The organism is Kitasatospora sp. NPDC048239 (assembly GCF_043202015.1).
Taxonomy (GTDB): domain Bacteria; phylum Actinomycetota; class Actinomycetes; order Streptomycetales; family Streptomycetaceae; genus Kitasatospora.
In genome coordinates this window covers 137,989-194,911 of the sequence record NZ_JBICZP010000007.1, presented here as the reverse complement: position 1 = coordinate 194,911, position 56,923 = coordinate 137,989, and the positions used below count along the sequence as shown (strand labels likewise).

The window sequence follows — 56,923 nt, the reverse complement described above, 5'->3', positions numbered from 1 at the left end:
CCCGGAGCCGGAACCGGAGCCGGAACCGGCGCCGCTACCGGAGACGGCGCAGCCGGAGGGTCCTGCCACGTGCTCGCGGGTATGGGCGGCGTCGGCAAGAGCCAGCTCGCCGCCCGCCACGCCCACCGGATGCTGCAGGAGGGCGCCCTGGACCTGGTGGTGTGGGTGAACGCCACCAGCCGCCCGGAGGTCCTCAACGCCTACCGGGCGGCGGCACGGGCCACCGTGGACCCCGACCGCGCCGACCCCGAGCTGTTCCTGGCCTGGCTGGGCACGACCGGCCGGCGGTGGCTGGTCGTCCTGGACGACCTCCGCGACCCGGCCGACCTGGTCCGCCTGTGGCCGCCGCGGCGCGACAACGGGCAGGTCGTCGTCACGACCCGCAGCCGCGTCCCCGCCCTGCGCACCTCCACCCGCCCGCTGATCGAGGTGGGCCCGTTCGACGCGGACCAGTCCGCGGCGTACCTCGCCCGCCGGTTCGAGACGCACGGCATACCGCAGCCGCCCACGGAGCTCGCCGCCCTGGCCGACGAGCTCGGGCACCTCCCGCTCGCCCTGGCGCAGGCCGCGTCCTACGTCACCGACCTCTCCGACACCGGCCTGACGGCCGCCTGCTACCGGGAGCTCCTCAGGAGACGGCGCCCACTGGCCGAACTCGCCCCCGACCCCGGCGCCCTGCCCGACGACCAGGAGGCGACCCTCGCCGCGGTCCTCGCGCTGTCCCTGGAGCACGCGGACCAGCACACCGGCGGCCTGGCCACGCCGCTCCTCCAGTTCACCAGCCTCCTGGACCCGGCCGGCGTGCCCGACACCGTCCTCACGTCCTGGCGTGCGCAGTCCTACCTCACCGTGGCCCGCGGCGGCCCGGACGCGTCGGGGCGGATGGTCGGCGACGGCGACGTCCAGGCCGCCCTGCGCACCCTGAGCCGGCTCAGCCTCGTGAACCGCTCCCCCCGGCGGGCCGGCACCGACACCCCGGGCGGGCAGACGGGCGGCAGCGGTGGACTGATCGCCGTGCACGCGCTCACCCAGCGCGCCGCCTACGACACCGTCCCCCCACGATGGCGCGGCGCACTGGCGCGCGCGGCCGGCGGCGCCCTCTTCGACGCGTGGCCGGAGCAGGGATGCGACCCCGACCTCGCCGCGGTCCTGCTGTCGAGTGCGCTCCTGCTGCAGGACGCCGCCCCGGACGACCTCTGGGATCCCGACCACGAGCCCGGCTTCCTGCTCCTGGCGGGCCAGAGCCTGGGCGAGCTCGGGCAGGCCGCCGCGGCCGTCCGCCACTTCGACGGTCTCCGTCCGGCGGCCGAGCGGCACTGGGGCCCGGACGACCCGTTCACCCTGAGCGCACGCGCCGCCCGGGCCTTCTGGCGCGGCGAGGCCGGGGACCACGCCGGTGCGGCGCGCGAGCTCGCGGCGCTGCTGCCGGACCGGACCCGGGCGCTCGGAGCGGACCACCCCAACACCCTGGTCACCCGCCAGAACCACGCCCGCTGCCTGGGCGAGTCCGGGGACGTGTGGGAGGCCGTCCGGCTGCTGGAGGAGCTCCTCCCCGACCAACTGGCCGCCGTGGGCCCCGACGACCCCCAGGTGTTCACCACCCGCAACCTCCTGGCCAGTTGGGCGGACGACGAGGGCGAGGCACTCGACCTCAACCTGGAACTCCTCGCGGACGAGATCCGCGTGTTCGGCCGCGACCACCCCCACGTCCTGACCACCCGGGAGAACATCGCCCACTACACGAGCCGCCTGGGCACCCCCGAGGAGGCCGTCGCGGCGTTCGAGGAGCTGTACGGGCACCAGGCCCGCGTCCTGGGCCCCGGCCACCCCGACCTCGCCGGCACCCGCACCGAACTCGCCCTGCTCGCCGGCGACCCCCAGGCCGCGGCCACCGCGTTCGACGAACTCCTGGCCCACCGCACGGACACCCTCGGCCACGACCACCCGCTCACCCTGGCCGCCCGCCACAAGGCCGTCGGCCTGCGGGCGCGGCTCCCGACGACACCGTCGGACTCGACCCTCGCCGCCTACCGGGCCCTGCTGCCCGACATGCACCGCGTGCTCGGAGCGGACCACCCGAACACCCTGATCACCCGGCACGACCTCGCCCACACCCGCCACGAGGCCGGCGACACCCCGGGGGCCGTCGCCGAGCTGCGCGAACTCCTCGACCACCTGCGGGGGATCTCCACCCCCGACCACCTGCTCGTCGGCGTCCTGTGGACGCTGAAGGACCTGGAGGGCAGGGCCTGCGGGTAGCTCCGGCCGCTCCCGGTCCTGCGCGCCCTCCCCGACGGCTCGGCGCGCCCCGGTGCGGTGGGCGCAGGCGGACGGGCCGGTGCCGCCGCGGGGCGGCGCCGGCCCGCCGGCGGGGGCCGGGTGCCGGTCACCAGTACGTGATGCAGATGCAGCTGGCGCCGAACCACTCGTCGGCCAGGCAGCCGCAGTGGCCGGTGGTCACCTCGACGCCGTGGGCGGCGGGGGTCACCTTCTGGGCCGTGGGGCGGTCGGCGGCCTGCGCGGGGGCGCCGTAGGGGGTGGACGGCCGCGGCAGGGCGGCCTCGGCAGTGAACTTCGGGGCGTTCATGATCATCGCCTGACCGTGGACTTGACGATCTCCGGCGGCAGCGAGCCGCAGCACGGACAGCCCTCGGCCGTGACGCACAGGCAGTTCGGGATGCACGAGCCGGGCAGGCCTCCGTGGGGGGCCAGTTGCGGTAGGACGCTCAGGGGCGCCGCGCACCCGATCGGCTGGCGGCCGAGGCCGTAGCGGCCCCTGGCGGGTGCGAGTGATTTCTCTCCGGTGAAGCCCGGCAGTACGGGTTGCCGTGACATGTTGTCGTCACCGATCCTTCCTGATTCGGTGCGTCATCTCGTGACGTAGGGTGCGAGCTTGCTGACCAGGAACGGGAACTTCTCGGTCACGTCGACCCGGACGTAGTACTTGTCGACCACGTCGGTGGTCCGGTCGCGGTAGGCGAGGATGACGTCCACCAGGCGGCGGCCGGCGCCCAGCCGGGAGGCGTCGACCTCCACCGCGCTCAGCGGGGCGTTCTCGGCCAGTCGGCGGGCGGTGACGTGGTAGATCGCCGGGTAGCGCACCGACAGGTAGTTGAGCGCCCGGTGCTCGTCCGTCGCACCGGCGTTGTCGGCCAGCTGCACGACGTTCAGGAACAGGTCCTTGGCCACCGGCTCGAACTGGTCGGCGCCAAGGCCCTCGGCCGGGGGGATCGACCTGATGAGGGAGTCCGCGTCGAAGCAGTAGAGCTGGTCGAAGAGGCAGATCGGCAGGGTCAGCCCGTTGCACATCTCCGGTGGTGCGACCGGGCCGAGGGTGCCGATGACGACGTCGACATCGGCGTCGGTGAGGCGTTGGGCCGCCCTGAGGGACTTGATGAGCAGTTTGAAGTCGGCGGGGTCGCGGGGGCGCAGGAGGTAGGTCTCCAGCCCCTCCACCGTGAGGACCCAGCACATCTCCCGGGCCAGGTAGCGGTTCTCGCGGCGGGCGAGGAGGCTGCGGACGGCCTCGCGGTCCGTCAGGCCGGCGGCCTTGGAGCGTCCGGCCAGCTGGGCCCACTCCTTCTCGACGCCCAGGGTCGGGAAGCGCGGTTCGATCCGCCCGAGGGCGTAGACGTGGTTGGCCGCGGCCTGCGGGCCCGGCATGGCCTGGGCGGGGGCCGGGTCCTGGGCCGGGGCCACCTGGGCGCGGTCCTGCGCCGGGTCCTGGGGCGGCGGGGGCGCCGGGGGCGGGTACGGGTCCGGGGCCCTGGTCCGGTCCTGGGGCCGGGTCTGGACCGGTGTGGCGGTCGGGTCGCCACTGGCCACGACCTGCAGGCTCTCCTGGTTCTCTCTCGGCTCTTCTCTCGGCTCTTCCATGGTCACCCTCCGCGTTCCAGCTGTGGTGCGTACTCGTGGAATCCGGTCAGTCGCGGCGGCCGGAGACGACCATGCGGCGATTGAGCGCCTCGGCCCGCCGCAGGCATCCTCCGCAGGGCCTGATGCCCAGGGTGGAGGTCGCGCGCTTGACGGCGTCGCCCAGGCCGATGTCCTCGTCGGAGACGAATCCGGGCAGGCGGACCCGGACCGGCGGGCGCTGCGCCCGCTTCTGCTTGGCCATCGCTGTCACCTCACCTCTCTCGCTGTCGGTCGGCCTCGCTGTCGGTCGGCTTCGCGTCGGTCGGCTCCTGCTTCCTGCTGTCGGTGGTCTCCCGTTGTCGGTCGTCTGCCGCTGCGGGTCGTCTCCTGTCGGTCACCCTTCGCGGCTGAGCAGGGTGTAGGCGTGCCAGGCGTCCAGCAGCGGAGGGACCACGCCGCGGCGCGGCCAGGCGACCGCGCGCAGCAGCGCGGAGCGGACGGCCGCCCCGCGGGCGTGCGGGACCAGCGACCACAGGAGTGCGGCGGCGCCGGTGACGAAGGGGCTCGCCGCGCTCGTGCCGCTCGCCCGTGCGCAGCCTCCTCCCGGGGCGAGGCCGGTGATGTCCCGGCCGGGTGCGCCCAGTCCGCGCCGTCCGGTGGAGGCCGCCAGGTCGGATCCGGGCATGAGGACCGCGTCGGCGCCGTAGGCGACCACCGGGATCGCCCAGGGGTGCCTGGTCAGCGCGGATCCGCCGACCAGGCCGCGGTTGCCGGCCGCGGCGAGGACGACCACCTCGCGGTCGCGGGCGTAGTCCAGCGCCTCGCCGAGGCGGCGCTCGCCGGCCGGTGCCAGTCCGACCAGGGCGGCGCTGATGTTGAGCAGCAGTGCGCCGCCGCGCACACACTCGATGATCGCGTCGGCCAGTTCCTGTGCCGTGGTGGAGGGTCCTGCCTCCTGTGCCGTGGTGAAGGGTCCTGCGGGCAGGGCGGCGCCCTCGGCCACCGGGGCGGCGGTGTCGGTGAAGATCGGGCGTACCAGCAGGGTGCAGCCGGGGCAGATGCCGGGGGCGGGTGTGCCGCGGCGCGCGTGCAGCAGTCCGGCGACGAAGGTGCCGTGGGAGGCGGCCGCGCCGGGGGCCGGGGCGGGGGTGGGGACGGCGGGGCCGATCGCGCGGATCCGGTCCGCGGCGAGGGCGGGGTGTGCGGAGGCCACCGGGCCGTCGATCAGTCCGATGACGACCTCGGGGCGGCCTTCGGTCGCGGCGGCTAACCGGCCCAGCCGGACCAGGTCCCCCTCGGTGCTTCTCGCCCCGGTCAGTTGTTCCGTCACGGTGCTCACCGGCTCAGCGCAGTGGTGCGTCCACAGGGGGTTTCGCGGGTGGTACCTCCACGCTAGCACCGTTCCAACTACCGGCCCCCGCCGTGGAATACCGGTCCGGTTCGGCTTCGCACCGGCCGGTGGGGACGCTGTGTCACCGGCGGCCGTGTTACCGGCGGGGCGGGCCTTGGCCGCGCGGGGGCGCCGGGTGCGCGCGGCTACGGTGCGTTCGCGCGAGGGGGCCCGGCGGCGGGTGCCGCCGGGCCCCTCGGATGCGGTTCTACCGGGCCTGGACCAGGGTCAGCTGGTGGTGATCGAGGTGTCGTCGACCACGAAGCTCGTCTGCAGCGAGGAGTCCTCGGTGCCGGTGAACTTCACGGTGACGCTCTGGCCCGCGTAGGCCGAGAGGTCGAAGGTGCGCAGCTGGTAGCCGGTCGCCTTGTCGACGTTGGAGTAGGTCTTCAGCGCGGTGCCGTTGACCGTGACCGCCAGCTTGTCGTACACCGTGGTGCCGGTCTCGGCGGTGTCGATGTGCAGGTAGAAGCCGAGCGTGGCCTTGCAGCCGGCCGGGATGGTCACCGTCTGGGCGAGGGTGTCCGTGTGGGTGGAGCCGTAGCCGTTCATCCAGGCCTTCCAGGTGCCGCCGTGCGCGGCCTGGGAGGAGCTGGAGTCGACGACGCCGCTGGAGGTGGTCCAGGGGGCGGCGGTGCCGGTCTCGAAGCCGGCGTTGCCGAGCAGCTGCGCCGGGGTGCAGGTGCCGCCGGTGGTGGTGACCGTCCAGGCGAAGGAGGTGGAGCCGGTCTTGTTGGCGGCGTCCTTGGCGGTGACGGTGACGTTGTAGCTGCCGGCGGTGGTGGCGGTGCCGGTGATCAGGCCGGTGGAGGCGTTGATCGACAGGCCGGCGGGCAGGCCGGTGGCCGAGTAGGTGAGGGGGGCGGTGCCGCCGGCGGCGGTGATCTGGAGGTTGGCGGCGGCGCCCACGGCAGTGGACTGGCTGCCCGGGTTGGTCACCGAGACGGTGCCGCTGCCGGCGGGCTTGGTGAGCAGGCAGCCGGCGACGTTGAGGTCGATGACGCGGCCGTTGCCGAGGCAGGTGGTGAACCAGTAGGTCTCCTCACCGTAGCTCTGGCCCTTGGTGGCGGTGGTGGTGCCGTCGGCGGCCACCTCGCAGGGGTTGTTGAGGGTGCACATCTGGCCGTCGTCGTTGCCGGTGTTGTTGATGCCGACGATCTTCTTGCTGGCGGCGTCGACGATCGGCGAGCCGGAGGTGCCGTGGGTGGTGTTGCAGCCGGCGCTGTAGCGCAGCGAGTCGTGCCAGCTCCACTCGTCCTCGCGCAGGGTGGGGACGAAGCCGTTGATCGAGCAGTTCCACACCTGCTTCCAGTACGAGGAGGGTATGTACATCGAGGAGCCGTCGACCGGGTGGGTGTCACTGATCGTCAGGGCGGTGGCGCCGTACTTGGAGGTGATCGACGCGAAGGTGTCGGTCAGCTGGTAGAGCGCGACGTCGGTGCCGGTCATGGTGCCGTAGAGGACCTTGTCGGCCTGCACGGTGCCCAGCGAGGCGCCGGAGGAGCTGAGCAGGGTGCCGCTGCGGCTGGCGGAGGCGTTCTGGATGACCTGGCCGGCGGAGGGCATGGTGGGCAGGCAGTGCCCGTTGGTGAGCATCATCGCCCGGTCGGCGTCGACGGAGGAGGGGTAGCGCACGAGCGCGGCGGAGCAGTTGCTCAGCGCGATGGTGGAGGTGAGGTCGCCGGCCTGGAGGGCGGGGGCGGCCAGGGCGGCGGGGGCGGCGCCGAGGGTGCCTGCGACGACCGCGGCGGTGCCGACGGCGGCGGCAAGTGCCTTGAACATGCGTCTCCTTGTGGGGGATCGCCGGGCGCGCGAACGGTTGCGAACGCCCGAACCGCACGAAACTGCCATGGGCACTTCAACACCGTCAACCGTTCCGTCGAAATTCGCGGCCGGGATCCCCTGGGGGCGCGTCCCGCTGCGGGCCCAGCGGGGCGCCGGCGCCACCGGGCCGAGGGCGCGAGCGGGTTGACGCCGCGTCCGCGAGACCGAGCTTGCCCACACCACCCTCACCGCGTAGGAAGCGGTCGAGTTCCGCCGCGAGGTGTACGACGTGCTCCACTCGCTGCGGCCCGACCGGGGCCCCTTCGCCGAGTCCGCCCACCCGGCGGGCACGACGGCGTGACCCGCCGCCGACCGGCGCGGCGACACCGCGCCGGGCCCCTGCCCGGCAGTCCGACGACCGTGAGGACCACGGTCCCCGGCTGGAGCAACTCCAGCCGGGGAGCGTGGTCCTGCTACTGAAAGGGGCCGAGCGGCCTTCGGCCGACGGGGTGCCAGGAGGTGGGCATCAGGACGGTGTCGATGATGTAGACGGTGGCGTGGGCGGTGTGGACGTCGCCGCACAGGGCCTTGGCCGCGGCGCTGACTGAGGTCGGGGCGGCGCCGGCGGCGGTGGTGTCGTGGCCCTCCGGGGTGCGGTGGGCGCCGGCCAGGCGGCGGGGGCCAGGCGGCGGGGGACGACGTGGTGGTGAGGATCCTGGTGAGCACGGCCGGGCTCAACACCCGGGCCCGGGCGGCGGGTTCAGATGGCGCGGGCGAACGCGCGCAGCGTCAGGCCGAGGTACTGGAGCAGCAGCACGATCGCGAACCCGCCGTAAGCGGCGCTCTCCAGTGCCCCGTTGGTCATCCCCGCCCCGGTCAGAGCGGGTCTGATCCACAGCAGCAGGAGGGTGGCCACGGCCGGCAGGACGGTCTGTGCGAGCGGTCTCCAGGCGAGGTCGTGCAGTCCCTCGGCGCCCGTGACCAGTGCGGCGACCACCACGAAGGCCGCGCAGAACACCGCGAAGAAGCAGAGCAGGAAGATCCGCTGGCCGCCCACCGTCCAGCCCTTCTCGACGTGGCGCTCCAGGTGCAGGGTCTCCTTGACCAGGGCCCCGAGCTGCGGGGCCGAGGGCGCCCACAGGGCCTGGACCCGGTCGTCGGGCTTCGGCTCCTCGCGGGTGTCCGCGCCCCAGGCGGTGATCCGGCGGCCGTCGGGCAGCACCAGCACCAGGTCGCCGTGGTAGTGGGTGACGTTGCCGTCGGCGTCCTCGGCCTCCTCGAAGTCCACCGTCTCGACCACCGTCGCGGTGACGATGGCCGCGCCGGCCGACTTCAGCTCGCGGACGGCCTCTCCCCCGTCCATCTCGTCCAGTGCGCCGGGGACGGCCATCACGAGCGGGAGCAGGATCCAGACGGCGGCCTGGCGCACGAACACCCAGGGGGCGGCGCTGAAGTCCTCCGGCACCCGGTCGGTGCACCGCCGGGGGCGGGCGTCCTCCTTGGCCAGCGACACCCGCCGCTTCCACGCCCGCGCCCGCTGGCGCACCCGGACGGCCTTGCCCGCCCACAGGGCGAGCGCCCTGATCCAGAGCAGCCCGACCCCGGTCCAGCCGAGGGCGAGCAGGCCGGTCAGCGGCTGCACGGCGCCGCCGCCCAGGGCGAACGCCCGTACGCTCGCGGTGGCCAGCGCCGCCCACGCGCCGACCGCGCAGATGCGCGCCACCCAGATCAGCACCCGCCCCACCGGCCACCCCCAAGATCGAATACGCGGGCGGAGTCTCCCACACCCGGGTGACGGGCTCCAGCGGCCCCCCGGCGGGTACCCGCCCTGGCGCAGTGACTAAGCGCTTGCTTAGAATCGGGCCCGCAGTGCGGCGCGGGCCGCGCTGGGACCCCAGCCACCGGGAGACGCCATGATGTCCGCCGTGAACCGCCAGATCCGCCTCGCCCGCCGGCCGGTGGGCGAGGTCGGGCCCGAGGACTGGGAGCACGTCAGCGAGCCGGCCGCCGCGCCCGGCGAGGGGCAGTTCGCGGGGCGCACCCGGTTCATCTCGCTGGACCCGGCGATGCGCGGCTGGCTCGACGACCGCCCCTCCTACCTGCCGCCGGTCGGCCTCGGCGAGGTGATGCGGGCCGGGTCGGTCGTCGAGGTGACGGAGTCCAACCACCCGGGCTTCGGGATCGGCGACCTGGTCGTCGGCAGCTTCGGCGTCCAGGAGCACGTGGTCTCCGACGGGCGGGGCGCGCTGCGGATCGACCCGTCCGCGGCCCCGGCGTCGACCTTCCTGGGCGCGCTCGGCATGCCGGGCATGACCGCCTACTTCGGCCTGCTGGACGTCGGGGCCCTCCAGGAGGGCGAGACGGTGGTGGTCTCCGGCGCCGCGGGCGCGGTGGGCACCCTGGTCGGCCAGATCGCCAAGGCGAAGGGCTGCCGGGTGGTCGGCATCGCCGGCGGCGCCGAGAAGTGTGCCCTGCTGACCGGCGAGCTCGGCTTCGACGCCGCGATCGACTACCGCTCCGAGGACGTGAAGAAGGCCCTTCGCACCCACGCGCCGGACGGCATCGACGTGTACTTCGACAACGTCGGCGGCGACATCCTGGACGCGGCCCTGGCACAGCTGGCGATGCGCGCCCGGGTGGTGGTCTGCGGCGCCATCAGCCAGTACAACAGCACCACGGGCGTCCAGGGGCCGTCGAACTACCTGTCGCTGCTGGTGCGCCGCGCCCGGATGGAGGGCTTCGTGGTGTTCGACTACGCGCCGCGCTTCGCCGAGGCCGCCCGCGAGCTCGGCGCCTGGATCGCCGCCGGCCGGATCACGGTCCTGGAGCACGTGGTGCGGGGCACCCTGGACGACTTCCCGCAGACCCTGCAGATGCTCTTCCGGGGCGAGAACACCGGCAAGCTCGTCCTCGAACTGGTCTGAGCACGGGGCCGGCGGGGCCGGCGGGGCCGAGAGGCGGCGGGCTGGCACCGGCGGGGCGGCAGGGGCGGCGGGGCCGCTCAGACGGTGAGCGGGCGGTCGGAGGGCGCGACCGGGGCGGGCAGCTCGGTGTCGCCGCGCAGGTAGCGGTCCACGGCAGCGGCCGCCGAGCGGCCCTCGGCGATCGCCCAGACGATCAGCGACTGGCCGCGCCCGGCGTCGCCCGCGACGAACACGCCGTCCGCCGCGGCGGCGAAGCCCTCGTCGCGGGCGAGGTTGCCCTGCGGGTCGAGGGCGAGGCCCAGTTGGGCGGCCAGCCCGCCCTCCCGCCCGGGGCCCTCGGGGCCCTCGGGGCGCTCGGGGCCCGAGAAGCCGAGGGCCAGCAGGACCAGCTCGGCCTCGACGGTCCGCTCCGTGCCGGGCAGCGGGCCGCGGTCGCCCGGGCGCGCCTCGGCGAAGCGCACCGCCGCCAGCCGCCCGCCGGCGCCCGCCTCGAAGCCCACCGTGGTCGCCGCGAACAGCCGGGGCTCGCAGGCCGGTCCGCCGGCCTCCTCGTGCGAGGTCGTCACCCGGTACACCTTGGGGTGGACGGGCCAGGGCTGGTCGGGCGCGCGGCGCCCGGGCGGGCGGGGGTTGATGTCCAGCTGGGTGACGGCCGCCGCCCGCTGGCGCAGGGCGGTGCCCAGGCAGTCGGCCGCGGTGTCGCCGCCGCCGACGATGACCACGGCGCGGCCCTCGGCGGACAGCGGGGACAGCGGGTAGTCGCCCTCGTCGACCCGGTTGGCCAGGGTCAGGTAGGTGATCGCCTGGTGCACCCCGGGCAGGTGGCGGCCGGGCACCGCGAGGTCCCGGCAGACGGTGGCGCCGACCGCGACCACCACCGCGTCGCAGCGGGCGCGCAGCTCGTCCGCGGGCAGGTCGCGCCCGACCGCGACGCCGGTGCGAAAGCGGGTGCCCTCCGCCTGCATCTGCGCGATCCGCCGCTCCAGGCGGTGCTTCTCCAGCCGGAACGGCGGGATGCCGTAGCGCAGCAGCCCGCCGATCCGGTCGGCGCGCTCGTAGACCGTGGTGGTGTGCCCGGCGCGGGTCAGCTGCTGCGCGGCGGCCAGCCCGGCCGGGCCCGAGCCGACGACGGCCACCCGCTGGCCGGTCATCCGCTCGGGCGGCTGCGGCGGGTCGTAGCCGCGCTCCCCCGCCCGCTCGGCGATCTCCAGCTCCACGTTCCTGATCGTCACGGCCTCGGCGTCGATGGCCAGCACGCAGGCGCTCTCGCAGGGGGCGGGGCAGAGCCGGCCGGTGAACTCGGGGAAGTTGTCGGTGGACAGCAGGCGCGCGGCGGCAGCCCGCCAGTCCTCGCGGGCCACCAGGGCGTTCCAGTCCGGGATGACGTTGCCCAGCGGGCAGGCGTGGTGGCAGAAGGGCAGGCCGCAGTCCATGCAGCGGTCGGCCTGGCCGGCGATGAGCGGCAGCAGCGCCCCCGGCCGGTAGACCTCGCGCCGGTCCCCCAGCCGTTCCTCGGGGGCCCTGCGCTCGCGGGGCCGGCGGGGCGTGGTGAGGAAGGCCTTGGGATCGACCTGGTGGTCTGCCATCGCGGTCTCCGGCAGGGCGTGCCAACGCGGGGGCGGTGACGCCGCGTGTGCCGGGCCGGGGACGGGCGCGCTCCCGGTCTGCGCGCCACCGTGTGGCCACCGTACGCCTGCGCACCGCCCCGCGACAGCGGCCGGGACCGCGGCCGCCCCCGGCCCGGCCCCTACCCCGACCCCGGCGGCTACCGGCTACCGGCTACCGGCTACCGGCTACCGGCTACCGGCTACCGGTCAGCCGGTCACTGGTCGGAGTAGCTGAGGTCCCCCAGGGTCCAGCTGCTGACGTCCTCGATGGCGATGCGGTACATGCCGCCGGTGTGCGGCAGGCCGAAGCTGCCCTGCAGGATCTTCGCGACGTGCAGGTGCAGGTGCGTGGCCGACCCGGTGGCGGGGGCCGGGGAGCGCGCGGGGTCGGTGAACAGCGGCGCGAACGGCTTGAGGTGCTCGGAGGCCTCCAGCACCTCGGCGACCCGCTCGCGCCACACCGCCTCCGCGGCGAGCCTTCCCGTGATGACGGCCCCGGGGACGACCACGGTGATGGGCATCTGGTTGCTTCCCGTCGACTCCACCATGGTGGCGACGTCGGTGAGCAGTTGATCCGGTTTCGACATGCCGCCAGGCTAACGCGCCCGGCCCGGCACGGGCAGGGCGCGCCGGGGGCCGTCGGCGTGGTGGCACGCGGCGCGGGGCGCCTGCGGCCCGCCGCGGAAAACCCTCCGCGTCGCGGACCGCCCCCACCGATCGCCCGCCGCGGGCCGTCCGCTGCGGGGCCGCGGAAATCCCCGGGCGGGCCCGGGCGCGGGGTGCACGGGGTGTTAATTCGGCGGACGCCGGCCCGCCTCCGGGCGGACACCGGCCGCACACCCGGCGGCGGGCGGGAATACCGGCGGCGCCGGCGGGATCCGCCGCCGCACATGCCAAAGGGCCTGTACCGCGCAATTGCGTGGTACAGGCCCCTGGAGCCGTTCGGCGAGGCCGATCAGCTTGTGCTGTCCGGCCTGGGGCCGTTCAGCGGGAAGTACTAGAGGGGGCGAATGTTCTCCGCCTGCGGGCCCTTCTGGCCCTGCGTGACGTCGAACTCGACCTTCTGGCCCTCGAGCAGCTCACGGAAGCCCTGGGCGTTGATGTTCGAGTAGTGGGCGAAGACGTCCGGGCCGCCACCCTCCTGCTCGATGAAGCCGAAGCCCTTCTCCGCGTTGAACCACTTCACAGTGCCATTAGCCATAAAAAATTCTCCTTCAAAGGGCATCCCGAAACCCGCACCTCGCAGGTCCCGCGTCGCCGCGATGAGCACCCACCCGGGTAAACCCGGGAAACAAAAATGCGCCTGCGGTCACAACCGACAGGCGCACACAAAGTTCATGGGAACCAAAACTGCAACTGATAACGACTGTAGCAGGTGTGGCGGCGGAGCGGCGGATTTTCCCCCGGCGGGTTTTCCGGGCCCCGTCACAGCACCCCGCGGGCGGCCCCGGCGGCGGGCCTGGGCCGGGGCTGGCCCGGGCCCGGGCCGGGACAGGGGGTCAGCCGGCGGGGGCCGGGGCGGGCTGCTCGGCGTCGCCGAAGCGGGCCAGGGTCAGCGCCCCGACGATGGCGGCGGCGAAGCCGGCGACGGCCAGCGGCACCGCGTCGTGGCGGGTGCGGTCGCCCAGCAGGAGCACCCCGACCACGGCCGGGCCCAGGGTCTCCCCCAGCACCATGGCCGCCGTGGCGGAGGTGACCGACCCGCTCTGCATGGCCAGGGTGAGCGCGGCGAAGCCGCCGATCCCGGCGACGGCCACCGCGTACGCGGACGGCTCGGCCAGCAGCTGCGGCAGCCGCGGGGAGGGCAGCACCCGCACGGCGACGCCGAGCACCCCGAACTGCAGGCCCGCCACCAGGCCCAGCAGCGGGGCGCGGCGGGCGCGGGCGAGGCGGGCGACGGCCCAGCCGGCCGCCGTCAGGGCGATCGCCGCCGCCAGGACGCCCAGGCGCAGGGCCTGGTTGCCCTTGCCGTCGCCGTCGCGTCCGGCGGTCAGGGCCAGGACGACCAGCCCCGCGCAGACGGCCGCCACCCCGGCCCACTCGCTGCGGCGCAGCCGGACGTGCAGGGTGCGGGCGGCGCCGACGGCGGTGACGGCGAGGGCGGAGGACAGGGCGGCCTCGACCACGTAGAGGGGCAGGCGCTGCAGGGCGACGAGTTCGGCGACGAAGCCGAGCATGTCGAGGGCGACGCCGGCGAGGAAGGGCCACTGGTGGAGTGCGCCGGTCAGGGCGGCGGTCTGGCCGTGGCCGGGGTCGGGTGCGGCGCGGCGGGCGCCGAGTGCCTGGAGGACGGTGGCGGAGCCGGTGAGGAGGGCGGCCACGAGTGCCGACAGCAGGCCGAGGGACATGGGGCGACGGTACGGGGGCGGGCGGGTGCGCGGTGGGCGGCTCGCGGGCGAAGGAGGCCGGGGCGCGGGTGTTCTGAGGGTGTTTCAGCTGGCCCGGTGGCCGGAAGTGATCGCTCCGCTCCGACTTGACGGCGTACTGTCGTATGGTCGAAGCCGCCGGGGCGGGCGGCACCCTTGATCCCGTCGGCGGCGGCATTCTAGGATCAAAGTGAAATGTCACATGGCAACGGAGCTGTCGTGGGGGATCACACCGTTCCAAGCCGGGGTACCGCCACAAGCGCCCTGCCCAGGCCGTTCTACCGGCTCGCCGTCGGCGACGCCGTCTCCAGCTACGGCAGCCAGCTCAACATGGTCGCGCTCAGCCTCTTCGCGTACCAGGCCGCGGGCAGCGCCATCGGCACGGCCGGGTACCTGGTGCTGCGCCTGCTCGGCGGGTTCGGCGCCGGCCTGCTGGCCGGGCGGGTGGTCGCCCGCGTCGACCGGCGGCTGCTGATGGTGGGCTGCGCGTTCACCCAGGCCACCGGGCTGGTGGCGCTCGCGCTGGTGCCCGAGCACCTGCGGATCCCGGTGCTGTACCCGCTGGCGCTGCTGTTCGGGTCGGCGGGCACCCTCTCGGCCGTCGCGCTGCGCAGCAGCGTGCCCGAGATGGTCGGTCCGCAGTTGCGGGCGCGCGCCAACGGGGTGCTGGTGACGGGGCGTTCGACCGCGATGGTGCTGGGTTTCGCCTCCGCGGGGGTGCTGGTGGCCTGGGCGGGGTTCCACGCCGCGCTGCTGACCGACGCGGCCAGCTTCGCGGTGTTCGGCGCGGTGGTGCTGCGGCTGCCGCTGCGCACCCGGTCCGACGGCGGCGCCGAGGCCGCCGCTCCGGTACGCCCGGGCGGGCGGTGGGCGGGGCTGGTGCTGCTGCGCGCGCTGCCGGTGGTCGGCGCGATGGTCGCCATCCGGCTGGTCGACGCCTTCGGCTCGGCCGCGCACAACATCGGCCTGCCGGTGTTCGCCACCCAGCACGCGCCGGGCAATCCGGCCGGGGTGCTGGGACTGTTCTGGGCCACCTGGGCGGTCGGCAGCCTGGGCGCCCACCAGCTGGTCTCCCGGCTGATGCTCAAGCGGGGCAGGGAGCCGGGCGAGCGGGCCTTCGCGGTGGGCACCGCCCTGATGTCGGCCTGCTTCATCCTCGCCTTCACCGGGCTGCCGACCCCGCTGTTCCTGGTCGTCGCCCTCGGCGCCGGCCTCGCGGACGGCTTCACCGAGATCTCGTACACCACCCGGGTCCAGGCCGTCGACGACGACCGGCGCGGGCAGGCCTTCGGGCTGGTGGCCAGCGCCGAGAGCCTCGGTATGGGCGTCGGCATGCTGCTCAGCGCCGGGCTGATGGAGCGCTTCAGCCCGCTGACGGTGGTCGGCTTCTCGCACGCCGTGCCGATCGCCCTGGCAGCCGGCTTCCTGCTGCTGGTGGGGGTCGGCGCCCGGCGCCGGCGCGCACCCGCCGCCCCCGCCGACCGGGCCCTGTCCGACCCCGCCTAGGACGCCCGCCCAGGACGCCCCGGCCGGGACGCCCCGCCTGAGACGGCACCCGCCCAGGACACCCCGCCCAGGACACCCCGCCTACGACACCCCGCCCAGGACGCCCCACCGGGATCCGTCCGGCCGGGGCGGGCCCGCCCCGGCGGCGCACCCGCGCCGCGGCGGGGCCGTGCCCGCGGTACCTCGCCCCCGCCCACGAAGCCCAGGAAGGTACGACCCGCATGAGCGCCAACGGCCCCGACCGCCCCCGACTCGACGCGCTGGAGGGCGGGCTGCTGCGCCACGCAGGCCTGGCCGACTGCGCCCTCGTCCCCGGCGGCGGGGACGGCGGTGGGGACGGCGACGGGGAGGGCGGCGGTGCGGGCGGCGGCGGGCTGACCGCCTACCTCGTGCCCGCCGACGACCGGGACCCGGCCGCGCTGCGCCGGCTGGCCGCCGCACACCTGCTGGAGGAGGCGCCCGGCGCCGTGATCCGGCTGGTGGACGGCATCCCGCGCACCGCCGACGGCCGGCCCGACGCCGCCGCCCTCGCCGGCGCCCTCGACCCGCGCGAGCGGCCCCGGCCCGCGCGCCGCCACCTGGGCGAACTCTCCCGCCACTGGCGCCCGTTCACCGCCGCGGCGGCGCCCGGGCCGGCACCGCGGTCCGAGCCCGGGAGCGGGAGCGGGGCCGGGCCCGGGGCCGGGGGCGAGCCGGCCGTCGCCGCCGGGCCGCCGCCGGCCGTGCCCGCCGACGGCCCCGCCGACCTGCCCGAGGCCCTGCTGCGCGCCGCCCGCCGGCACCCCGGGCGCGGCCTGCACCTGGTGCGCGCCGACGGCACCACCGCCACCCTGCGCTACCCCGAACTGCTGGACCGGGCGCTGCGCGTGCTGACCACCCTGACCGAGGCGGGCCTGCGCCCGGGCGACCGCGCGATCCTCCAGGTGCCCGACCTGGAGGAGTACTTCCCCGCCCTGTGGGCCTGCCTGCTGGGCGGCCTACTGCCGGTCACGGTGGCCCGCCCGCCCGGCTACGACCACCCCAACCCGGTGCTGGACAAGCTGGTCAGCGCCTGGGAGACGCTGGAGCACCCGCCGGTGCTGGCCGCCGGGGACGCCGTGGCCGGCCTCGCGGGCATCGCCGCCCTCCACCCGCAGGCCGCCGGGCTGCGGGTGGTCCCGGTGGACCGCTGCGCCCGCACACCGCCGGCCGCACCGCACGGGGCGAGCGGGGAGGTGGCGATCCTGCAGCTGTCCTCCGGCTCCACCGGCCGCTCCAAGGCCATCCAGATCAGCCACCGGGGCATCCTGGAGTACGTCGCGGGCGCCCGCGAGCACGGCTACGACCCCGGCGACGCCACCGTCAACTGGCTGCCGCTGGACCATGTCGCGGGCCTGCTGATGTTCCACCTGCGGGACGTGGTCGCGGCCTGCGACCAGACCCACATCCCCACCGAACTCGTCCTGGCCGACCCCCTGTTGTGGCTGGACACGCTGGAGCGCCAGGGCGCCGCGCACTCCTGGTCGCCGAACTTCGGCTACCGGCTGGTCGCCGAGGCGCTGCGCGCCGCCCCCGGGCGGCGCTGGGACCTGTCGGGCGTCAAGTCCCTGATCAACGCGGGCGAGCAGTGCACCGAGGGCGTCGCCGACGAGTTCCTCGCCCGGCTGGCGCCCTGCGGGCTGCGGCCCGAGCACCTGCTGCTCGGCTGGGGCATGGCCGAGACCTGCACCATCATCACCTACAAGCGCTACGGCGAGGCGGGCGCCGTCCAGCTGCTGGCCACCGACTCGCTCACCGGCGAGCTGCGCCCGGCCGCGCCGGACGCGGCCGGGCCCGTCACCCGCTTCCTGTCCATGGGCCGCCCCGCGGCCGGCGCCCGGCTGAGGGTGGCCGACGACCACGGCACCGTCCTGCCCGAACTGCGCATCGGGCGCCTGCAGGTCTCCTCCGGGCGGGTCACCCCCGGCTACCTCAACAACCCGCAGGCGGACCGGGAGTCCGCGACCGCCGACGGCTGGTTCGACACCGGGGACCTCGCCTACCTGCGCGACGGGGAGGTGATCCTGACCGGCCGCCGCAAGGAGATCATCATCGTCAACGGCGTCCACCACTTCTGCCACGACCTGGAGGACGTGGTGTCCGCCGTCGACGGGGTGCTCTCCGGCCACGTCGCCGCCTGCGGGGTGCCCGACGAGCGCAGCGGCAGCGAGCAGTTGGCGGTGTTCCTGGTGCCCGCGGCGGGGGCGGGCGAACCGCACGTGCTGGCCGGTGCCGTGCGCGCCGCGCTGGCCGGGCGGTTCGCGCTGTCGGCCGCCCTGGTGCTCCCGGTGCCCGCCGCCGACTTCCCCCGCACCACCAGCGGCAAGATCCAGCGCACCGCCCTGCGCGAGCGGCTGCTCGCCGGGGGGTTCGACGAGTCGATCGCCCGGCTGGACCTCGCCGAGGGCAACGCCCGCACCGTGCCGGACGTGGTGCGCACCGCGGCGTGGGAGCCGCGGCCCGCGCCGGCCGGGCCCGCGCCCGTGCCGCAGGAGGCGGTCCTGCTGGTGGGGCCCACCGGGCCGGGGACCTTGTCGGACGCGCTCGCCGCGGTGCTGCCGCGGGCCGTGCAGGCCGGGCAGGGCGAGGCCTTCGCCCGCGCCGGGTCCGGCTACCTGCTCGACCAGCGGCGCGCCGAGGGCTGGGCCGAGCTGCTGGAGCACCTGGAGGAGTCCGGTCTGCGCCCGCGGCGGGTGCTGCACCTGTGGGCGCAGGACGGCGGGCCGGATCCGGTGCTGTGCGGGGAGGCGCTGCTCGGCCTGGCCCGGGTGCTCGCCCGCCGCTACAGCGCCGGGCCGCAGGGGGTGGAGCTGACCACCGTCAGTGCCGGCCTGCACGCCCTGGCGGACGGCGAAGTCCCGCGGCCGGCGGCCGCGTTGAGTGCCGCGCTGGCCGGGGCCGTGCGGGCCGAGCAGCTGCTCGGCGCGGCCCGCCACCTGGACCTGCCCGCCGGGGCGGCGGCGGACGACCGGGCCGTCGAGGCCGTGCTGGCCTTCCTCGCCGATCCGCGGCGCGAGCCGGAGGCCGCGTGGCGCGAGGGGCGGGCCCACGTGCCGCGGCTCGGCCTGCCGCCGGCGCCGGGCGACGGGCCGTCGTGCACCCTGCTCTCCCCCGGCTCCCGCTGGCTGGTCACCGGCGCCCTGGGCGGCGTCGCCGGCGAGCTGCTGCCCGAACTGCTGCGCCGCCACGGCCTGCGGCTGCTGCTCGTCGGACGCGGCGACCCCTCGGGGGACGGCCCCGGGGCGGCGCGCCGGCGCTCGGCGCTGGAGCGGCTGGCCCGGGCCGGCGGCCGGGTGGACTACCGCACGGCGGACGTGACGGACCGTCAGGCCGTGGCGGCGGTGGTCGCGGAGGCCGAACGGGGCTGGGGCGCGCCGCTGCAGGGCGTGCTGCACCTGGCGGGCGACTACCGGATCGGCCTGCTGGAGGGGCTCGGTGCGCAGCAGTGGCGCGAGGCGGTGCGGGCCAAGACCGAGGGCACCGATGTGCTGGCCGACCTGGTCCGGGTGCGCCCGGGGGCCCAGTTCGTCGGCTTCTCCTCGATGATCGGCTTCCAGGAGGTGGTCGGCTCCGCCGCGTACGCGGCGGCCAACCGGTATCTGGAGGCGGCCGCCGAGCGGTTGCGCCGGGAGTGCGGGGTGCCCGCCTGGACGGTGTCCTGGGGGCTGTGGAGCGGTGTCGGGATGAACCGGGAGACCTCCCACGACGAGGGTGCCGCCGAGCGCGGGATCGCCGTGTTCGACGCGGCGCAGGGGCGGCGGCTGGCCGGTGCGCTGCTGGGCGGCGCTCCGGGGCACTACTTCGCCGGTCCTGACGCGGCCCGGCCCGCCGCGCGGCGCCGGCTGCTGGCCGGCGAGCCGCGGCTGATCGACGAGGAGCGGCTGATCGACGAGGAGCGGGCGGCGGGCGGGTCGCGGGCGGCCGCGGCGCCGGCCCCGGTGCCGGCCGTGGCGGGGCCGGGGGCGGGCGAGTTGCGCCGCGCCGTGCTGGAGGCCTTCGAGGCCGTCCTCGGCGAGAGCGTCGACCCCGGTCGGGCCTTTCACGAACTGGGCCTGGGGTCGGTGCAGTTGATGCGGGTGCATGCCGCGCTGGCGGCCGGTCCCGCGCCGGGGCTGGCGCAGACCGCGCTGTTTCGCCATCCGACCGTGGACGCGCTGGCGGCCCACCTGGCGGGCGGCGGGCCGGAGCCGGTGCGCCCGGCCGGCGCCGTCGACGCCGAGCGCGGGGTGCCGGCCGACCGGCGGGTGGCCGTGATCGGCCTGGCGCTGCGCCTGCCGGGTGCGGACACCCCCGAGCAGTACTGGCGGAACATCGTGGACGGCGTGGTCAGCACCACCCGCTACACCCCCGGGCAGCTGGCCGCGGCCGGCATCCGGGCCGAGGAGTACACCCACCCCGACTTCGTCCCGGTCACGGCGCCGATCGCCGACATCGGCCACTTCGACGCCGAGGCGTTCGGGATCAGCGCCGCCGAGGCCGCGCTGATGGACCCCCAGCAGCGGCTGCTGCTGGAGACCTGCGCCCGGGCCCTGGACGAGGGCGGCTACGGCGACAGCCCGCCCGACACCCGCATCGGCGTGTTCGCCGGCACCGGTATGACGCTGTACTCGCTGCGCACCTACCTGCAGCAGGCCGTCGGCGCGGCGGCCGACCCGGCCCGGCCGGTGGAGGCGCTGCAGGTCGCGATCGGCAACCAGGCCGACTTCGCCGCCACCCGGGTCGCCTACCGGCTCGGCCTGACCGGTCCCGCCGTGGGCGTGCAGACCGCCTGCTCCACCTCGCTGGTCGCCGTCCACCTGGCCGTGCAGTCGCTGCTCACCGGCGACAGCGACCTCGCCCTGGCCGGCGCCGCCGCGCTGCACATCCCGCAGGCCGCCGGCTACCGCTACCAGGAGGGCTCGATCCTGGCGCCCGACGGCGTCTGCCGGGCCTTCGACGAGCGGGCCGGCGGCACGGTGGGCGGCAACGGCGTGGCCGCCGTGCTGCTCAAGCGCCTGGACCGGGCGCTGGCCGACGGCGACACGGTGCACGCGGTGATCCTCGGCTCGGCCGTCAACAACGACGGCGCGGGCAAGGTCGGCTACACCGCGCCCAGCGTGGACGGCCAGGCCGCGGTGGTCGGGCGGGCCCTGGACGTGGCGGGCGTCGCGGCCGACAGCATCGGCTACATCGAGGCGCACGGCACCGGGACCCCGCTCGGCGACCCGATCGAGGTCCAGGCGCTGACCCGCGCCTTCCGGGCCCGCACCGGGGCGGTCGGGTTCTGCGCACTGGGCTCGGTCAAGCCCAACATCGGGCACCTGGACACCTGCGCGGGGCTGGCCGGCCTGATCAAGGCCGTCCTGGCGCTGCGCCACCGGACCATCCCGCCGCTGGCCAACCTGACCCGGCCCAACCCCGCGCTCGGCCTGGCCGACAGCCCCTTCGTGCTGAGCGCCGCGGGCGCGCCGTGGCCGGACGGCCCCGCCCCGCGCCGGGCCGGGGTCAGCGCGCTGGGCGTCGGCGGCACCAACGCCCACGTGGTCCTGGAGGAGGCGCCCGCACCCCGCGCGCCCGGGGCCGGCGGCCCGCCGGCGCCCGCCCTGCTGCCGCTGTCCGCGCGCAGCCCCCGGGCACTGGCCGAACTCGCGGGCGCCGTGGCCGAGCGGCTGCGCACCGACCCGGCGCCCGGCCCCGGCGACCTGCTGCTCACCCTCGGCGCCGGACGCCGCGCGCTGCGCCACCGGCTGGCCGCCACCGGCACCGGGGCGGGCGAACTCGCCGAGGCGCTGGAGGCGTTCCGCGCCGGACGGGCCTCGGGCCCCGCGCACAGCGCGCGCGACGCCGGGCGCAGCGTGCAGGCCCCGGTGCTGCTGTACACCGGGCAGGGCTCGCAGTACCGGGGGATGGCCGGCGGGCTGTACGAGGCGTACCCGGTGTTCCGCGGGGTGCTGGACGCCTGCGAGCGGCTGCACCGCGAGGCGTGGGGCGAGTCGCTGCTGGAGCTGCTGCTGGAGCCGGGCGGCGCCGGGGGCGGGGGCGGGCGGGAGGTGTGGAGTACGGAGGCGGTGCAGCCGGCGCTGTTCGCGGTGCAGGCCGCGTACACCGCGCTGTGGGAGGAGTTCGGGGTGCGGCCGGCCGCGGTGGCGGGGCACAGTGCGGGCGAGTACGCGGCGGCCTATGCGGCCGGGGCGTTCTCGCTGGCCGACGGGCTGTTCCTGGCGGGGGTGCGCGGGCGGCTGATGCACCGTTCGACCGAGCCGGGGGCGATGACGGCGGCCGCGGCGTCCGCCGGGCGGCTGGCCGGGCTGGAGCGGTGGCTGCCCGGGGTGGACCTGGCGGTGGTGAACGGCGCCGGGCAGTGCGTGCTGGCCGGGCGGCCGAAGGACGTGGCCGCGGCGGAGGCGGTGCTGGCGCTGGAGGGGGTGTCCACCGACCGGCTGGCCGCCGACCGGGCGTTCCACTCGCGGCTGATGGAGCCGGTGCTGGAGGCGCTGCGCGGGCGGTTGGAGCAGATCGCCTTCCGGCCGCTGCGGGTGCCGCTGGTGACCAACCTGGGCGGCGCGGTGCTGGCGGCCGGCACGGTGCCCGAGGCGGGGCACTTCGTGCGCCAGACGCGGGAGACGGCGCGTTTCGACCAGGTGCTGGCGACGCTGGACGGGCTGGGCCACGGGCTGTTCCTGGAGGTCGGCCCGCACCACACGCTCAGCGCCCTGGGGCGCCGGGAGCTCGCGCAGGCGGTGTTCGTGCCGAGCGGGCGGCGCGGGCGCTGCCCCGAGCGGCAGCTGCTCGGGGCGCTCGGCGCGCTGTGGACGCACGGCGCGGCCGTCGACTGGGCCGGGGCGGCGGCCGCCCGTACCCGGCCGGAGGGGCCCGCGCGGCGCGTCCCGCTGCCGGGGCGGCCGCTGCACCGCACGTACCACTGGTTCACGGCGCCCCAGGCGCCACCCGAGGCCGGGGCCGGGGCCGTGGCCGTGCCCGGGTCAGGGGCCATGCCGATGTCCGTCGTGGAAGCCGATCGCACCGTTCTGGAGGAGACCGTCATGACCGACACCCCCGCGCCGGAGCCGGCGCAGCAGGCGGCGGGCCTGGTCCTTCGCCGGGTCGTGGAGCAGACCGCGCGCCAACTGGGCGTGGCCGAGGAGGCGGTGGGTGCGCAGGACCCGTTCTTCGACCTGGGTGCCGACTCGCTGTCGATGATCAACATGATCCGTGACCTGGAGCGGGCGTTCCGGGTGCGGGTCTCGATGCGCGAGCTGTTCGAGGACGCGGACACCCCGGCGCGGCTGGCGGGGCTGATCGTGGAGCGGATGGACCCGCAGGCGCTGGCGGCGCTGGTGCCGGCGCCCGAGCCGGCCGCGGCGGCCGTTCCGGTGGCTGCTGCGGCGGCCGTTCCGGAGCCCGCGGCGGCGACTGCCGTGCCCGCGGCGGCGGTCCCGGCTGCGGCGGTCCCGGCTGCGGCGGTCGCGGTGTCCGTCCCGGTGCTGCCGGCGGCGGGGGCGCCGGCCGGGGCGGCGCTGACCGGTGAGGCCGGGGCGGTGATCGACCGCCAGCTCGCCCTGCTCGGCCAGTTCTCGGAGCTGATGTCCCACCAGCTCGGCCTGCTCGCCGGCGCCGCCCCGGGCGCCGCGGCCCCGGCCCTGCCCGCGGCCCCGGCCCTGCCCGCCGCCGTCCAGCCCGCCGCCGCCCCCGTCCAGCCGGCGACCGGCGGGCCCGTCCCCGCCGGGCCCGCCGCCGCACAGGCACCGCAGGCACCGCAGGCACCGCCGGCACCGCAGGTGCACGGCCCGCGGGTGAGCGTGGCGCGGGACTCCGGGATGGCCGCCGGCGGTCTGAGCGGCGAGCAGCGCCGCCACCTGGACGACCTGGTCGGGCGGTTCACCGCGCGCACCGCCGCGTCCAAGGCCCTCACCCAGCGCCACCGGCGGGTGCTCGCCGACAGCCGGGCCGTGGTGGGCTTCCGTTCGGCGACCAAGGAGATGCTCTACCCGATCGCGGCCCGCGGCGCGCACGGCTCGCGCCTGGAGGACATCGACGGCAACTCCTACGTCGACATCACCATGGGCTTCGGGGTGCTGCTCTTCGGCCACGAGCCCGCCTTCGTCCAGGAGGCCGTGCGCGAGCACCTGGGCGGCGGCCTGCGGCTGGGCCCGCGCGGGCAGGAGACCGGCGAGGCCGCCGAGCTGCTGGCGGAGCTGACCGGTACCGAGCGGGTCGCGTTCGCCAACTCCGGGACGGAGGCCAACGCCGGGGCGATCCGGCTGGCCCGGGCCCACACCGGGCGGGACAAGATCGTCATGTTCGAGGGCTCGTACCACGGGCACTTCGACCACACCCTGGGCCGCCCGGTGGGCCACGGCGCGGACCGCGAGACGGTCCCGGTGTCGATCGGCATCCCCGGCAGCGCGGTCGCCGACCTGATCGTCCTGAAGTACGGGGACCCGCAGAGCCTTCGGGTGATCGACGAGCTGGGCGATCGGATCGCCGCGGTGCTCGTCGAGCCGGTGCAGAGCCGCCACCCCTCCCTGCAGCCGGCCGACTTCGTGCGCGAGCTGCGCGAACTGACCGCCCGCCGGGGCATCGTGCTGGTCTTCGACGAGATGCTCACCGGCTTCCGCCCGCACCTGCGCGGGGCCCGCGGCTTCTGGGGCGTGGAGCCGGACCTGTCGACGTACGGCAAGGTCCTCGGCGGCGGCTTCCCGATCGGCGCCATCGCGGGGCGCGCGGCCGTGATGGACGGCATCGACGGCGGCTTCTGGCAGTACGGGGACGCCAGTTACCCGCCCAACGACACCACCTTCTTCGGCGGCACCTACATCCAGCACCCGCTGTCGATGGCCGCCTGCCGCGCGGTGCTGCGGCACTTCAAGGAGCAGGGGCCCGGCCTGCAGGAGCGGCTGAACGCCCGCACCGGCGAGCTGGCCGCCACCCTCAACGGCTTCTTCGCCGAGGAGGAGTTCCCGCTGTCGCTGGCGCACTTCGGCTCGCTGTTCCGCTTCGAGCCGCGCGCCGACATGGAGCTGCTCTTCCACCACCTGCTGGTCAAGGGCGTCTACGTGTGGGAGTGGCGCAACTTCTTCCTGTCCACCGCGCACTCCGACGCCGACGTGGAGTTCGTGGTCGACGCCGTCCGCGACTCGCTGCGCGACATGCGCCGCGGCGGGTTCTTCCCCGCCACCCGCGCGATACCCGTCCCCGGCGTGCCCGCGCCGCGCCGCGAACTGCCCCGGCCCGGCACGGCGGTGGGGCCGGCGGGCGCCGCGCAGCCGCAGCCCGCCGCCCCGATGCAGCCCGCTCCCCCGGTGCCGCCCGGCGATCCGGACCGCAAGGTCGACTTCAGCCTCTACTTCTTCGGCGACTACCCGCTGGAGACCGCCCCCGAGGACCGCTACCGGATCGTCCTGGAGAGCGCCCGCTTCGCCGACCGCAACGGCTTCCACTCCCTGTGGCTGCCCGAGCGCCACTTCCACTCCTTCGGCGGCATCTTCCCCAACCCCTCGGTGCTGGCCGCCGCCCTCGCCCGCGAGACGACGCGCATCCGCCTCAACGCCGGCTGCGCGGTCCTGCCGCTGCACCACCCCGTGCGGGTCGCCGAGGAGTGGTCGGTGGTGGACAACCTGTCCGGCGGGCGGGTGGGCCTGGGCTGCGCCAGCGGCTGGCACCCCAACGACTTCCTGTTCTTCCCCGACCGCTACGGCACCCACAAGCAGCTGATGCACCAGCAGGTCGACACCATCCGGGCGCTGTGGCGCGGCGAGCCCTACCGGGGGCGCAGCGGCAGCGGCGAGCCGATCGAGGTGCACCTGCACCCGCGGCCGCTGCAGGAGCTGCCGCCGATGTTCACCGCGATCGTCGGCAATCCGGACAGCTTCCGCGAGGCGGCCCGCCACGACCTCGGGGTGATCACCAACCTGATGACCCAGAGCGTCGAGGAGCTGGCCGCCAACATCGCCCTGTACCGGCGCACCCGGGCCGAGCACGGCCTGGATCCGGAGGCGGGGCGGGTGGTGGTGCTCGTGCACACCTACCTCGGGGCCGACCTCGCCGCCGCCCGCGCCCAGGCCTACCGGCCGTTCTGCTCCTACCTGCGCTCCTCGCTGTCGCTGTTCGGGCAGGTCGCCAACAGCCTGGGCCTGACCCTGGACTACGAGAACACCCCCGAGGAGGACCTGGAGTTCGTGCTGGAGCGCGCCTACGGGCGCTACTGCGCGTCGCGGGCGCTGATCGGCACCCCCGACAGCGTCCGGGAGGTGCTGGACTCGCTGCGCGCCGCCGGCGCCGACGAGATCGCCGCGTTCGTCGACTTCGGCCTGGCCCCCGACCTGGTCGCGGCCGGGCTGCCGCACCTGGACGAGGTGCGGCGGGCCAGTGCGCAGCCGCGCGAGCGGCGCGCGCCGCTGTCCTACGCGCAGCAGCGGATGTGGTTCCTGCACCGGATGCTGCCGGACAGCTCCCGCTACAACGAGGTCAAGGCGATCGCCCTGGACGGCCCGCTGGACGCGGTCGCGCTGGGCGGCGCGCTGCAGGCCCTGGCCGAGCGGCACCCGGTGCTGCGCACGGTCTTCCGCGAGCAGGACGGCGAGCCGTACCAGGTGGTGCTGCCCGCCGCCGCGGTCCTGCCGGGCGTGGAGGACGCCCCGGCGGGGCTGGACGGGCCGGAGGCCGTGCGGGCGCTGGTCGCCGAGGAGGGCGCGCACCGCTTCGACCTGGCGGCCGGTCCGCTGCTGCGCGCCCGGCTGCTGCGCCTGGGCGAGGAGCGGCACGTCCTGGTGCTGTCCATGCACCACATCGTGATCGACACGCTGTCCGCGGTGGTCGTCACGCGGGAGCTGGGCGGGCTGTACCGGGCGGCCCTGGCCGGGGGCCGGGCCGACCTCGCGCCGCCGGCGACGACGTTCGCGCGGTTCGCGGCGCGCGAACGGGCGCTGGTGGCCGAGGGCGCGCTCGACCAGGACCTGGAGCACTGGCGCAAGGTCCTCGGCGGGCGGCTGCCGGTGCTGGCGCTGCCCACCGACCGACCCCGCCCGGCCCTGCCGGACGGGCGCGGGCGCGCCTTCGTGCGGCTGCTGGACGGGGAGTTGTCCGCGGGGGTGCGCGAACTGGCCCGCTCGCGGCGCTCGACCCTGTTCATGGTGCTGCTCACCGCCTTCGCCGGGGTGCTGCAGCGCTTCAGCGGCCAGGACGAGATCGTCCTGGGCACGCCGGTGGCCAACCGCGACGAGGACTGCGAGGACCTGGTCGGGTTCTTCGTCAACACGCTCGCCCTGCGTCTGGACCTGTCCGGGGAGCCCGACTTCGAGCGGCTGCTGGCCCGGGTGCGGGCCACCGCCCTGGACGCCTTCGAGCACCAGCGGCTGCCCTTCGAGGTCCTCGTGCAGGAGCTGAACCCGCCGCGCGACACCAGCCGCAACCCGCTGTTCCAGGTGATGGTGGAGTTCGAGAACCACGCGCTGTTCGAGCTCGACCTGCCGGGCGTGCAGGCCCGTCCGCTGGACGACGTCGTCGACAAGGCCGGCTTCGACCTCACCCTGTTCCTCACCAACCTGCCCGAGGGCATCCGCTGCCACGTCGAGTACGCCACCGCCCTGTTCGACCAGGAGAGCGTGGAGCGGCTGCTGGGCGCGTTCGAGCGGCTGCTGGCCGCCGCGGTCGCCGACCCCGCCCGCCCGGTGGCCGAACTGCTGCCCGGCGCGGGCGAGATCACCGCCGGGGTGCGGGCCGACACCCCCACGACGCGCGAGCGCCTGGCGCGCACCGCGGCCGAGCACCCCGAGCGCACCGCCGTCCTCACCCCCGACGGCGTCGCCGTCTCCTACGGTGAACTGGCCGAGCGGGCGCAGCGGTTGGCCGCCCGGCTGGCCGGTGCCGGGGTCCGCGCCGCCACCCCCGTCGCGACCCTGCTGCCGCGCGGCGCCGACCAGGTCGCCGCGCTGCTGGCCGTCCTGCACCTGGGCGCGGTCCATGTGCCGATCGACCCGGTGCACGGCGCCGAGCGCTGCCGGCTGATCGCCGCGGACAGCGGTGCGCCCGTCCTGCTCACCAGCGCCGCCACCGACCGGCTGGGCATCGCGCTACCCGCCGTCCTGGCCGACGACGACGGCCCCCTGGCGCCCGCGCCGCCCGCGGTCGACCCCGACCCCGAGTCGCCCGCCTACTGCCTCTACACCTCCGGCACCACCGGCCGGCCCAAGGGCGTCCTGATGCCCTACCGCGGCCTGCACGCGCTGATCGACTGGAACACCGACCGGCACCCGCCGCTGCGCACCCTGCAGTACGCCTCCTGCGGGTTCGACGTCTGCGTCCAGGAGGTGCTGACCACCCTCGCCGGCGGCGGCACCCTCGTCCTGGTCGACGAGGAGACCCGCTACGACGCCCACGCCCTGGCCGGGTACATCCGGCGCACCCGCACCGAGCGCCTCCACCTGCCGCACACCACCCTGACCGGCCTGCTCGACGCGCTCGCCCAGGCCCCCGTGCCCGACCTGCGCGAGATCGTCTCCGGCGGCGAGCAGCTGCTGCTCACCCCCGCCCTGCGCGACTTCCTGCGCCGCCACCCGCGGTGCCGGCTGTTCAACCACTACGGGCCCACCGAGACCCACGCGGTGACCGCCGCCGAGCTGTCCGCCGACGGCCCCGACCACGCCCCGATCGGGCGCCCGGTGCCCGGCAGCCGCATCCAGCTGCTCGACGGCGCCGGGCGGCCCGTCCCGGACGGCGCGGCGGGCGAGATCCACGTCCTCGGCGCGCAGGTCGCCCTCGGCTACCTGGGCCGCCCCGAGGAGAGCGCCGCCGTGTTCGCCCCCACCCCGCACGGCCTGCGCTACCGCACCGGCGACCTCGGGCGGCTGCGGCCCGACGGCTCCCTGGACTACCTCGGCCGCATCGACGAGCAGGTGAAGATCCGCGGCTACCGGATCGAGCCCGGCGAGGTGGAGAGCGTGCTGCGCACCGTCCCCGGGGTGCGGGGCGCGGCCGTCGCCGCGCAGAGCGGCCCGCAGGGCACCGCGCTCGCCGCCTACGCCGTCCTGGCCGAGGGCACCGGGCTGGCGCAGGTGCGCGACGCGCTCGCCGACCGGCTGCCCGAGCACATGGTGCCCCGGCTGTGGGCGCGGGTGGAGCACGTGCCGCTGACCCGCAACGGCAAGCTGGACCGCGGCGCGCTGCCGCCCGCCGAGCCGCTCGGCGCCGGCGCCGACACCGCGCCCGCAACCGGGCTGGAGGAGCTGCTCCAGCGGCTGTGGGCGCAGGAACTGGCCGTCCCCGCACCGGGGGTGGAGAGCTCCTTCTTCGATCTGGGCGGGCACTCGCTGGCCGCCACCCGCCTGCTCAACCGGGTCCGCGAGGAGGCCGGGCTGGAGATCGGCGTCCTCGACTTCTTCCGCCGCCCCACCATCCGGGGCATGGCCGAGCGCGCCACCGCCGCCGCACCGGCGGCCGAGGCCTACGAGCGGGGCGAGCTGTGAGCGCGCCGCAGGAGCACTGGCAGCGGCTGCTGCGGCTGCTCGACGAGCGGGAGGTCGTGCTGTCCACCCGCGGCGAGCGCCTGGAGTACCTCGCCCCGCCCGGCGCGATGGACGCCGAACTCCTCGCCCTGGTCAAGGGGTCGCGGGGCCGGCTGCTCGCCGCCCTCACCGGTGCGGGGGCCGCCGAGGCGTCCGCGCCGGCCGGGATCGCCCAGGCCCGGATGCACCGCGGGCACGGGCGCGCCGCCGACCCGAGCCTGTGGAACATCACCCAGCGCCTCACCCTGCGCGGCCCGCTCGAAGCCGGGCGCCTCCGGCAGGCCCTCACCGCCCTCACCGTCCGCCACGCCAGCCTGCGCACCCGCTTCACCGCCACCGAACTCGGCCTGCTCCAACAGGTCCTGGCCGCCCCCGCCGCGCTGGCGCTGCCCGTCACCGAGGCGTCCGGCGACCCGGGCGCCGTGGAGGCCGCCACCCGCGAGGAGGCCGGCACCCCCTTCGACCTCGCCGCGCCCCCGCTGCTGCGCGCCCGGCTGCTGCGCCAGGGCCCCGAGCACCACACCCTGTTGCTGACGGTCCATCACATCGCCCTGGACGGCTGGTCGCTGGCGACCCTGCTGGACGACCTCGGCGCGCTCTACCGGGACCTCGACGCCCCGCTCGGCGATCCCGGCTCGATGACCGAACACGCCTGCTGGGAGCGGACGGTGGTGACCAGGCAGGCGGTGCGCGAGGCCACCGCCCGCTACGCCGAGCGCCTCGCCGGGCTGCCCCTGACCGTGCACCTGCCCACCGACCGGCCCCGCCCCGAGCAGCGCTCCGGGCGGGGCGCCATCGCCCACTTCACCCTGGCGCCCGACCTCACCGCGGCCCTGTACCGCTGTGCGGCCCGCCGCTCCACCACCCCGGCCGCCGTGGTGCTGGCCGCTCTGGGCGACCTGCTGAACGACCTCACCGGCGCCGAGGAGAGCCTGGTGATGCTCTCCACCGCCAACCGCCGCCGGCGCGAGCACGAGCGGGTGGTCGGCCTGCTCAGCACCAACCTCCCCGTCCGCCTGCCGCACCGCGCCGACGGCGGCTTCCCCGCCCTCGTCGACCGCGCCGCCCGGGCCCTGGCCACCACCCTCGACGACGCAGACGTCCCCTTCGGCCTGGTCACCGAGGACCTGCGGGAGCTGGGACTTGCCCTGCCCCCCTCCTTCCCCCAGCTGATGCTCGTCGTGCAGAGCACCCCCGCCACCGCCCTGGACCTGCCCGGCCTGGACGTACGGATCGAGGACATCGAGGGCAACGGCGCCCGCGCCGACCTGATGCTGATGCTCACCCCCCACGAGGGCGCCCTCGCGGGCCTCGCCGAGTACGACACCGACCTCTTCGACGAACCCACCGTCCGGGGCTGGCTCGACACCCTCGTCACCCGCCTGGCAAAGGAGCTCCCCGCCCTGGCCTGACCACCCCCGGCCCCCGCCGCCCGCGCGGCGGGGGCCGGGAGGACGGCCCGCACGTCAGCGGGCAGCGGCGACCGCATCGGTGTACAGCTCGACCGTCAGGTCGCTCTCGGCAATGCCGAGCCCGACGAGCACCCCGCGGATGACGGACAGGGCCGGCTGGAGATCGGTCTCGGTCCGAGCGGACGCCTCCAGTTCCAGGAAGGTCCCATCGATCTCCGGCACGCGCACGAGCGTCGCCAGCAGTTCGCGGCCATCGACCGTGAAGACGTAGTTGCGGCACCGCTTCTCGAACGCAGCACGGCGGGCCGCCGCCGGCGAGTCCGGATCGAGCAGCAGGACCCGGAGGCGGAGCGGCTTGTCGCCGTCGCGGTCGATGTGCGGGCGGAGTAAGGAGTCCCGCAGGGCCAGGAGGCCAAGGCCGCGAACCGCGAGGACATCCAGTTCGGCGGCAGACCGGGCGGAGCGCTGGATCTCTGCGGCTGCCGCCGCCTGGTCGGAGTGGACCCGAACAATCTCGGGGAAGGCGGCGGGGTCGAACGCGGCGCCGGGGGCACGGCTCTCCCTCTGCGGAGCGAGGCCCTCCCCGCCCCGGTCGGCCTTCCGCCCCCGCCGCGCACGCAGGGCGCCGGGAGCAGCATCCCGACCTCCACCGTGCCGGGGCGGTTCGGGGCCGCCCCTCTACCGGGGCGTCAGCAGGGCGGCCAGCTCGGTCAGCGAGTCGACCGTCCGATCGGCCTCCGGTGCGGTGGTGGTCAGGCCGATCGGTCCGCGGCGCAGGTGGGCGGTCCGCAGCCCGCAGGCCCGGGCGGGAGCGATGTCGTTCGCCGGGTGGTCGCCGACGTAGAGGATCTCGCCGGGCTCACCCGGCGCCCACCGGGCCACCTGCTCGAAGAACGCGGGCGAGGGCTTGGACACGCCCCACCCGCCCGAGGTGGCGATGGCGTCGGCCGGCAGCGCCAGGCCCTTCAACAGGTCGGCGACAACGGCGTTCTGGTTGCCGGCGATGCCCACCCACAGGCCCGCGTCCCGCAGCCTGCGGAGCGCCGGGCGGACGTCGGGGTAGAGGTCGCCCTCCTCCAGGTGGTCGCCCCGGCCGGCGGCCCGGCGGGCCCGCCACTCGGCGCCCACGTCGGCCCCCGGCCGCACGATCCGGATCGCGTCCGCGCTGTCCCCGCCCTCGGCCAGCACGGCGCCGACCAGCGCCGACATGGTGTGCGGCGGCACGCCCAACCACCGTGCCCAGTCGGCCCAGTAGCGGGTTTCACCGACCAGGGTCTCTCCGATGTCGAACACCACGGACCGCACGCGCACACCGCGAGCCTAGCGCCCGGACCGCAGGGGGCCGCCGGGTCAATTCAGTCGAGGCGGGTCCGACCGTCCCAGTAGCCTCGCCCTGTGGTGGATCAGGAGCAGTACGCCAGGTACCGGGAAGACTCGAAGCTGCTGGCAGCGATCGGGAGGCATGTCGACGCCCAGGTCGGCCGTGTCACGGTGCGACTGCCCAGGGCCGTGGCCGAGGCCGCGGTGGACGCCTGGGAGCGCGACGAGTCGGGTGACCTCGACGAGGAGACCCATGAGCAGTACGAGCTGCGGGACCAGGCCGGCGATCTGGCACTGATCGGCCTCGTGATCTCGGAGCGCGGCCGCCGGGAGGGCGAGGAGGTCGTGATCGACCTGGATGTCGTCTCCGCGGGGGCAGCCGTGCGGGCGTCGCAGTAGCCGGGCCGCAGCCGGACTCCGCCGGCATCTCCCGCCGGGGCCCCTCCCCGGGCCGCGCCGGGCCGCGCCGGGCCGGTCAGGAGTCGGTGAGCAGGAGGGTGCGCAGGGCCGCAGAATGCTGGTCCGTCAGGCCGAGGGCCTCGCGCAGGTAGCGGTGCGGGGTCGACCAGTGGGTGCGGACGGTGTCCAGGGCGGCGGCCAGGTACTGGGGGCGGGCCTCGAAGACCGGGCGCAGCAGGGTCCAGAGTTCGCTGCCGGGTTCGGGGACGGTGCCGTCGGCGCGGGTGAAGCGGTGGAGCTGGGCGGGGTCGTTGCTGCGCAGGTAGTCGGTCATGACGGCGTCCTCGGGGACGCCGAGGGCGAGCAGGACCAGGGCCACCGCCCAGCCGGCGCGGTCCTTGCCGGCGGAGCAGTGGACGAGGGCGGGCAGGGCGGCGGGGGTGGCGAGGGTGCGCAGGATCCGGGCGTGTTCCTCGGTGCGGTCCAGGACGCGGTGGCGGTAGGCGGCGATCATGCGGGCCTCGGCGCGGCCGTCGCCGAGTTCGGTGCGCAGGGCGGGGAGGTCGCCGCGGCGCAGGAGGTGGTAGGAGCGGGCGCCCTGGGCGGGGTCGGTGAGGGCGAGTTGGAGGCGGTCGGCGCCGGGGACGGGGACGTCGGCGCGGTCGGTGGTGAGGTCGGCGGTGCCGCGCAGGTCGATGATCAGACGCAGGCCGAGGGTGGTGAGGGCGGTGACGTCGCCGGGGGTGGCGCGGGCGAGGTGGCCGCTGCGGAACAGGGTGGCGCGGCGCACGGTGCGGCCGTCGGCGGCGGGCAGGCCGCCGACGTCGCGGAAGTTGCGGACGCCGGTGAGGGCGGGTGTGTGCGTGTGCGCGGCGGGGTGATCGGGTGTCACGGGCGCTCCCCTCGGCGAGGCCTGGCGTGGCCTGGCGGTGGCCTGGAGATGGCCTGGCGGCGGTGGCCTGTGGGGGGATGGTAGCCCGGGGGGCCGGTGCGCAGGAGGGCTTCGGGGACGCAGGCGGGCTTCAAGGGGCAGGGGCGGGCGGGCCCGCCCCCTGCCCTGACCGGGGGTTTTCCCCCGGTCAGGTCGGAGGCGGGCCCCAGGGCCACCCGGCGCGATCCGGGTCATGATCATTCCACCGCCTGCGGAACACCGAACCGAGGAGTGACCAGCATGACCACCCACACGAAGCCGATCGGCCGACGGGGGCTGCTCGCTGTGACGACGGCGCTCGTCGCCACCGCCCTGCTCGCCCCGGCGGCCGCCGCCGCGCCCGCCGCCGGAGCGGGCTCCGGGTCCGCAGCCCCCGGCGCCACGGCGGTCGACGGCGCCACGGCGGTCGACGGCCGGCAGGCCGCCGCGATACGTGCGTTGGAACGCGCCGCCTACCCGCTGCGCTCGACGGAGCCCGGCGGCCGCACCACCGACCTCCGGCCGCTGGGCGCGATGGTCGCCGACGCCCGGGTGGTCGGCCTCGGCGAGGCCACCCACGGCTCGCACGAGTTCTTCGCCATGAAGGAGCGCGTCTTCCGCTACCTCGTCGAGGAGAAGGGCTTCACCACCTTCGCCCTGGAGATGAGCTGGACGGCCGGCCTGCGGATCGACGAGTACGTCCAGGGCGGCGCCGGCGACGCCCGCCGGGTGGCCGAGGAGACGCTCGCCGGATCCCCCTGGGAACGCGAGGAGTTCGTCAGCCTCATCACCTGGATGCGGCAGTACAACGACCGCCACCCCGGGCGGGGCGTCCACTTCATGGGCAACGACATCGGGGCGCCCAGGCTCGGCGACGCCGTCTTCGACAAGGTCGCCTCCCACGTCCGCGCGACCCACCCCCGGGACCTCGCGCGCCTGGAGGAGCTGTACGCGGGCCTGCGCCCCCTCGACGACGTCTTCGCCTACCTGGGCAAGCCCGTGGCCGAGCGGCGCCGCAACGCCGTCCTCGCCCAGCAGGCGCTCGACCTGGTCACCGCGAACAAGGGCGCCGGCGGCGACGCCTACGAGTGGGCCGAGCAGCACGCCCGCAACATCGCCCAGACCTTCGCCTTCGCCTCCCTCGACCTCTCCGACCCGGAGTCGGTCTCCGCCGCGGAGCACCTGCGCGACCAGGCCATGGCCGCGAACACCGTCTGGTGGCAGCAGCGCACCGGCGACCGGATGCTGCTGTCGGCGCACAACGGCCATGTGGGCTACCTGTCCAGCGACCCCGTGATGTACCCGACCACGCAGGGCGCCTACCTGCGCAACGCCCTCGGCCGGGGCTACACCGCCGTCGGCTTCACCTTCAACCAGGGGTCCTTCCTCACCGCGACCAGCCTCGGCAGCGCCTGGAACAAGGTCACCGTCCCCGCGGCCACGCCCGACATGCAGGAGTACACCCTGGACCGGGTCCGCCACCGCGACTTCTACCTCGACCTGCGCACCCTGCCGGCCGCGGGCCGCAGCTGGCTCGACACCCCCCGCCCCGTCTACGAGGCCGGCTCCAGCTTCAGGAGCGACCCGCTGCCGACCCTCGCCGTCGGCCGGGCCTACGACGTCCTGGTCCACCTGCACCAGGTTCGCGAGGCCGTCGGACTCTGACCCGGCGCCGGGCGGCGGGAGACACGTTCTAGAGGCCGCGGGCGGTGACGTCGCCGTAGGAGGGCTACGCCGGCCCGGTCAGGGCCCCGGACCCGGGCACCGATCCCACGGAGGCGTACGCGTTCCGCCGACCGCACAGTTCGGCGGGCGATGCGCGCTGAGCGCAGGACCGGGGCGGCGCGCGGCACGACCGCCTGACGCGGCGCGCGGCTGCGCCCTGCGGATCTATGCCGGGTCGAAAGTCCAGACGAGCACCACCTGCCCGTCTTCCGGTGCGCCCCCGGCGCGGCCGTACGTCGCCAGTGCCGCCGCGTTGTCCTCGTCCGTGATCACCCACATGCCGTAGCAGTCGCGTTCGCGTGCCAGGTCTGCAAGCGCCGACGTCAGAGCCCGGCCGACACCGCCCCCACGGAACGACTCGTCCACGCCCAGCTCGTACAGGAACATCTCGGTGCCCTTGTCCGGGTGTGTCATCTCGACGCCGGTGACCATCCCCGCCGGGACGCCGTCCACGTAGGCGATCAGGAGGTGATGGCGCTCGTCCGCGAGGAACCGCTCGGTCGCCCCCGGCCGAGGAAGCGAGTCGAACAAGTGCCCGGCGTCCTTGACGGCCTCGACGCGGGTGATGCGGCGGATCTCCATGCGGGGATCCTGACAGGTCTCGGTACGGAGGGCACCGGGTTCCCTCACTGGAGCCCTTCCGGCCCCGGTCTCTCTGTTCGGTCCACGGCCGCCCACTGCTCCGACGCGATCCGAAAAGGGGGGCCCTAGTCGCCCCGCACGCCCCAGCAGGAGTCCATGCCGTCGGGTGCGGTGTCCGGCGCGGGCGCGGCGGGCGCGGGGGCCGGGGCGCAGGGCTGCGGGAGGGCCGGGTGCGGGAGGGCGGTCATACGGGGTTCCCCCTGGGTGCGGTGCGGTCGCTGAGACGCCTGCCCGCACGGGCCGATGATCTTGGTGGCGCGCAACCCAGGATCACCGGGGCGCCCGGGGGGAGGCAATCGGGTTGCCGCGTCAACTTGCCGGCCCGGCCCGTCCCACGGCGCTGACCAGCGCTTTGGGACGGCCGGGCGGCCCCAGGTTGAGACATCGGCGGCAGGGCTCCGCGCGCCGGCCGCCCCCGGACGGGACCGGGGGCGGCCGGGCGGGGGTCAGGCCGTGCCGGTGAGGACCTCGCCGACCAGTTGGCGGGCCTCGTCCTGGACGCGGGCGAGGTGGTCGGGGCCGTGGAAGGACTCGGCGTAGATCTTGTAGACGTCCTCGGTGCCGGAGGGGCGGGCGGCGAACCAGGCGTTGGCGGTGCAGACCTTGATGCCGCCGATCGCGGCGCCGTTGCCGGGGGCCTCGGTCAGGACGGCGGTGACGGGCTCGCCGGCGAGTTCGTCGGCGCGGACCTGCTGCGGGGACAGCCGGGCGAGCAGGGCCTTCTGTTCGCGGTCGGCGGGGGCGTCGACGCGGGCGTAGGCGGGGGTGCCGAAGCGCTCGGTGAGGTCCCGGTAGTACTGGCTGGGGGTGCGGCCGGTGACGGCGGTGATCTCGGAGGCGAGCAGGGCCAGCAGGATCCCGTCCTTGTCGGTGGTCCACACCCCGCCGTCGCGGCGCAGGAAGGAGGCGCCGGCCGACTCCTCGCCGCCGAAGGCGATCGAGCCGTCGAGCAGGCCGTCGACGAACCACTTGAAGCCGACCGGGACCTCCAGCAGTTCGCGCTTGAGGTCGGCGGCGACGCGGTCGAGCATCGAGGAGGACACCAGGGTCTTGCCGACGGCCGCGTCGGCGGGCCACTGGTCGCGGTGGCGGTAGAGGTAGTCGACGGCGACGGCGAGGTAGTGGTTGGGGTTCATCAGCCCCCCGTCCGGGGTGACGATGCCGTGGCGGTCGGCGTCGGCGTCGTTGCCGGTGGCGATCGCGTACTGGTCGCGGCGCCCGATGAGGGAGGCCATCGCGGCGGGCGAGGAGCAGTCCATGCGGATCCGCCCGTCCCAGTCCAGCGTCATGAAGCGCCAGGTGGGGTCGGTCTGCGGGTTGACCACGGTCAGGTCGAGGCGGTGGGTCTCGGCGATCCGGCCCCAGTAGGCGACCGACGCGCCGCCCAGGGGGTCCGCGCCGATGCGCAGGCCCGCGCTGCGCACGGCGTCGAGGTCCAGGACGGAGGGCAGGTCCTCGACGTAGGCGGTGAGGTAGTCGTGGCGCCCGGTGGTGGGGGCGGCCAGGGCGCGGGCGTAGGGCACCCGCCGCACGCCGCGCAGGCCTTCGCGGATGAGGGCGTTGGCGCGGTCCTGGATCCAGCCGGTGGCCTCGGAGCCGGCCGGGCCGCCGTTGGGCGGGTTGTACTTGAAGCCGCCGTCGCGCGGCGGGTTGTGGGAGGGGGTCACCACGATGCCGTCGGCGGGGGCCTGCGGGTTGCGGCGGTTGTGGGCGAGGATCGCGTGGGAGACCGCCGGGGTCGGGGTGTAGCCGTCGGCGCCGTCGAGCAGCACGGTGACGCCGTTGGCGGCCAGCACCTCCACCGCGGTGGCCTTGGCGGGCTCGGACAGGGCGTGGGTGTCGGCGCCCAGGAACAGCGGGCCGCCGATGCCCTGGGCGGCGCGGTACTCGCAGATCGCCTGGGTGGTGGCGGCGATGTGGTCCTCGTTGAACGCGGAGTCCAGGGAGGAGCCGCGGTGGCCGGAGGTGCCGAACGCCACCCGCTGGCCCGGCTCCTGCGGGTCCGGGTGCAGCGTGTAGTAGGCCGTCACCAGCCGTGCCACGTCCACCAGATCGTCGGGCTGCGCCGGCTGCCCGGCCCGTGCGTGTGCCATTGGTCCTCCACCGTTCTCGCTGCCGCGGCCCGTCCCCGCGGTCCGCCGGCCCCTGCGCGTGCTCGCAGATCGTAACCAGAACGCGACCGCGGGTTCGACGCGGGCCTCGCCGGGGCCCGGCCCCCTCCCGAAGGGGCGGGACCGGGTGCGAAGGGAGGGGGAACGGGCGGTGAACGCGGCGCGGCGGCCTCCACCGGTGGGGTGGAGGCCGCCGCGTCGCGCTCGGCCGGTGGGGGCGGGTTGGGGTCAGCCGCGGCCGGCGCTCTTCTGGGTGCGGCGGGAGACGGAGTCCAGGACGACCGCGGCGAGCAGGACCGCGCCGGTGATCATGTACTGGATGGCCTGGGCGGCGTGGACCATGTCCAGGCCGGTGGTGATCGACTGGATGACCAGGATGCCGAGCAGCGCGGACCAGGTCTTGCCGCGGCCGCCGAAGAGGCTGGTACCGCCGATGACGGCGGCGGCGATGGCGCTCATCAGGACGTTGCCGCCGCCGAGGGTCTTGTCGGCGGAGCCCTGCTGGGAGGCGATGAACAGGCCGCCCAGGCCGGCCAGGCCGGCGGAGATCATGAACACCGAGATGCGCACCCAGGCGACGTTGATGCCGGCCCGGCGGGCGGCCTCGATGCCGCCGCCGACGGCGAAGATCTGGCGGCCGTAGGAGGTGCGGCGCAGGACGAAGTCGGTCAGGACGACGACGCCCAGCAGGACGACCAGCGGCAGCGGCAGGCCGCTGTCCTGGTTGAGGGTGTAGGCGCCGACCAGGGCCAGGACGGCGAGGGCGCCGGTGCGCAGGGCGATCTCGCCCGTCGGGCGGGCGGGCAGGCCGGCGGCGGTGCGGCGGCGGGCGTCCAGCAGCTGGCCGGCCAGGAAGAGGCCGATGGCCAGGACCGCGAGCAGCCAGGCGTAGAGGATGTCGCCGTCGCCGAGGAAGTAGGTGTCCAGGTTGGCGACGACGCCGTCGTTGAGGTTGTTGACGGTGCCGAGCTTGCCGAGGACGTAGTCCTGCAGGCCGCTCCAGGCGAGCATGCCGGCCAGGGTGACGACGAAGGCGGGCACGCCGATGCGGGCGAAGAAGAAGCCGTGCAGGGCGCCCATCGCGACGGCGGTGGCCAGGGCGATGAGGATCGCCAGCCATTCGGGCAGGCCCTGGCGTACCGCGAGGACGGAGGTGACGGCGGCGCAGACGCCGGCGACGGAGCCCAGCGAGAGGTCGATCTCACCCAGCAGCAGGACGAAGACGACGCCCACCGAGATCAGGCCCGCGCCCGCGATCCACTTGGTGATGTTGGTGAGGTTGTCGGCCTGGAGGAAGTGGCCGGTGACGCTCTGGAAGATGACGGCGATCAGGACCAGGCCGATGACGACGGGCAGCGAGCCGAGGTCGCCGCTCCTGATCCGGCGGCTGAACTCCTCGACGTAGCCGGCGACTCCGCCGGAGCGCACCAGCAGGCGCGGGTCCGCGGCGGGGGCCGCGGGAGCGGGGGTGCCGGGGGTGGCGGGGGTGGTCTGGCTGGTGCTCACTTCGCGTCCTCCGCGATACGTGCCTGACGCCGGGTGACGGCGTTGTCGGTGGCGCCGGTGATGGCGGAGACGATCTCCTCGTGGGTGGTGCCGGCGACGGGGAAGACGCCGTTGTTGCGACCCAGGCGCAGGACGGCGACGGTGTCGGCGACGGCCTTGACGTCGGCCATGTTGTGGCTGATGAGGATGACGCCGAGGCCGCGTTCGCGCAGCCGCTCGACCAGGTCGAGGACCTGGGCGGTCTGCTCGACGCCGAGGGCGGCGGTGGGCTCGTCGAGGATGACGATCCGCGGGTCGCCGACCAGGGCGCGGGCGATGGCGACGACCTGGCGCTGGCCGCCGGACAGGGCGGCGATGGGGATCCGCACGCTGGGGATGCGGATGGACAGGGTGTCCAGGAGCTCCTTGGCGCGCCGCTCCATGGCGACCTCGTCGAGGGTGCCGAAGCGGCGCAGCTCGCGGCCGAGGAAGAGGTTGGCGACGACGTCGAGGTTGTCGCACAGGGCGAGGTCCTGGTAGACGGTCGCGATGCCGAGGGCCTGGGCGTCCTGGGGGCGGGTCAGGCGTACGGGGCGGCCGTCCCACTCGATGGCGCCCTCGTCGATGGGGTGCACGCCGGCGATCGTCTTGACGAGGGTGGATTTGCCGGCGCCGTTGTCGCCGACGAGGGCGACGACCTCTCCGGCGCCGACCTCCAGGTGGACGTCGGTCAGGGCCTGGACGGCGCCGAAGCGCTTGGAGACCGCGCGCAGCGCCAGTACGGGTGCGCCTGTCACGTGAACCATCTCCTGCGGGGGTAGGACGGGCGGCGGACGGTTCGGTCCGCGGCCGGGCGGTGAAGGTGAAGGGGTGTCGGGGGCAGGGCTGGGCGGGCTCCGCCCGGCGCTCCCGGGTGTGGGGGGAGCGCCGGGCGCGGCGCCTGGTGGGGCGGGCCCGGTGCGCGGGCTGCGCGGCGTGCGGGCCGCCCGGTGCCGGCTGCTCTGGTGCCGGTTACTTGATGCCGGCGGCGGTGCAGGCGGCGGCGTAGTCGGCGGTGCAGATGTCGGCGGCCTTGTAGAGGCCGTCGGCGATCACGGTGTCGTTGATGTTGGCCTTGGTGACGACCTTGGGCTCCAGCAGCTTGGCGGGCACGCCCTTGTCGGTGTCGCTGTCGATGGAGGCGGTGGCGACGGCCTTGACGTCCTTGCCCTGCAGGAGGTTGACGGCCAGCTCGGCGGCGCTGTCGGCGAGCGGCTTGTAGGCCTTGTAGATGCTGTAGGCCTGGTCGCCGGAGACGATGCGCTGGACGGCGTCGAGGCCGGCGTCCTGGCCGCCGACCGGCACGGTGATGCCCGCGGCCTTGAGCTGGGTGACGATCGCGCCGGCCATGCCGTCGTTGGCGGAGTAGACGGCCTGGAAGCCGTCCTTGCCGAGCTGGGTGATGGCGGCGCCGGTCTTCTGGCCGGCGACGGTGGGCTTCCACTCACCGGACTGCTCGTAGACGACCTTCTTGACCTTGCCGTCGAGGACCTTGTGCGCGCCGGCCTTGAACTGGGCGGCGTTCGGGTCGGCCTCGTCGCCGTTGATCATGACGATGTTGGCGTCGGCGGCCTTGGCGCCGAGCGCGTCGAGCAGGGCCTGGCCCTGGAGCTCGCCGACCTTCTGGTTGTCGAAGGAGACGTAGGCCGAGACGGGGCCGCTGGCCAGGCGGTCGTAGGCGACGACCTTGACGCCCTTGGCGGCGGCCTCCTTGACCCAGGACTGGGTCGACTTGGCGTCGAAGGCGTCCAGGATGATCACCTTCACGCCCTGCGTGATGAGGGTGTCGAACTGCTGCTTCTGCTTGGCGGCGCTGCCCTCGGCGTTGCTGTACTGCACCTTGCAGTCGGGGCAGAGCGCGGCGACCTTGGCCTGGATGAACGGCCGGTCGAAGGACTCGTAGCGGGTGGAGGATGCGTTCTCCGGAAGCAGCAGGCCGATGGACTTGGTGTCCCCGGAGCCCGCGCTCTCCTTCTTGTCGCCGCCGGCCTTGCCGCAGGCGGCCATGGACAGGGCCATCGAGACCGCGGCGGTGCCGATGAGGGCGCGACGCATCGTTGCGTTCATGTGGGGGGTGCCTCCCTGACGTTGCCGCAGCGGTGCGGCGGGGTGGGAGGAGTTAACCCGGACGCGTCAGCTGTCGTCAATAAGTAAAACCAAGACCTGCAAAATGTGGACGATTTCGTTATCTTCCTGAACGCATGATGCCCCTGGGGCGGCCTGGGCGGCTGCGACCCGGCCGAGGACCCGCAGGCGGCGGCGGTCGCGGGCGCAAGTCGTGGCGGTCCGGGGGCCGCGGACGCGGCGATCTGCCATGCCTTTGCTGGAACATGACACTTCATCAGGTTTAGGCCCAGCTCACGCAGGGCGGGCCGATGGGGGCGGAAAACCCTTTGCCGGGCGATCTTCGGTGCCATATAAAATGTCACATGCTTCAAACTGAGAGAGTCGCCCTGCGCGCCCGCCACGACGAGGACATCCCCGTCCTGCAGGCCGAGTTGTACAACGACATCGCCACCCGCTCGCGCGCGGACACCCGCCCCTGGCTGCCGATCCCGCCGGGGGCGCCCTCCCCCTACGCGGTGGCCGACGCCCCCGCCGACGTCGCGTTCTTCTCCGTGGTCGACACCGCCTCCGGGGAGCTGGCGGGCGAGGCGCTGCTGTGGGGCGTCGACACCCACAACCGCACCGCCCACCTCGGCCTGGCGCTGCGGCCCGCCTTCCGGGGCCGGGGGCTGGCCGGCGAGGCGCTCACCGTCCTGTGCCGCTACGGCTTCACCGTGCGCGGCCTCAACCGCCTCCAGGTCGACACCCTGGCCGACAACCTGGCGATGGTCGCCGCCGCGAGGCGCGCCGGCTTCGCCCTGGAGGGGACGCTGCGCCGCTCCGCCTGGGTCTGCGGCGCCTTCGAGGACGAGGTGGTCCTCGGGCTGCTCGCCGAGGAGTGGCGCGCCCACCGGCCCGCGGACGTGTGGGCCGGCGGGCAGCCGCAGTAGCGGGGGCGGCGGCGCACGGTGAAGCCGTAGCGGCACAGGACGGTGAGCGCCGGGAGCGGGACCGGGCCGGCCGGCGGGCGGCCCGGCCCCGGGTTCACCGCGAGCTGTCGCGCACCACGAGCTCGGCCGCCAGCACCAGACCGGCGTCCGCCGCCGCCCGCCCGCGCACCTGCGCCAGCAGCAGCCGCACCAGCGCCGCGGCGATCGCCCGCAGCGGCAGCCGCACCGAGGTCAGCGCGGGGTGCAGGTGCCGGCACAGCGGGGTGTCGTGGAAGCCGGTGACCGCGACGTCGCCGCCGAGCGCCGCTCCCCCCACCGTCAGGCCCTCCGCGCGCACGGCCTCGTAGACGTCCAGGGCCGGCAGGTCGGATCCGGCCGCCACCGCCGTGGGCCGGTGCGCACCGCGCAGCAGTGCCCGCAGCGCGGCGACGGCCGGCGCGCCCGGCGCCGCGGGCGGGGGCGAGAGCACCTCCAGGCCCAGCCGGCGCGCCTCGGCGAGGAAGCCCTCGCGGCGCGCCGCCAGCCACGGCAGGTCCGCCGCCGGAGAGGCGAAGGCGACCCGCCGGTGGCCGAGCGCCGCCAGGTGCCGGGCCACCTCGGCCATCGCGGCGCCGTTGTCGATGTCCACCCAGTGCTGCGGCTGCTGCGCCCCGGTGCGGCCGAAGGCGGCGAAGGGCACGCCCGCCCGGGCGACGTGGGCGATCCGGGCGTCCCCGTCCAGCACGTCCGCCAGGACCAGCCCGTCCACCTGCCGGGCCGCCACCAGGTCGTCGATCGCCGCCCGGGCGTCGCGGGCGCCCGGCGGCGGGCGGAAGAGCAGCACCCGGTGGCCCTCGGCGCCCGCCGCGTCCACCAGGGCCTCCAGGAAGCCGGCCATCAGCGGGTTGGGGTCGAAGGGGTCGTCCACCGGGGCGAGGTAGCCGATGGTGCGCCGCTCGCCGGTGCGCAGCGAGCGGGCGGACTGGTCGGGGCGGTAGCCGAGGCGGTCGATGGCGGCGGTGACCCGGGCGAGGGTGTCGGGGCGGACGCGGTGGGGGGCGTTGAGGGTGTTGGAGACGGTCTGGCGGGACACGCCGGCCGCGCGGGCGACCTCCTCGATGGTGGTGGCGGCGCGGCGCGGCGGGCGCGGTCCCTGGGTCATCGGTGCTCCGGTGGGTGGGTGGCGGGGCTGGGCGTGTGGTGTGCATCCTGCCTGGCCCGGGGTGCCGGGGCCCGTTCCGGGGCGGGGTGTCGGGTGCGGGTGGGGTGGGGGTCGGCGGGGGGTCGGCGGGGGTCAGCCCTTCGTGGCGCCGGCCAGCAGGCCGGAGATGAACTGCCGTTGGAGGACCAGGAAGAGGACCATCATGGGCAGGGTCGACAGGGCGGTGCCGGTGAGGATCGCGCCGTAGTCGGTGGTGCTCTCGTTGCCGTGGAGGGTGGCCAGGGCGACCGGCAGGGTGTGCATCTCGGGGCTGCGCAGGGCGATCAGCGGCCAGACGAACTGGTTCCAGGAGCCCAGGAAGAGGAAGATCGCCAGGGCGGCCAGGACGGGTCGCATGACCGGGACGACCACGCTCCACAGCACCCGGAGCTCCCCTGCGCCGTCCACCCGGGCGGCGTCCAGGAGTTCGTCGGGCATGCCGTCCAGTGCCTGGCGCATCAGGAAGATCGCGAAGGGCACGCACAGGCCCGGCAGGACGACGGCCTGGTAGCTGTCGAGCAGGCCGAAGGACATCATCATCTTGAACAGCGGTACCAGCATGACCTGTTCCGGCACCACCAGGGTGGAGAGCAGGAGGGCGAACAGCACGGTGCGCCCGCGGAAGCGGAACTTGGCGAAGGCGTAGCCGGCGAGCAGGGCGACGACCAGGGCTCCGGCGGTCTGGAGTGTGGAGATGGCCAGGGAGTTGAAGACCACGCGGCCCAGGCCGATCTTGGCCTGGAGGCGGTCGAGGTTGTCGCCGAGGTGGCCGCCGGGCAGCAGCTTGGGCGGCCAGGCGAAGATCTCGACGCCCTGGCGGGTGGCGGCCAGCACCAGCCAGGAGAAGGGGCCGACGGACAGGCCGGTGGCGGCCGCCAGGACCATGGTCAGCGGCCAGCCGCGCAGTCGCCGGCGCAGGGGTGCGGGGGCGGTGGCGGCCGGGGGTGCGGCGGCGGGGGGTGCGGGGCTCGGGGGCGCGGCGGTGGCGCTCAACGGCGTTCTCCCATCAGGCGCATCTGGACCGCGCCGAGCACCGACACGAGCAGGGTGAGCGCGTAGGCGATGGCGGAGGCGTAGCCGAAGTCGAAGTAGCGGAAGCCGTTCATGTACAGGTACATCGAGACGGTGAGGGTGGCGTTGTCCGGGCCGCCGTGGGTCAGGACGTAGGGCTCGTCGAAGAGTTGGAGGGTGCCGATGGTGGAGAGCACGACCGTGAACAGCAGGACGGGGCGCAGTGCGGGCACGGTGACGGAGCGGAAGCGGCGCAGCGCTCCGGCGCCGTCCATCATGGCGGCCTCGTAGAGCTCTTTGGGGATGCCCTGCAGGCCGGCCAGGTAGATGACGGCGTTGTAGCCGGTGTAGTGCCAGGTGAGGACGAGGACGACGGCCATCTGGGCCCAGAAGGGGCTGCCGAGCCAGTCCACGGCGGGCAGGCCGAGCGCCTTCAGGAGGTGGTTGACCGCGCCGTCCTTGGTGTTGAGGAGGAAGGCGAACATGACGCCGGTGGCGACGAGTCCGGTGACGGCGGGCATGAAGACGCCCAGGCGCCACACGGTGCGCCAGCGCACCAGGGCGGAGTTGAGGGCGACGGCCATGCCGAGCGCCAGGGCGAGCATCAGCGGGACCTGGACGGCGAGGATGCGGGCGGTGTTGCGCAGGGCGGTCCAGAACAGCGGATCGTGCAGCAGGCGGCGGTAGTTGGCCGCTCCGGCGCCGTGGGTGGCGGCGCCGGATCCGGTGGTCAGGGACAGCAGGAAGGAGGAGACGATCGGGTAGGCCTTGAAGGCCGCGAAGGTGGCGAGGGCGGGGGCGAGCAGGAGGTAGGGCAGGGCCTTGCGGCGCAGTCGGGCGCGGCGGTGGGCGGCCGGGAGGGGGGTGCGGGTGGCGCCGGGTGCGGGGGCGGGCGGGGCGGTGGTGGTGGTCATGCGAGGGGGCGTCCGGTCTGCTGGGCGAGCTGCTTGGCGGCGTCCTGGAGTGCGGCGGCGGGGTCGGTGCCCTTGACGAGGACCTTGACCTGGACGTCGCCGGCGAGCTTGAGGGCCCGGGCGTAGTCGCCGGAGTAGTTGGTGGCGTCGGCGCCCTCGGTGAGCAGGTCGGCGAAGGTCTTCAGGACGGGCTGGCCGCCGTAGAAGGCGCTGGGCGCGGCGAAGACGGGGTCGGTGTAGGCGGCGCTGAGGGCGGGGAAGACGCCGCCGGCGGCGAACATGGCGTTCATCGGGGCGGGGCGGGTCAGGGCGTACTCGACGAACTTCCAGGCGGCGACGCGGCGGGGGCTGGAGGCGGCGACGGCCAGGTTGGTGGAGTTGACGATGGCGGCGCGCTTGCCGCCGGGGGTGACCGCCGGGGGCCGGGCCAGGCGCCAGTTGCCGCTCTGGTCGGGGAACTTGGTCTCCAGGTAGTGCGCGGCCCAGGCGGCCAGGGGGGCGACGGCGACCTTGTTGTCCTTCACCAGGTTGGACCAGCCGTGGTCGCCGGCGGAGTCGGCGACCAGTCCGGCCTCGTCCAGGCGCTTGAGGATGGTCATCGCCTTGACGGCCTGCGGGGAGGAGAGGGTGATGTCGCCCTTGAGGTTGAAGTAGAAGCCGCCCTGCAGCTGCATCAGCGCCTGGAGGAAGTTGACGTCGACGTCGGGGGTGCCGGGCTTGTTGATGCCGAGCAGGGCGACGCCGGGGTTGGCGGCCTTGAAGCGGTCGGCGACGGCGATCAGGTCGTCCCAGGTGGCTATGGAGTCCGGGTCGAGGCCGGCCTTGTCGAAGAGGTCCTTGCGGTAGAAGAAGCCGAGGGGGTTGACCTCCCAGGGCAGGGCGTAGGCGTGGCCGTCCTTGCCGCTGACGGTGGGCCACAGGCCCTGGACGAACTTGTCCTTGTGGGCGTCGGCGCCCAGGGCGGAGAGGTCGGCGAGGCCGCCGGGGAACTTCTCCAGGTAGCCGGGCAGGTAGTCGCAGCCGATGTGCAGGACGTCGGCCAGGCCCTGGCCGCCGGCGGCGAGCCCGACGGTGATCTTGTCCCAGATGGCGGGTTCGCCGACGTCCTGGACGTCGACCTTGATCCCGGGGTTGTCCTTCTCGAAGGCCGGGACGACGGCGCGCAGCGCGGCGGCTGCCGAGGTCCAGGACCAGACGGTGACGGTGCCGGTGGCGCCGTCCCCGCCGGTGGTGTTGGCGGAGTCGGAGCCGGAGCAGGCGGACAGGGCGCCGCCCGCGGTCAGGGCCAGCAGGCCTGCTCCGGAGGCGCGCAGGAGGTCGCGGCGGGAAAGGTGTGACATGTCATTCCTTCCTGAGGGGGTGGTGCGGGTCGGTTCGCCGGGCGGGGTCGCCGGGGGCGGGGGTGGCTGTGGCGGGGGGTGTCGGGCGGGGGCGGCTGTGGCGGGGGTCGCGCCGGGGCGCCGGGGGCGGGCGGGGGTCGGGCGCGGGGGTGGTGACGGAGGGTGGCGGCGGAGGGTGGCGGCGGGTCAGGCGGCGCGGGCGGCGTGCAGGGCCTCGGAGAGCCGGGCGGCGGCGCTCTTCGGGTCGGTGCTCGCGTGCGGCGACAGCCGGATCCAGCCGCCGCGCAGGGTGGTGGCGAGCCCCGCCCGGGTCAGCGCGTCGTGGACGGCCTGCGGGTCGGCGCCGGGCAGGCGGAAGCGGGCGATGCCGCTGCCCGTGGCGCCGGGTGTGCGGGCGCCGGCGGCGCGGGCGGCGTCGAGCAGCGCGTCGAGGGCCCCGTCGATCAGGGCGGCGATCCGCTCGATCCCGGTGTCGCGGACCAGGGCCAGTCCCGCGCCCAGCGCGGCGACGGCCGGGCCGTCGGGGTTGGTGAGGGTGTGCGCGACGGCGCCGGGGCGGGCGGGGCGCGGGTGGTCGGGCGCGTCGATCGGGTCCAGGACGCCCGACCAGCCGCCGAGCCCGGGTTCGAGCAGGCCGGCCACCCGGTCGCGCACCAGCAGCAGCGCCGCGCCCCAGCCGGCCCGCAGCCACTTCTGGCCGCCCGAGGCGAGGACGTCCGCGGCGTCGGCTTCGAGGTCCACCGCGCCGAGCGCCTGGACCGCGTCCACCACCAGCACCCGGCGCGGGCCGATCACCTCCTTGATGGCCGCCAGCGGCGCCCGGAACCCGGTCGCGGCGTCCACCGCGCACACCGACACCGCGCGCACCCCCTCGTCCAGTTGGGCCCGTACCGCGTCCGCCGTCATCGGACCGTCCATCAGGCGCACCGCCAGGCCCCCGTTGCCGGCCGCGCGCAGCCAGGGGTAGAGGGCGCCGGGGAAGTCCGCCCGGCTCGCCAGCACCGTGCCCGGGCCTGCGCCCGGGGCGGGGGAGGTGTGGGCGCCGAAGGCGTGGGCGGCGGCGAACATGCCGTGCGAGGTGGAGCCGACGAAGGCGATCTCGTGCGGGGCGCAGCCGAGCAGCCCGGCGGCCGTGCGGGCGCACTCCCCCGTCGCCGCGTCCAGGGCGGCCAGCGCGTCCCAGCCCCGGTGGTGGATCGCCGACGCCGCGCCGACCAGCACCTCGCGCACCCGGTCGGAGACCGGTCCGAACCGGGCGAAGTCCAGGTAGCCGGACGGTTCGTCGAACTGCTGCAGGTACTCCTGGACGGTCCGTTCCGACATGGCGCCATTCCTTCGATTTGAACGTTCAAACACACAAAACCCAGCAGAACCGAACAGTCCCGAACGAGTGGGTCACAGCAAACGCCCGCCCTCGCGGCGTCGTCAAGGGCCCCGCACGGCGGCGCGGGCCTTCGAGATCCTTCCGTTACCGTGCGCGACGAACGTCTTGTCAGTGCCATTTCACATTGCTATGGTGCATGGTCGCGCAGCCGCCGTGGGCGGGTCCACGGCGGCTGCGTGCGGTGCGGGGCGGTGCCGGATGGCGCCGGGCGGCGCCGGGCGGGGCGGGTGCGGGAAGGGCGGGTGTGCGGGGCGCCCAGGGGGCCCCGCCGGGCCCGGTCCACTCCCCCGCGACAGTGGACCGGGCCCGGTCGGCGCCCGGTCAGGGGCGGTCGAGGGTGATCGAGTTGATGGGCGTGAGGTCGGCGTAGACGCCGTTCTGGGCGGCCATGTCGTAGTTGCAGCCGGCGCCGTTGTAGCCGGTGCACAGGTGGGCGTGGGCGCCGCCGGACTGGTTGTTGAGCACCCAGTGCCAGCCGTTCTGGTTGCTGAGGTTGTGGGCGCCGTAGCTCCAGAAGACGTCGGTCGGCGAGCCGGTGGGCGAGTCCTGCGGGTAGATGCAGACCGCCCCGTACGGACAGCCGTCCCAGCTGCCGTCGGCGGCCTGGGCCCCGGTGGTGTCGACGCTCAGCACGGCGGCCGCCGCGATGGCGAGGGCGGCAACGCCCCGAATCGTCCTGCGCATGGGTGTTTCCCTCCGTTGCGGCCGTTTTGGCCGGTTGTCAGCACTGTAGGAGGGTGGCGGCGGCCCGTCGTACCTGACGGATGACAGGGTGCGGGGCGCCGGCCAGGGCGCCGACACGGGGGCCGACGGGGGCACTGGCGGGGGCACCGACGGGGCACCGACCGGGGCGTCAAGGAATCCTTGACAAGTGAGCCTGCGTCAAGGTTTCCTTGACACATGCCGATCACGAAGCCGCAGGGCCCTCCCGGGACCACGCCCCCCGCCGTCACGCCGCTGGCCGCGGCGCTCCCGCTCGCGGTGGGCCTGCCCGCCCTGACCGCGGTGTTCGCCGACCGGCTCGGCACCCCCGCCACGGTCGCGCTGGCCGCCGTGGACCTCGCGCTCATCGCCGCCGTCGGCGCGCTGGCCGCCCGGGCGAACGCGGGCGCCGAGCGCGCCCGCCGCGACGAGGACGTGCTCGACGCCCTCCTCCCCCTGCCCGCCACCGCCGTTGCCGCCGACGGGGTGCGGCGATGAGCGGCGAGGCGTTCCTCGGCCCACAGGAGGCCGCCCGCATCCGCGAGGGCATCGCGGCGGCCGTCCTCGGCGCCCCCGAGGGCCTGGCCGAGTCCCTGGAGCACGACTCCGACGGCTACCTGCGGCTGGTCGACGCCTCCCGGGTCGGCGCCGAGGAGGCCGGGCGCCTGCTGCGCGAGGCCGTCCAGGGGGCCCGGGCCTCGGGCCACAGCTGGGACGCGGTGGGCCGCGTCCTCGGGGTGAGCCGCCAGGCGGCCCAGCAGCGCTTCGCGGACAAGCCCGCGGACGCCCTCCCGAGCGCGGCCTCCCCCTACCTGCCGGGCGCCCCGGAGCGCCGCATCCTCAGCCCGCTGTCGGCCGTCAACGAGATGGCCGCGCTGGCGGAGGCCGGCCGGATGGGCTGGCACCTGATCGGCTACGGCGCGCTCCACCACGAGGTGGAGCTGTCCGACCGGCCCTGGGAGCACTGCCGGGTGACGCTCGCCTCCGCCGGGCGCCAGCGCCGGCTGGAGGCCGAGGGCTGGATCCCGGTCGGCGCCGGCTGGTTCCCGTGGCGCTACTACAAGCGCCCGCTCAGCCCCGCGAAGAACTGACGGTACGTCATATTCCGGCGGGTCCGGGCGCCTTCGCCGGTCCCGCACCCGGGCGGGCGGGCCAAGCGGGTGCGCGGCGGGGACGGCGCAGGCGGGCCTCCCGCACGGGGAGGCCCGCCGACGCGGCCGGGGTGGCGGCCGGGGAGGTGGCTACGGGCACGGACGGGTACCGCAGGGGGCCGGAACCGCGGCGCAGGGGCGGGTCAGCAGGCGAAGTCGACCCGGCGGAACGTCGCGTAGTGGTCGGCGGTGTAGTAGTCCTCGTGGTACGCCTGGCCGGTGACGATGCGGCGGGCGCCGCGGGTGGGGGACCCGGGGGTGACGACGGTGTACTCGTGGTAGTAGCCGGAGGACTTGGCGGGCAGGACGCGCTCGCGGTTCTGGAAGACGATGCCGTCCTGGGAGTAGGGGAACGGGCCCCCGGCGGCGATCAGGTCGAGGGTGTGGTCGGCCTGGGACGGCAGCGCCGACAGGCACACCGTGCCGCTGACGGCGGCGTGGGCCTCGGTGGCGACCGCGGCGGGCGCCAGGGTCAGCAGGGTGACGGCGGCAACGGCGGCGGCGCGTGTCTTCCACGCGCGTAGAGTTCTGGTCATGACAACAGTGTGGCCAGCTGTCGGGGCTGGTCGGAAGGGGCGTCGCGAGTCTTCACCCGGGGGTAACCGGCAGCACGGCCGGGCGACTTGATCCGTACGCACGGCGGTCCGCGGACCGGGCGCCGGGCGGGCGGGGAGGACCGGTGCGGGCCGGTGCGGATCCGGGTGGGCGAGGTCGTAGGCCCGGGTCGTAGGGTGACCGGATGTCCCTGATCACCCTGCACGACAAAGCCGTCCTGGCCGCACGGTTCGAGCGCGATCCGGCGCTGCACATGATGGAGCTCGGCGACCTCGACGACCTGCTGTGGCCGCACACCACGTGGTACGCGCTGGCCGGCGGCGAGGGGCCGGTGGCCCTGGTGTACGGGGTCGGAGAGATCCCGACCGTGCTGGGGTTCGCGCGGCCGCGGCAGGCGGGGGCGCTGGAGGAGCTGCTGCGGGCGATGCTGCCGGTGCTGCCGCGGCGGTTCACAGCCCATCTGACCGGCGGCGCGGGCGGGGTGCTGTCGGCGGCGTACACGGTGGAGCACCGCGACGCGCTGGTGCGGATGGCGCTGACCGACCCGGACGCCGCGTCGGCGCACCCGCACGGCGGGTGGCTGCCGCGGACCCTGGACAGCGATGATCTGGCGGAGGTGCTGGCGCTGTTCGCGGCCGCCTATCCGGGCAACTGGTTCGACGAGCGGATGCTCGCCACCGGGCGGTACACCGGGGTGCGCGACGCGGAGGGCGTGCTGACGGCCGTCGCCGGGGTGCACGTGTACTCCCCCGCCCACCGGGTGGCCGTGGTCGGCAACGTGGCCACCCTCCCGTCGGCGCGCGGGCGCGGCGCGGCGGGGGCGTGCGTCGCGCAGCTGTGCCGCCTGCTGCGCGAGGACGGCGTCGACCGGATCGGGCTCAACGTGCACGCCCACCACGCCACCGCCCGCGGGCTGTACGAGCGGCTGGGCTTCACCGTCTCCGAGGCCTTCGAGGAGGCCGTGTTCAGCGCACGCTGAGCACGCGGACCGATCGGCGGGGACGGGGGCGGGCCGTTACGCTCGGGCGCAGGAGGCCCCTTCGAGCCGGCGGGCGCCGGGTAAGGGCGGTACGGCGGTGTGGCCACGGATCGACGGCATGCGCTCCCTTGAGCTGGGCACCCCGGACGGGATGCGGACCTGGCTGAACTCCCTGGTGCTGAGCGGGGCGAAGACCACGACCACCGGTTTGTTCCGGGAGTACGCCGAGCAGGGCGAGGAGCTGGAGCACGTCGGCGAGCGGCTGGCCCTGTTGGACGGGCTCGGCCGCCCGGTCGCCACCGTCGAGATCACCGCGGTGGAGGTGCGGCCCTTCGGCGAGGTGGGCTGGGAGCACGCCGCGGCCGAGGGCGAGGGTGACGCGTCCCTGGAGGAGTGGCGCGCGGGCCACCGCGGCTACTGGCAGCGCCTGGGCAGCAGGGTCGAGGACGACACCGCCGTGGCCTGCCTGGCCTTCCGGCTGGTCGACAAGCCCTAGGAGCGTGGGTCGCTAACTGGGAGTGCGTGGGTGCGGATCTGGTGCCGTTTCGTGCTGCGGATCCGTAGTGCTGCAACGCAGGCGGCGACGAAGATCATGGCGATGCCTGTGCCGGTCAGCACTTGGCGGGCCCCCAGGGCGGTGGTGAGGGGTCCGCCCAGTGCCGCGCCGACGGGTGACGCTGTCAGTAGGACGGACGCGCGCAGGGCGAGGACGGTGGTGAGGAGGGTTGCCGGGGTGTGGTCCTGGAACAGTTTGAAGGCCAGGGCGCTGTAGGGGCCGTAGACCACACCGCCCAGGGCGAAACCCCCGAGGGAGAACACTGCTGGTGCGTGGAGTCCGAAGGGCAGCATGGCCAGGCCGTGACCGGCGATGATGCACAGCAGGACCGGCCACAGCGGCAGGTTTCGCAGGGTGCCGACGGCCAGGGTGCCGGTGACCGCTCCGATGCCGAATGCGGCCCAGTACAGGCCGAGGGCCCCCGCGCCGGCGTGGAGGTCTTGGGCGACGAACAGGGGCAGGGCAACTTCGACGGGGCCGTAGAACAGGTTGAACAGCCAGGTCACCGCGAGTAGGCCGAGCAGTTCGGGCCGGGCGCGTAGGAGGCGCAGGCCTTCGCCCGGTCGGATGTCGGGGGCCGGCCCGGCGGGCGCCGGAGTATCCGGCTCGCCCAGGCGCGCGCTCTGGAGGGCCAGTGCGGCGAAGGACAGGGCGTCCAGGCCGACGATCCAGGCCGGGGCGATTGCCGCCGCGAGGACTCCGGCGAGTGCTGGGCCGACGATCGTGGACGCACAGGTGCTGGTGCTGAGCAGTGCGTTGGCCGCCAGGTGCTGCTCGGCGGGGAGGACTTGGGCGGCCAGAGCGTACTTGGCACCGCCGCCCCAGGCGTGCAGGAGGGATGAGCCCGCGAGCAGCGCGAGGTAGAGGGCGGGGTGGAGTATGCCGAGCGCCCACGCGAGGGGGATGCAGCCGAGGAAGAGAGCGCGTGTCCAGGCGTTCGCGCGGATCAGCCGCTGTGCGGGAAGGGAGCGCAGCCATCGGCCCAGCAGCAGTGCGCCGATGGCGCCCGGCAGGATGTAGGCGGCGACTGCGGCTCCGATCAGCGGGCCGCGCGCGCCGGGCGGGGAGATCTGTACCGCCAGCCATGCCACCGCGACCATGCTCATCCCGTCGCCGAGGTCGGATATCGCTAGTGCGGGCAGCAGGCGCCGGAACGGGCGGTGGGCGAAGAGCGGTCGGTACGCTTGGGGCAGCCGACGGAGCAGGCGTGCTGAAATCATGTGGCCAGGCAAGCGGTTCAAGCGCGCTTGAAGTCAAACGACGGGCGATGCGGTGCGATACGTGGGCATAGGGGAGCTGGCGCGCCAGTCGGGCATGCGGGCCTCGGCCCTGCGCTACTACGAGAGCCTGGGGCTCCTGCCCGCCGCGCGCCGCGAAGGCGGACGCAGAGTGTGGCCTGCCGCCACCCTGCGGCGGATCGCGCTGATCCGGATGTCGCAGCGCGCGGGGTTCACCCTGGCTGAGATCCGCCGGCTGCTGGACAGTGACACCAGCCAGGGCGCCACCAGCCAGTGGCGGGCTCTGGCCGAGCGCAAGCTCCCCGAACTCGACCGCGTCGTCCAGCAGACCCAGCAGCTGCGCGAAGCGGTCGCGGCCTGCCTCGCCTGCGGCTGCATGAACTTCACCGACTGCGAACTCCTGGCCAGCGCACCCGCCACGGATACCTGATCGGCTCCTCCGAGGCAACCGCTTCCCGCCGATCCCGACCACTCGGCGGGTTGCCCGTTACCGACCCGCGCCCCTAGGCGGCCTCTCTTTCGGGTCACGCCGGGTGGGTGGAGGCGGTGCGGTAGCGGCCGGGGGTGGTGCCGAAGAGGCGGGTGAAGGCGTGGGAGAGGGCGTAGGGGGTGCTGTAGCCGACGCGGCGGGCGACGGCCTCCAGGGGGTGGGCGGTGTCGCGCAGCAGGGCGGCGGCGCGGGTCAGGCGCCACCAGGTGAGGTAGGCCATCGGGGGGCTGCCGACCAGGGCGGTGAAGCGGCGGGTGAGGGTGGCGCGGGAGACGCCGGCCCGCTCGGCGAGGCGGTCGGTGGTCCACGGGTGGGCCGGGTCCTCGTGCACGGCGCGCAGGGCGGCGGCCACGACGGGGTCGTGCAGCGCGGCGGGCCAACGGGCCCCGGCCGGTTGGGCGGTGGGCGGTTGGGCGGTGGGCCGGGCGGCGGGTTCGCGGGTGAGCCAGGCGCGGACCATGTAGACCAGCAGCAGGTCGATCAGGCCGGGGACGGCGAGCGCCCCGCCAGGCCGGTCGGCGGCCAGTTCGCCGCCCAACAGGTCGACGGCGGCGCGCAGTTCGGGGTGGCGGCCGAGGCGGTTGGGCAGGTGGACGACGTCGGGCAGTTCGGCCATCAGCGGGTGGGTGCGGCTGTGGTCCAGGCGGTACTTGCCGCACAGCAGCTCGGCCGCCCCGGCGTCGGGACCGGCGTCGGCGGGGGCATCGGCCCCGGCGGAGCCGGCGGGGGCCTGCGGGCGGCCGGGGGTGAGCAGTTGGTCGATCGGGGTGGCGTTCGCGGCCGTCTCGGGGTCGAGTGCGGTGTCGGCCAGGACGTGGCCGGTGCCGTGCGGGAGCAGGACGGCGTCGCCCGGGCCGAGGACGAGGGGGGCGCCGCCGTCGGGCAGCAGCCGGCAGCCGCCCGCCAGCACGACGTGGAAGCCCGCGCCGTCGTAGGCGGGGATGCGGGCGCACCAGGCGCCGTGCACCCGCAGGCGGTTGGAGGAGGGCCGGCCGATCCGCACGGCCGCTATCGCGTCGCTGACCACGTCCATGCGCCGATGGTAGCCGCACGCCACCGCGGTGAGCCGCTCTCGTATCCGCAAGAGCCTGACGGGCATTGAGCGGCTCACCGGCCCGCTCCTAGGGTGGGGGCAGTTGCCGAAACCAGGGAAAGCAGGAGGGGCCGTGGAACCGATCGTGCTCGGGGACGTGGAGATCGTCAGGGTCGTGGAGTGGCAGGGGACGTTCGGCCCGGTCGCCAGGATCGTGCCGGACGTCGGGGCGCAGGTGTGGCGGGACAACGAGGAGTGGCTGGCGCCCGGGCACTGGGAGCCGCAGAGCGACAGCTACGTCGCCGCGATGCAGACCTGGGTGGTGCGCAGCGAGGGGCGCACGGTGCTGGTGGACACGGGGGTGGGCAACGGGCGCAGCCGGCCGGCCAGTCCGCACTTCCACGACCGGCAGGGGGACTTCCTGGGGCGTCTGGCGCGGGCGGGGGTCGCGCCGGGGGATGTGGACGTGGTGGTGAACACGCACTTCCACGCCGACCATGTGGGGTGGAACACCGTGGACGCGGGTGGTGAGTGGGTGCCGGCGTTCCCGAACGCGACGTACCTGTTCCCGGCGGCGGACGACGCGGCCTACGGTCCGCAGGGGCGGTACGGGGATCGGCAGGAGCCGGCGGGTGAGGAGGGGCGGCTGCGCTGGGAGGAGCGGCGGCTGATGTACGCCGACAGCATCGAGCCGGTGCACCGGGCCGGGCAGGCGCGGTTGTGGGAGGGGGGTCACCGGATCGACGGGAACCTGGTGCTGGAGTCGGCGCCGGGGCATACGCCGGGGTCGTCGGTGCTGCGGGTGTCCTCGGGCGGGGAGCGGGCGGTGTTCGTGGGGGATCTGCTGCACAGTCCGGTGCAGATCCTGGAGCCGGGGTGCAACAGCTGCTTCTGCGAGGACCAGGCGGGGGCGGCGGCCAGTCGGCGGCGGGTGCTGGAACGGGCTGCGGACGAGCGGGAGTTGGTGGTTCCGGCGCACTTCGGTGGTGCGGGGGCGGCGCAGGTGCGGCGGCGCGGTGCGGGGTTCGAGATCGCGCGGTGGGCCGTGTGAGGAGGGGCGGTCCGGGCCGGGCCGATGGCTGGGCCGGCCCGGCCTGGGGTGTTGCGCCCGCCTGCGGTGGGGTCAGGGCGCGTCGGGGAGGTCCCGGCGGTTGTCCTCGGCGGCCTTGCGCTCCGCCTCGCGCAGCCGGGCCACCGCGCGGGCCAGGTCTTCGGCGGCCAGGTGGAAGGCGGTCCGGGTGTCGGGGCGGTGGGCCAGGTCGGACAGGGCGGCGGTGAGCCGGCGCAGGGTTTCGACGGGCTCGGCGAAGGAGGCCAGCAGGGCGGGCTCCTCGGCCGGGCGGGGGCGGCGGTCGCGGGGCAGGGCGGTGAGGCGTTCCAGGGCGGCGTTCAGCGGCTTGCCGCTCTCCCCCATCGCCTCGGTGACGGGGTGCTGTTCCTCGGTGGCCATGTCCACTTCCCCTCGCGGTGCGCCGGGCGGGGCCGGTCGGCCCGCCCCTGTCACCTGCGGGTTCTACCCGCCCGGGGGCCGCCGTACCCGGCGGTGCGGCGGCCGCGGCGGTGACGGGCGGTCAGGGCAGGGGCGGGGTGGTCGGGCGCTAAGGCAGGGGCCGGTGGCCGGGCGGGGCGAGGGCGGTGTCGTCGAGGATCCGCTGCACGGTGTCCTGCAGGGTGCTGTCCGCCGTGAAGACGTGTTCGGCGCCGCCGGGCAGCAGGTCGCGTTCGCGGTACCAGGCGGCCATCTCCTCGGGGGTGAAGTCGGCGGCCTGCGGGCGGGTCGCGTGGCGGCGCAGCGTCTCCTCGAAGGGGATGTCGAGGTAGTACAGGCGGGTGCGGCCGCGGTGGTCGGCGGCGAGGCGGGTGAGCATGTCGGCGTAGTGGCCGGTGGTCAGGATGCCTTCGACGACGGTGTGGTAGCCGTGGTCGAGGGCGTAGCGGGCGACGGTGTCGATCAGGCCGATGTTGGCTGCGCCGGGGGTGTCGCGTTCGCGCAGGACGGTGCGGCGCAGGGTGTCCTGGGCGACGAGTGCGAGGCCCCGGCCGTGGCGTTCGCGCAGGGCGGCCGCGATGCTGGACTTGCCGGAGCCGCTGTTGCCGCGCAGCACCACCAGGACGGTGTGGGGGCTTCCTGTCACGCCCTCCACGGTAGCGGGGGCGCCCTGGGGCCGGTGGCGGTTGCCCGGGGCGGCCGTTGGTCAGGACGGCCGTTGCCCGGGTCGGGGGTTGGTCAGGACGGCAGCTGCTGGCGGTAGGCGTCCAGGGCGGGGGCGGTGGTGGTGGCGAGGAACTCGGTGACGGTGTAGTCGGCCAGGCCGGCGCGGGTGAAGGGGTCGGTGCGGGTGATCTCCTCGATCGCGGCGCGGTCCTCGCCGGCGGCGAGGATGATGCCGCCGTCGCGGGGGACCTTGCGGCCGGAGGCGAGGAAGGTGCCGGCCTCGTA

Annotated in this window: 44 protein-coding genes and 2 pseudogenes (2 of these 46 running past the window's edge); 14 read left to right on the top strand and 32 right to left on the bottom strand. The window is 75.3% G+C overall.

Going from position 1 to position 56,923, the window contains the following annotated elements; all coding sequences use genetic code 11:
* Positions 1-2,259: the 3' portion of a tetratricopeptide repeat protein gene (locus ACGFZP_RS21120; protein WP_392935083.1), read on the top strand. The gene continues 213 nt to the left of window position 1, outside the view; only the last 2,259 of its 2,472 coding nucleotides appear in the window; the start codon falls outside the window, past its left edge; the stop codon is at positions 2,257-2,259.
* Between the two features lie 127 nt (positions 2,260-2,386).
* On the opposite strand, the gene ACGFZP_RS21115 is transcribed toward ACGFZP_RS21120, so the two are convergent.
* The 7 genes and pseudogenes from ACGFZP_RS21115 to ACGFZP_RS21085 form a co-directional block, all read right to left on the bottom strand.
* Entirely contained in the window at positions 2,387-2,593 is a 207-nt protein-coding gene (locus ACGFZP_RS21115; protein ID WP_392935081.1) for a hypothetical protein, read from the bottom strand.
* A 275-nt stretch (positions 2,594-2,868) separates the two neighbouring features.
* Complete coding sequence (locus tag ACGFZP_RS21110) at positions 2,869-3,876, bottom strand: hypothetical protein (protein WP_392935078.1); 1,008 nt, start codon at positions 3,874-3,876, stop codon at positions 2,869-2,871.
* Between the two features lie 46 nt (positions 3,877-3,922).
* Positions 3,923-4,117: a hypothetical protein gene (locus tag ACGFZP_RS21105; protein ID WP_392935075.1), complete on the bottom strand. Its 195-nt coding sequence runs from the start codon at positions 4,115-4,117 to the stop codon at positions 3,923-3,925.
* Positions 4,118-4,249: 132 nt separating this feature from the next.
* Positions 4,250-5,194 (bottom strand): S8 family serine peptidase, encoded by a 945-nt coding sequence (locus tag ACGFZP_RS21100; RefSeq protein ID WP_392935074.1) that lies wholly within the window; start codon positions 5,192-5,194, stop codon positions 4,250-4,252.
* A 279-nt stretch (positions 5,195-5,473) separates the two neighbouring features.
* Positions 5,474-6,193: pseudogene (locus ACGFZP_RS21095) on the bottom strand (putative Ig domain-containing protein); the annotation flags it as partial.
* 210 nt (positions 6,194-6,403) lie between these two features.
* Positions 6,404-7,027 (bottom strand): annotated as a pseudogene (locus ACGFZP_RS21090) (serine protease); the annotation flags it as partial.
* Positions 7,028-7,769: 742 nt separating this feature from the next.
* Positions 7,770-8,744 (bottom strand): hypothetical protein, encoded by a 975-nt coding sequence (locus tag ACGFZP_RS21085; RefSeq protein WP_392935071.1) that lies wholly within the window; start codon positions 8,742-8,744, stop codon positions 7,770-7,772.
* Between the two features lie 181 nt (positions 8,745-8,925).
* On the opposite strand from ACGFZP_RS21085, the gene ACGFZP_RS21080 reads away from it, so the two are divergent.
* Positions 8,926-9,933, top strand: a complete 1,008-nt coding sequence (locus ACGFZP_RS21080; protein ID WP_392935537.1) for an NADP-dependent oxidoreductase — start codon at positions 8,926-8,928, stop codon at positions 9,931-9,933.
* Positions 9,934-10,010: 77 nt separating this feature from the next.
* Here ACGFZP_RS21080 and ACGFZP_RS21075 read toward each other — a convergent pair whose 3' ends face one another.
* From ACGFZP_RS21075 to ACGFZP_RS21060, 4 genes are all read right to left on the bottom strand, one after another.
* Entirely contained in the window at positions 10,011-11,519 is a 1,509-nt protein-coding gene (locus ACGFZP_RS21075; RefSeq protein ID WP_392935069.1) for a glutamate synthase subunit beta, read from the bottom strand.
* A gap of 236 nt (positions 11,520-11,755) precedes the next feature.
* Positions 11,756-12,127, bottom strand: a complete 372-nt coding sequence (locus tag ACGFZP_RS21070; RefSeq protein ID WP_392935068.1) for a hypothetical protein — start codon at positions 12,125-12,127, stop codon at positions 11,756-11,758.
* Positions 12,128-12,537: 410 nt separating this feature from the next.
* Positions 12,538-12,741, bottom strand: coding sequence for a cold-shock protein (locus tag ACGFZP_RS21065; protein WP_042388274.1), 204 nt, complete (start codon positions 12,739-12,741; stop codon positions 12,538-12,540).
* A 298-nt stretch (positions 12,742-13,039) separates the two neighbouring features.
* Positions 13,040-13,888 (bottom strand): hypothetical protein, encoded by an 849-nt coding sequence (locus tag ACGFZP_RS21060; protein WP_392935065.1) that lies wholly within the window; start codon positions 13,886-13,888, stop codon positions 13,040-13,042.
* Between the two features lie 237 nt (positions 13,889-14,125).
* Here ACGFZP_RS21060 and ACGFZP_RS21055 point away from each other — a divergent pair, with 237 nt between their 5' ends.
* From ACGFZP_RS21055 to ACGFZP_RS21045, 3 genes are all read left to right on the top strand, one after another.
* Positions 14,126-15,412, top strand: coding sequence for an MFS transporter (locus tag ACGFZP_RS21055; RefSeq protein WP_392935064.1), 1,287 nt, complete (start codon positions 14,126-14,128; stop codon positions 15,410-15,412).
* A 221-nt stretch (positions 15,413-15,633) separates the two neighbouring features.
* A complete protein-coding gene (locus ACGFZP_RS21050) occupies positions 15,634-28,872 on the top strand; it encodes a MupA/Atu3671 family FMN-dependent luciferase-like monooxygenase (protein WP_392935061.1) in 13,239 nt (4,412 codons plus the stop codon).
* Entirely contained in the window at positions 28,869-30,323 is a 1,455-nt protein-coding gene (locus tag ACGFZP_RS21045; RefSeq protein WP_392935058.1) for a condensation domain-containing protein, read from the top strand. Before ACGFZP_RS21050 ends, ACGFZP_RS21045 begins: the two co-directional genes overlap by 4 nt.
* A 54-nt stretch (positions 30,324-30,377) precedes the next feature.
* Here the strand turns inward: ACGFZP_RS21045 and ACGFZP_RS21040 are convergent, their stop codons facing one another.
* Positions 30,378-30,545, bottom strand: a complete 168-nt coding sequence (locus ACGFZP_RS21040; RefSeq protein WP_392935055.1) for a hypothetical protein — start codon at positions 30,543-30,545, stop codon at positions 30,378-30,380.
* Between the two features lie 456 nt (positions 30,546-31,001).
* Positions 31,002-31,628 (bottom strand): HAD family hydrolase, encoded by a 627-nt coding sequence (locus ACGFZP_RS21035; protein ID WP_392935534.1) that lies wholly within the window; start codon positions 31,626-31,628, stop codon positions 31,002-31,004.
* A gap of 90 nt (positions 31,629-31,718) precedes the next feature.
* Here ACGFZP_RS21035 and ACGFZP_RS21030 point away from each other — a divergent pair, with 90 nt between their 5' ends.
* Positions 31,719-32,042, top strand: coding sequence for a hypothetical protein (locus ACGFZP_RS21030; protein WP_392935052.1), 324 nt, complete (start codon positions 31,719-31,721; stop codon positions 32,040-32,042).
* Between the two features lie 76 nt (positions 32,043-32,118).
* On the opposite strand, the gene ACGFZP_RS21025 is transcribed toward ACGFZP_RS21030, so the two are convergent.
* Positions 32,119-32,934, bottom strand: a complete 816-nt coding sequence (locus ACGFZP_RS21025) for a tyrosine-protein phosphatase (RefSeq protein ID WP_392935049.1) — start codon at positions 32,932-32,934, stop codon at positions 32,119-32,121.
* A gap of 279 nt (positions 32,935-33,213) precedes the next feature.
* On the opposite strand from ACGFZP_RS21025, the gene ACGFZP_RS21020 reads away from it, so the two are divergent.
* On the top strand, positions 33,214-34,617 hold the full coding sequence (locus ACGFZP_RS21020) for an erythromycin esterase family protein (protein ID WP_392935047.1): 1,404 nt from the start codon (positions 33,214-33,216) through the stop codon (positions 34,615-34,617).
* A 225-nt stretch (positions 34,618-34,842) separates the two neighbouring features.
* On the opposite strand, the gene ACGFZP_RS21015 is transcribed toward ACGFZP_RS21020, so the two are convergent.
* From ACGFZP_RS21015 to ACGFZP_RS20990, 6 genes are all read right to left on the bottom strand, one after another.
* A complete protein-coding gene (locus tag ACGFZP_RS21015) occupies positions 34,843-35,259 on the bottom strand; it encodes a GNAT family N-acetyltransferase (protein ID WP_392935044.1) in 417 nt (138 codons plus the stop codon).
* A gap of 125 nt (positions 35,260-35,384) precedes the next feature.
* Positions 35,385-35,507: a hypothetical protein gene (locus ACGFZP_RS21010; protein ID WP_392935041.1), complete on the bottom strand. Its 123-nt coding sequence runs from the start codon at positions 35,505-35,507 to the stop codon at positions 35,385-35,387.
* A 258-nt stretch (positions 35,508-35,765) separates the two neighbouring features.
* Complete coding sequence (gene pgm / locus ACGFZP_RS21005; RefSeq protein WP_392935039.1) at positions 35,766-37,412, bottom strand: phosphoglucomutase (alpha-D-glucose-1,6-bisphosphate-dependent); 1,647 nt, start codon at positions 37,410-37,412, stop codon at positions 35,766-35,768.
* A gap of 246 nt (positions 37,413-37,658) precedes the next feature.
* Positions 37,659-38,936, bottom strand: a complete 1,278-nt coding sequence (locus ACGFZP_RS21000; RefSeq protein WP_392935036.1) for a sugar ABC transporter permease — start codon at positions 38,934-38,936, stop codon at positions 37,659-37,661.
* The gene (locus ACGFZP_RS20995) at positions 38,933-39,721 is read right to left on the bottom strand and encodes an ATP-binding cassette domain-containing protein (RefSeq protein ID WP_392935034.1); all 789 of its coding nucleotides are present in this window, start codon (positions 39,719-39,721) and stop codon (positions 38,933-38,935) included. Before ACGFZP_RS20995 ends, ACGFZP_RS21000 begins: the two co-directional genes overlap by 4 nt.
* A 205-nt stretch (positions 39,722-39,926) precedes the next feature.
* Positions 39,927-41,021: a sugar ABC transporter substrate-binding protein gene (locus ACGFZP_RS20990; protein WP_392935031.1), complete on the bottom strand. Its 1,095-nt coding sequence runs from the start codon at positions 41,019-41,021 to the stop codon at positions 39,927-39,929.
* Between the two features lie 362 nt (positions 41,022-41,383).
* Here ACGFZP_RS20990 and ACGFZP_RS20985 point away from each other — a divergent pair, with 362 nt between their 5' ends.
* Positions 41,384-41,950: a GNAT family N-acetyltransferase gene (locus ACGFZP_RS20985; protein WP_392935028.1), complete on the top strand. Its 567-nt coding sequence runs from the start codon at positions 41,384-41,386 to the stop codon at positions 41,948-41,950.
* 94 nt (positions 41,951-42,044) lie between these two features.
* Here ACGFZP_RS20985 and ACGFZP_RS20980 read toward each other — a convergent pair whose 3' ends face one another.
* The 6 genes from ACGFZP_RS20980 to ACGFZP_RS20955 all read right to left on the bottom strand — a co-directional run bounded on the left by ACGFZP_RS20980 (position 42,045) and on the right by ACGFZP_RS20955 (position 48,463).
* A complete protein-coding gene (locus tag ACGFZP_RS20980; protein WP_392935026.1) occupies positions 42,045-43,091 on the bottom strand; it encodes a LacI family DNA-binding transcriptional regulator in 1,047 nt (348 codons plus the stop codon).
* A gap of 132 nt (positions 43,092-43,223) precedes the next feature.
* Positions 43,224-44,123, bottom strand: coding sequence for a carbohydrate ABC transporter permease (locus ACGFZP_RS20975; RefSeq protein ID WP_392935023.1), 900 nt, complete (start codon positions 44,121-44,123; stop codon positions 43,224-43,226).
* Positions 44,120-45,055: a carbohydrate ABC transporter permease gene (locus ACGFZP_RS20970; protein WP_392935021.1), complete on the bottom strand. Its 936-nt coding sequence runs from the start codon at positions 45,053-45,055 to the stop codon at positions 44,120-44,122. The genes ACGFZP_RS20975 and ACGFZP_RS20970 overlap by 4 nt, the downstream gene beginning before the upstream one ends.
* Complete coding sequence (locus ACGFZP_RS20965) at positions 45,052-46,395, bottom strand: extracellular solute-binding protein (protein ID WP_392935018.1); 1,344 nt, start codon at positions 46,393-46,395, stop codon at positions 45,052-45,054. Before ACGFZP_RS20965 ends, ACGFZP_RS20970 begins: the two co-directional genes overlap by 4 nt.
* A 186-nt stretch (positions 46,396-46,581) precedes the next feature.
* Positions 46,582-47,718, bottom strand: a complete 1,137-nt coding sequence (locus ACGFZP_RS20960; RefSeq protein WP_392935016.1) for an aminotransferase class V-fold PLP-dependent enzyme — start codon at positions 47,716-47,718, stop codon at positions 46,582-46,584.
* A gap of 382 nt (positions 47,719-48,100) precedes the next feature.
* A complete protein-coding gene (locus tag ACGFZP_RS20955; RefSeq protein ID WP_392935014.1) occupies positions 48,101-48,463 on the bottom strand; it encodes a hypothetical protein in 363 nt (120 codons plus the stop codon).
* Between the two features lie 216 nt (positions 48,464-48,679).
* Between ACGFZP_RS20955 and ACGFZP_RS20950 the strand changes: the two genes are divergently transcribed.
* Together ACGFZP_RS20950 and ACGFZP_RS20945 are read left to right on the top strand one after the other, a co-directional pair.
* On the top strand, positions 48,680-48,979 hold the full coding sequence (locus ACGFZP_RS20950) for a hypothetical protein (protein WP_392935011.1): 300 nt from the start codon (positions 48,680-48,682) through the stop codon (positions 48,977-48,979).
* The gene (locus tag ACGFZP_RS20945) at positions 48,976-49,572 is read left to right on the top strand and encodes a hypothetical protein (RefSeq protein WP_392935009.1); all 597 of its coding nucleotides are present in this window, start codon (positions 48,976-48,978) and stop codon (positions 49,570-49,572) included. The genes ACGFZP_RS20950 and ACGFZP_RS20945 overlap by 4 nt, the downstream gene beginning before the upstream one ends.
* 203 nt (positions 49,573-49,775) lie before the next feature.
* Here the strand turns inward: ACGFZP_RS20945 and ACGFZP_RS20940 are convergent, their stop codons facing one another.
* On the bottom strand, positions 49,776-50,168 hold the full coding sequence (locus tag ACGFZP_RS20940; protein WP_392935007.1) for a ribonuclease: 393 nt from the start codon (positions 50,166-50,168) through the stop codon (positions 49,776-49,778).
* 203 nt (positions 50,169-50,371) lie between these two features.
* On the opposite strand from ACGFZP_RS20940, the gene ACGFZP_RS20935 reads away from it, so the two are divergent.
* Both ACGFZP_RS20935 and ACGFZP_RS20930 read left to right on the top strand, forming a co-directional pair.
* On the top strand, positions 50,372-51,166 hold the full coding sequence (locus ACGFZP_RS20935) for a GNAT family N-acetyltransferase (RefSeq protein WP_392935004.1): 795 nt from the start codon (positions 50,372-50,374) through the stop codon (positions 51,164-51,166).
* Between the two features lie 118 nt (positions 51,167-51,284).
* Positions 51,285-51,662 carry an ASCH domain-containing protein gene (locus tag ACGFZP_RS20930; protein ID WP_392935001.1) on the top strand — a complete coding sequence of 126 codons (378 nt, stop codon included), beginning with the start codon at positions 51,285-51,287 and terminating at the stop codon, positions 51,660-51,662.
* On the opposite strand, the gene ACGFZP_RS20925 is transcribed toward ACGFZP_RS20930, so the two are convergent.
* On the bottom strand, positions 51,659-52,942 hold the full coding sequence (locus tag ACGFZP_RS20925) for an MFS transporter (RefSeq protein WP_392934998.1): 1,284 nt from the start codon (positions 52,940-52,942) through the stop codon (positions 51,659-51,661). The genes ACGFZP_RS20930 and ACGFZP_RS20925 overlap by 4 nt on opposite strands.
* 61 nt (positions 52,943-53,003) lie before the next feature.
* Between ACGFZP_RS20925 and ACGFZP_RS20920 the strand changes: the two genes are divergently transcribed.
* Positions 53,004-53,390: a MerR family transcriptional regulator gene (locus ACGFZP_RS20920; RefSeq protein ID WP_392934995.1), complete on the top strand. Its 387-nt coding sequence runs from the start codon at positions 53,004-53,006 to the stop codon at positions 53,388-53,390.
* 94 nt (positions 53,391-53,484) lie between these two features.
* On the opposite strand, the gene ACGFZP_RS20915 is transcribed toward ACGFZP_RS20920, so the two are convergent.
* A complete protein-coding gene (locus tag ACGFZP_RS20915) occupies positions 53,485-54,483 on the bottom strand; it encodes a cupin domain-containing protein (protein WP_392934992.1) in 999 nt (332 codons plus the stop codon).
* A gap of 133 nt (positions 54,484-54,616) precedes the next feature.
* Between ACGFZP_RS20915 and ACGFZP_RS20910 the strand changes: the two genes are divergently transcribed.
* Complete coding sequence (locus tag ACGFZP_RS20910) at positions 54,617-55,534, top strand: MBL fold metallo-hydrolase (RefSeq protein ID WP_392934990.1); 918 nt, start codon at positions 54,617-54,619, stop codon at positions 55,532-55,534.
* 72 nt (positions 55,535-55,606) lie between these two features.
* Here ACGFZP_RS20910 and ACGFZP_RS20905 read toward each other — a convergent pair whose 3' ends face one another.
* From ACGFZP_RS20905 to ACGFZP_RS20895, 3 genes are all read right to left on the bottom strand, one after another.
* A complete protein-coding gene (locus ACGFZP_RS20905; RefSeq protein WP_392934987.1) occupies positions 55,607-55,933 on the bottom strand; it encodes a hypothetical protein in 327 nt (108 codons plus the stop codon).
* A gap of 148 nt (positions 55,934-56,081) precedes the next feature.
* On the bottom strand, positions 56,082-56,618 hold the full coding sequence (locus tag ACGFZP_RS20900; protein ID WP_392934985.1) for a kinase: 537 nt from the start codon (positions 56,616-56,618) through the stop codon (positions 56,082-56,084).
* A 92-nt stretch (positions 56,619-56,710) separates the two neighbouring features.
* Positions 56,711-56,923, bottom strand: partial view of a YciI family protein gene (locus ACGFZP_RS20895; RefSeq protein ID WP_392934982.1) — the 3' portion only. It continues 87 nt past the right edge of the window; 213 of the gene's 300 nt are visible here — the last part of the coding sequence; its start codon lies off the right edge, out of view; it ends in the stop codon at positions 56,711-56,713.

What these genes read in the sequence shown, in the direction of transcription:
- ACGFZP_RS20970 (WP_392935021.1), bottom strand. Translation starts at nt 45,055, where the DNA reads ATGACCACCACCACCGCCCCGCCCGCCCCCGCACCCGGCGCCACCCGC.
- ACGFZP_RS20980 (WP_392935026.1), bottom strand. Translation starts at nt 43,091, where the DNA reads ATGACCCAGGGACCGCGCCCGCCGCGCCGCGCCGCCACCACCATCGAG.
- ACGFZP_RS21010 (WP_392935041.1), bottom strand. Translation starts at nt 35,507, where the DNA reads ATGACCGCCCTCCCGCACCCGGCCCTCCCGCAGCCCTGCGCCCCGGCC.
- ACGFZP_RS21105 (WP_392935075.1), bottom strand. Translation starts at nt 4,117, where the DNA reads ATGGCCAAGCAGAAGCGGGCGCAGCGCCCGCCGGTCCGGGTCCGCCTG.
- ACGFZP_RS20955 (WP_392935014.1), bottom strand. Translation starts at nt 48,463, where the DNA reads ATGCGCAGGACGATTCGGGGCGTTGCCGCCCTCGCCATCGCGGCGGCC.
- ACGFZP_RS20925 (WP_392934998.1), bottom strand. Translation starts at nt 52,942, where the DNA reads ATGATTTCAGCACGCCTGCTCCGTCGGCTGCCCCAAGCGTACCGACCG.
- pgm (WP_392935039.1), bottom strand. Translation starts at nt 37,412, where the DNA reads ATGGCACACGCACGGGCCGGGCAGCCGGCGCAGCCCGACGATCTGGTG.
- ACGFZP_RS20940 (WP_392935007.1), bottom strand. Translation starts at nt 50,168, where the DNA reads ATGACCAGAACTCTACGCGCGTGGAAGACACGCGCCGCCGCCGTTGCC.
- ACGFZP_RS20990 (WP_392935031.1), bottom strand. Translation starts at nt 41,021, where the DNA reads ATGAACGCAACGATGCGTCGCGCCCTCATCGGCACCGCCGCGGTCTCG.
- ACGFZP_RS21080 (WP_392935537.1), top strand. Translation starts at nt 8,926, where the DNA reads ATGTCCGCCGTGAACCGCCAGATCCGCCTCGCCCGCCGGCCGGTGGGC.
- ACGFZP_RS21070 (WP_392935068.1), bottom strand. Translation starts at nt 12,127, where the DNA reads ATGTCGAAACCGGATCAACTGCTCACCGACGTCGCCACCATGGTGGAG.
- ACGFZP_RS20915 (WP_392934992.1), bottom strand. Translation starts at nt 54,483, where the DNA reads ATGGACGTGGTCAGCGACGCGATAGCGGCCGTGCGGATCGGCCGGCCC.
- ACGFZP_RS20965 (WP_392935018.1), bottom strand. Translation starts at nt 46,395, where the DNA reads ATGTCACACCTTTCCCGCCGCGACCTCCTGCGCGCCTCCGGAGCAGGC.
- ACGFZP_RS20905 (WP_392934987.1), bottom strand. Translation starts at nt 55,933, where the DNA reads ATGGCCACCGAGGAACAGCACCCCGTCACCGAGGCGATGGGGGAGAGC.
- ACGFZP_RS21015 (WP_392935044.1), bottom strand. Translation starts at nt 35,259, where the DNA reads ATGGAGATCCGCCGCATCACCCGCGTCGAGGCCGTCAAGGACGCCGGG.
- ACGFZP_RS21060 (WP_392935065.1), bottom strand. Translation starts at nt 13,888, where the DNA reads ATGTCCCTCGGCCTGCTGTCGGCACTCGTGGCCGCCCTCCTCACCGGC.
- ACGFZP_RS20985 (WP_392935028.1), top strand. Translation starts at nt 41,384, where the DNA reads ATGCTTCAAACTGAGAGAGTCGCCCTGCGCGCCCGCCACGACGAGGAC.
- ACGFZP_RS20950 (WP_392935011.1), top strand. Translation starts at nt 48,680, where the DNA reads ATGCCGATCACGAAGCCGCAGGGCCCTCCCGGGACCACGCCCCCCGCC.
- ACGFZP_RS21075 (WP_392935069.1), bottom strand. Translation starts at nt 11,519, where the DNA reads ATGGCAGACCACCAGGTCGATCCCAAGGCCTTCCTCACCACGCCCCGC.
- ACGFZP_RS21115 (WP_392935081.1), bottom strand. Translation starts at nt 2,593, where the DNA reads ATGATCATGAACGCCCCGAAGTTCACTGCCGAGGCCGCCCTGCCGCGG.
- ACGFZP_RS20930 (WP_392935001.1), top strand. Translation starts at nt 51,285, where the DNA reads ATGCGCTCCCTTGAGCTGGGCACCCCGGACGGGATGCGGACCTGGCTG.
- ACGFZP_RS20960 (WP_392935016.1), bottom strand. Translation starts at nt 47,718, where the DNA reads ATGTCGGAACGGACCGTCCAGGAGTACCTGCAGCAGTTCGACGAACCG.
- ACGFZP_RS20935 (WP_392935004.1), top strand. Translation starts at nt 50,372, where the DNA reads ATGTCCCTGATCACCCTGCACGACAAAGCCGTCCTGGCCGCACGGTTC.
- ACGFZP_RS21020 (WP_392935047.1), top strand. Translation starts at nt 33,214, where the DNA reads ATGACCACCCACACGAAGCCGATCGGCCGACGGGGGCTGCTCGCTGTG.
- ACGFZP_RS21050 (WP_392935061.1), top strand. Translation starts at nt 15,634, where the DNA reads ATGAGCGCCAACGGCCCCGACCGCCCCCGACTCGACGCGCTGGAGGGC.
- ACGFZP_RS21110 (WP_392935078.1), bottom strand. Translation starts at nt 3,876, where the DNA reads ATGGAAGAGCCGAGAGAAGAGCCGAGAGAGAACCAGGAGAGCCTGCAG.
- ACGFZP_RS20995 (WP_392935034.1), bottom strand. Translation starts at nt 39,721, where the DNA reads ATGGTTCACGTGACAGGCGCACCCGTACTGGCGCTGCGCGCGGTCTCC.
- ACGFZP_RS20945 (WP_392935009.1), top strand. Translation starts at nt 48,976, where the DNA reads ATGAGCGGCGAGGCGTTCCTCGGCCCACAGGAGGCCGCCCGCATCCGC.
- ACGFZP_RS21065 (WP_042388274.1), bottom strand. Translation starts at nt 12,741, where the DNA reads ATGGCTAATGGCACTGTGAAGTGGTTCAACGCGGAGAAGGGCTTCGGC.